Origin of the sequence: Bifidobacterium asteroides (genome assembly GCF_009683175.1) — a bacterium.
In the GTDB taxonomy this organism is placed as follows: domain Bacteria; phylum Actinomycetota; class Actinomycetes; order Actinomycetales; family Bifidobacteriaceae; genus Bombiscardovia; species Bombiscardovia asteroides_H.
Genome location: NZ_WKKW01000003.1, coordinates 115,344 through 173,014 on the forward strand (window position 1 = coordinate 115,344; position 57,671 = coordinate 173,014).

Genomic DNA, 57,671 nt, shown 5'->3' on the forward strand with positions numbered 1-57,671 from the left:
CCCGGTACCGTCTTTGCCTAGATGGCGTTCCGCCAATTCGCCCACCAGGTCAGGCAGCTGATCCAGCAGGCTGGCCTGATCCTCTGCTCGCAGATGACTGACTGATCCTTCCACCTCGCGCACGGCCTTGAGTGTGGAAACCTCAAGACCCTCGGAGGCTGCGAAGGAGGAGGCCAGGTTGGATACCTGGCGAGGGTTGCGATAGTCGATGGTCAGCTGCCGCAGGTCCCACCCGTCCGGGCCGAAAAGCTTGTCCATGGTGGAGGCCCAGGACCGTGTGCCACCAAGGGCCGCTGTCTGGGCCACATCCCCGACGATGGTAAAGGACCGGGATGGGCAGCGCCGGACCAGCATCCTCCAGTCCATGGCCGTCAGCTCCTGGGCCTCGTCGACCACGATGTGCCCGTAGACCCATTCTCGGTCGCCGGCCGCCTGGGTGGCTGCCTGGTTATCGTCCTGGCCGTTGATGGAATCCAGCAGCATCTGCGAGGTCACGATGCCTGTGCCGATGCCGTTTTGAGCCAGAGTGTCGCTGGCAAACCGACGTTCCTCCTCGCGGCGGGCCTTTTCAGCCTGATCTCGATCCGCCTGGTGGGGGTCGGGGCCCAGCAGCTCCATGGCCTCGTCCAGGATGGGGATGTCGGATACGGTCAGTTCGGCGCCGTCCTGGCGGGTCAACAGGTCAATCTGTTCAGGAGTCAGCCAGGGGGCGAACCGGCGCAGACGGTCCGGCCTGGACCAGAGGTCGTTGACCAGCCAGCGGGGGTTCATGGGGAGCCAGGCCAGATTGAGGGTCCGTCGCACCTGGTCGTTCAGACGCAGCAGGGAGGTGACCCGGGCAAGTTCCTCGGCTCCGGGCTGATAGTCCACTCCCTCGGCATAGCGGGTGGTCATGGCGTTCAGGGCCGAGCGCACGAAGGTGTTTCTGGCCTTGTTGTGGGGTTGATGGCTGCGGCGTGCATCGACCAGGGCCTGTTCCAGGTCGACCGCCAGCATGGGTACGGCAACCCCGTCCACCTTGACCGTGGGCAGGGAGCCAGGTACCCGCTCCCGAGATGCGACGGCGTTGGCTACGGCCTCGGCCATGCGGATGTCCCCCTTGAGTCGGGCCACGTGCGGGTCCTCCTGGCGTTCGGTGCTGATGCCGGGGATGAGGTCGCCTATGGTGCGGCTGAGCACTCCGGTCTCACCCAGGGAGGGCAGGACCTGGTCGATGTAGTGCAGGAAGGCGTTGCTGGGCCCGACGATGAGCACGCCCGAACTCTCCAGTCTGCGCCGGTGGGTGTAGAGCAGATAGGCCGCCCGATGCAGGGCCACGGCCGTCTTGCCGGTTCCCGGCCCGCCCTGGACCACCAGCGGACGGGTCATGGGGGAGCGGATGATCCGGTCCTGTTCGGCCTGGATGGTGGCTACGATGTCGGTCATCTGCCCGGTACGGCGGCTGGACAGGGAGGCCATGAGCGCGCCCTCGCCGGCAAGCGTGCCGCCCTGGGCCGCCTTATCTACCTCGGGGGCGGATAAGTCCAGGACCTCATCCTCGATGCCGGTGACCTGGCGGAAGTTGAGGGTGATGTGCCGACGCATGACGATGTCGCCGTGGTCCGCCGGGGTGGCCTCGTAGAAGGGGCGCGCGGCCTCGGCACGCCAGTCGGTCAGAATGGGCTCGTGGTTGCTGTCCAGCAGACCCAGCCGTCCGATATATCGCCGGCCGCCCTGGGCCGTATCCAGTCGGCCGAAGACCAGACGGTCCTCCACGGCCCGCAGCTGGGTCAGCCGGTCCTCATACATGTTGGCGAAGGAATCCCGCTCGGTGCGCTGGGTGGGGGATCCGTGTGAGCCGGCGGCCCTGACTGCATCCAGTCTGGTCCTGGCCTGTGTCCGCAGCTCGTCCAGACGGCCGTAGGCCCTGTCCACCGCCGTCTGCTCTTCATGCAGCTGTGAGGAATAGCTCGACATGTGCGTCCGTTCTGTCCAATGTTCAAAAATCGGATGATCCAATATACCGCTCGACCTCTACTTTTTCGGCTCTGAAGACCCTCGGCCGCGCTCTCTTTGACGGGTGGCGAAACGCCGGGCCGGTCCCTTTGGTGAGTCGAATGGTTGGGTTTGGGCCTGAAATGGTGTCATGGTGGTGAGCAATGGGGATAAGTGGGGTAAAGTGGGGAGCATTGCGTAGGGGACGCTACCCGATGGGGTCGTCCCATGGTTACCAAACTGGCATTGGAGGTGGGGCATGGCCGATACATACGAGGCAGATGCCTCCTCGCCTTCCCTGCCGCCCATGCTTCTGGGTACCTACACACCCAAGATGGATTCCAAGGGACGCCTGGCTCTGCCGGCCAAGTTCCGCGCTCAGCTGGGTCAGGGTCTGGTCATGGCCCGCGGTCAGGAGCGTTGCGTCAGCCTGCTGCCCACCGAGGAATTTCGGCGGATGGCCGTGCGCATCCAACACACTTCCATGGGCGACAGGTCAGCCAGGGACTACCTGCGCGTATTTTTGTCAGGCGCCGTCGACCAGATCCCCGACAAGCAGGGGCGCATCCTGGTTCCGCCCATGCTTCGCTCCTACGCACGGCTGACCGGCCCCGTCGTGGTCATCGGTGTGGGAACCCGTGCCGAGATTTGGGATCAGGATTCCTGGTCCTCCTACCTGGAAAGCAAGGAGCAGGGCTACGCCGATATTGCCGACGATGTTCTTCCGGCGGTGGATTGCTGATGGAGGCCCTCATGGAAAATCGCAATCCGCCCGACCAGGAGGCTGTGGACAGCGGCATGGTCCATCGTCCCGTCCTGCTGGAGCGCTGTCTTGCGCTGGCCCGGCCCGCCTTGGAGCACCGGGGGGCCGTGGCTTTGGATTGCACGCTGGGCCTGGCCGGTCACGCCACCGCCTTCCTCAAGTCCTGTCCTCAGGCCCGTCTTATTGGCATCGACAGGGATCTTGAGGCTCTGGACCTGGCCACGGGCCGGATGCGTGACGAGGGCCTGGCCGACCGCTTCACCCCGGTGCATGCCCCCTTTGACCAGCTGGATCAGCAGCTGGATGCCCTGGGCCTGGGCCAGGTAGACCTGGTCTTCATGGATCTGGGGCTGTCCTCCCTGCAGATCGACCAGCGCGACAGGGGGTTCACCTACCGGCAGGACGCTCCGTTGGACATGCGTATGGACACCAGCCAGGAGCTGACGGCTGCACAGGTTCTGGCCGAGTACGACCAGGACCAGTTGGCCGGCATCTTCTCCCGGTATGGGGAGGAGCGCTATGCAGGACGCATCGCCCGGGCCATCGTGGAGGTCAGGCAGGAGCAGCCGCTTACCACCTCGGCCCAGCTGGATCGTCTGGTTGACAGGGTTGTGCCACGTGGCCACCGTCCTCCGGGCAATCCGGCCAAGAGGGTCTTCCAAGCCCTGCGCATCGAGGTCAACGGAGAGCTAGACCGCCTGCGGCGAACCCTGCCTCAGGCCATTCTTCGCTTGACCCAGGGTGGTCGTCTGATTGTGGAGTCCTACCACTCCCTTGAAGACCGTATGGTCAAGCGCTTCATGGCATCAGGGCTGCATGTGGACCTGCCGGCGGGCATGCCGGTGGTGCCCGATCAGGCCCGTCCCTACTTATCGGATCTGACTCATGGGGCCATCAAGGCCGATGTGGCCGAGCGGGAAAGCAACCCCCGGTCCGCCTCGGTGCGCCTGCGGGCCGTGGAGATGATTGGGACAATCCCTGAGGAGCGTCGTCATCGGCTTGAGTCCGAAGCCCGTGGTGAGTTCTCAGATGGTCATCATCGCCATCCCGGCCACGGCTCGGAATCGAGGCGCCGGTCATGACCATGCCAGCACGTTCGGTCCGTTCCAAGGCCTCCCCGGACAAGGGGCATCCCCGCATCCAGGAGATGCCCACCAGGCCTGAGCTCAGTCTGATCAAGGGCACAGGCAAGGCAGGCAAGGCGCGCCAGCAGGAACGAGGTCCAGTGGCTGAGGGGGTCCGGCGTCTGATCGGCTGGACGCGGACCCGGGGCAATCCTCTGCTGCGGATTATGACATCGGTGGTTTTTCTGGCGGCCTGCATGTTCGGCTCCCTGATGCTGCGCACCCAGATGGTCCAGGATTCTTTCGAGGCCACCCGGATCCAGCATGAGATCAGCAATCTCAACCAGGACGTCCAGGATGACCAGAACAAGCTCGACCAGCTCCAGGCCTCTCTGCCGGACAAGGCCCAGCAGTTGGGCATGCAGCCACAGCAGGGTCTGAACTCCATCGATCTGCAGGGCTACAAGCCTCCTCAGGATGCCCATGGCAAGGCGGGGCATCCATGAGCGGCAAGGGAACCAAGCGCTCCTGGCATCTTTCCTTCTGCAAGCGTTCGCTGTCTGTGGGCCTGATTCTGATCCTGGTGGCCGCTCTGGCCCTGGGCAAGCTGGCCTACATCCAACTCTTTGACGGAAGGTCCATGGCCCAGGCTGCTGCGGCAGGTCGCACCGTGCCGCACACCATCAAGGCCCAGCGTGGCCGCATCCTGGATGTCAATGGCCGGGTGCTGGCCCAGAGCCTGGAGCGATACAACATCATCGGCGACCCCGAGGCGGCCGCCTCTTTCATACCAATCAACTGCACCAAGCGCACCGGAAACGACTGCCACAGCATCAAGGGCCATCCGGTGGGTGCCGACGGTGCTGCCGGCGTGGCACGTCTTCTGGCACCGGCCCTGGGGATGAACGCCATGGAGCTGGGCGGCAAGCTCAGCGTTCCCGGACGGTACGTGGTCCTGGCCAAACGGGTGACTCCCGAGGTCAAGCGCTCCATCGACAAGCTGGGGCTGCAGGGGATCATCACGGCCGAACTGAGCAGCGAACGCACCTATCCTCACGCGGATCTGATGGGAGCCCTGATCGGGGGCATCGACGACAGCGGCAAGGGAGTGGCCGGGATCGAGCAGATGGAGAATCGGCGGCTGACCGGCACTGACGGCTATACGGTCTATCAGCAGGGGATGCTGGGCCAGGAGATTCCCGGAACCATGACCCGTCAGCGCAATCCGGTCAACGGCAAGGATGTGAGATTGACCATTGATCAGGACGTGCTCTGGTATGTCCGCCAGGCCCTCAAGTCAGGCTGCCAGAACTATCATGCGGACTGGGCACTGGCGGTGGTTCAGGACACCCGCACCAACGAGATCCTGGCCCTGGCCGACTCCGACGATTACCAGGCGGGCAGCGACCAGGCCAAGGTCAACTCCTCCAGGGCGGTGGCGGAGACTTTCGAGCCCGGATCGGTCGGGAAGACCATCTCGGCCGCTGGCATGCTCCAGGAGCAGGCGCACTCCATGACCGACCGCTTTACAGTGCCCGACCACATCACCCTCGACAACCAGCAGTACAAGGATTCCTTCAACCATGGGGACGAGCATTGGACGCTGGCCGGAATTTTGCAGAATTCCTCCAACGTGGGCATGGTCATGGCCGGCCAGAACTATCCGGACCAGAAGCGTTACGACTATCTGACCCGCTTCGGCATCGGCCAGGTCTCGGCCCTGGGTCTGCCGGGGGAGTCCAAGGGGCTGCTGACCACACCTCAGACCTGGGACCGGCGCACCCGGAACACGGTGCTGTTCGGCCAAGGCTATGCCACCAACGCCGTTCAGCTGACCAATGCCATCGCCACCCTTGCCAATAAGGGGGTCCGTTCCGACCAGACCATCATCCGCGGTCAGGGCGCCCCCAAAGCTCATCAGGTCAGGGTCGTGGACGAGAAGGTGGCCGCCGAGGTCATGAACGCAATGGAATCGGTGTCAGAGAAATACGATAAGACGGTCAAGGTGGAAGGCTACAGGATAGCCGCCAAGACCGGCACCGCCGAGGTAGCCGACAGCTCCGGCAGGCTGGGCGGCATCGTCAGCGACTGGGTGGGCATACTGCCCGCTGACGATCCCCGCTTTGTGATCACCGTGGTGCTGAAGAACCCCCACAGCAGCGCCGGGATTTTCGGCGGCGTCACCGCAGGTCCCATCTTCGCCCAGATCGGTGAATTCCTTATGCAGAAATACCAGGTCCCCACGTCCCAGCCCAGAACCGATGCTATCCCGGTAACATGGTGATACCGGCAGGCATCATGGCGTTCCCGGACGAAGGAGAGATTGCAGCATGAGTGCGCTGAGTGAATCAATCTCCCGACGGTTGACCCTGGGTCAGCTCAAGGGGCGCTACGGGCTTACCCTGGTCCCCGACTTCGCTGAACCAGTCACGGTGACCTCACTGGTGGACGACCTGCCCTCAGTACGGCCCGGCAGCCTTTATGTGCCTGCAGACCAGCAGGTGGACCAGGGCATGATCGAGGAGGCCGAGCGTCGAGGGGCCTACGCAGCCCTGCTGCCGACTTCGGCCCGCCAAGAGGTGGGACGAGCCAACATACCCCTGCTCTTCGGCACCATGCACCCCTGGCAGATGGGCCAGTTGCTGGCCAATGCCGCTGGAGACCCTTCTGGAGCCCTGGCTGTCTTTGCCCTGGTCGGTTCCCAGGTGCAGGACCAGGTGGATCTCCTGGCCGACTTCCTGCACGTGTTGGGCAATCCCGTCGGTATTCTCAGTGCCAAGGGCTCATACTCGCTGGACCGGCGACTGGACCTGGAATACCCCCTGAGCATGTTCGATGTGCAGCGCAGTCTGTCCATTGCCCTGGAGGACGGAGCGGCCGCCGTGGTCATCTCCGTGGATGAACAGACCCTGGCCAGGGATGCCCTGCAGGCGGTGAATCTGGATGTGGTGGCCTTAGGCGCCCAGGAGGGCTCAACCCGCGATATGCGGCATGTACGCCTGATCTCCAGGGCCCGCCGATACGGATTCAGCCTGGGCGGGCACACCATTGTGGCCCGACGTAACGAGGAATCGGACGACCTGGCCCGCCAGTCCCTGCCCGCCGATGCAGAAAGCGACGACCTGTCCCTGTGCATCGCCATGACCATGGCCGCCGGAGTCAAACGCAACAACATCAGGAGCGCCCTGCGCGTCTCCCGTGAAATGTCCTGAGAGGTGAGGATGAGTCAGTCTGTAGGGGCCGGGTCCATGCCCATGACCCTGGAAGAGGTCGTCGAATATGTGCACGGTCGGCTGGTCGAGGCCGGTCCCGGTCGCGAACCCGATCGGCGGTCGGTGCGCATGCGGGTGGTGACCGATTCCCGGCAGGCGGGGGCCGATGGACTCTTCGTAGCCATCAAGGGCGAGCATGTGGATGGCCATGACTATGTTCCCGGTCTGGGTATCAAGGGCTGCCGCGCGGCCCTGGTCGACCACCTGGTTCCAGGTGCTGACCTGCCTCAGATTCTTGTGGACGATACAGTTGTGGCTCTGGGTCTGTTGGCCCGGGCCAACATAGACCGTCGGCGCGAGGCACAAGGTCCCTTCACTGTCATCGGCATCACCGGCTCTGTCGGCAAGACCACGACCAAGGATCTGCTGGCCTCCCTGCTGGCCCTGCTGGGTCCTGTGGTGGCTCCGGTCGGGTCCTTCAACAATGAGATCGGTCTGCCTCTGACCGCCTTGGAGGTCGGGCCGGACACCCGTTACCTGGTGGCGGAGATGGGAGCCAGCCACGTGGGCGAGATTGCAGGTCTGACCCGGATGGTTCCCCCGGACATCGCCCTGGTCCTCAAAGTGGGAGTGGCCCACCTGGGTGAATTCGGCTCCGTGGAGCGCATCGCCCAGGCCAAGAGCGAGATCGTGCAGGGCCTGGTGCCGGGTGGGACCGCCGTGCTCAATGCCGACGATCCCCGGGTGGCCGCCATGGCCGATCTGGCCTCTGGGCCTGTTCTGCGGTTTGGGATGACCACTGAGGATGGTGGGCAGGACCGCGACCTGGACGGCTCGGCTCGTTTTCTGGACAGTGACAGCTTGGACAGGCCGGCCTTCGAGCTGTGCCTGCGTGGCCAGCAGCCGGTTCGGCTGCGTCTGGGCATCCCCGGACGGCACAACGTCATGAACGCCCTGGCCGCCGCCACGGTGGCCCACACCCTTGGTCTGAACGCAGAGCGCATCGCCGATGAGCTGGGCCGACAGCGGCAAATCAGTCCGCATCGGATGGCCCTATCGTCGGTCCGGTTGCCTGATGCCTCCTTCACCCTGATCGATGATTCCTTCAATGCCAATCCCGACTCCGTGCGGGCCGGTCTGGACGCCCTGTCCGCCTGGAAGGGATCCGATGGCCCGGTCTATCGGATAGCGGTCCTGGGGGTCATGCTTGAGCTGGGCGATCGAGGGGAGCATCTGCACCAGGAGATTGGCGCCTACTGCCGTCGTCAGGGCATTGATGCATTGGTCGCGGTGGGTTGCCGGGACCAACAGATGGATGCTCTGGTCCAGGCCCTGGTCCGTGGTGCCGGCGGCCCATCCGATCCGAGCGAGGATCAGCCTGGGTCCATGCGTGTCCTCTTTGCCCAGGACGCTGACCAGGCCGACCAGATGGTCCGCCGCCTGTGCGCCAGGCATTCGGACCGGCAGAATCTGGTTCTGCTCAAGGGCTCGCACATGTCCGGCCTGTCCGATCTGGCCGACCGGTGGCAGGGCTGAGCCATGGGTCCATCGGCATCCCCGCAGCGGGGTCTAATATTCAAGGACAGAATCCAAGAGTTGGAGTACACACTGTGATTGCCCTCATCATCGGAATCCTGGTCGCCCTGGTGGTGACGCTGGCGGGGACCCCCCTGCTGATACGGCTGGTCCACCGCCTGCACTACGGCCAGTACATCCGCCAGGACGGGCCCAAGTCCCACCTGGTCAAGCGCGGCACCCCGACCATGGGCGGGCTGGTCATCAACCTGGCCATCCTGCTGGGCTGGGCGGCCTCGGCGCTCTACCGCTACCTGTCGCGGGGGGAGTCCGTGTCCCTGTCGGCCATGCTGGTCCTGTTCGCCATGCTCTCCATGGGCTTCCTGGGCTTCATCGACGATTTCGCCAAGGTGCGCAAAAAGCAGAACCTGGGCCTGTCGGTCAGGGCCAAGTTCATCGGTCAGTTCATTCTGGCCACCATATACGCGGTGCTGGCCCTGAAGCTGCCCACCAAGAACGGCTACCCCAGCGCCCAGGCGGGCATATCCTTCGTGGAGCAGCCCATCATCGACTTCCGAATGGCGGGCAGCGTCCTGTCCGTGGTGCTCTTCATCATCTGGGTCAATCTGCTGATGACGGCCTGGAGCAATGCCGTCAACCTGACTGACGGCCTGGACGGGCTGGCTTCGGGCTCCTCCATGATCGCCTTCGTGGGTTACACGGTCATCGCCTTCTGGGAGAGTTACCACCTGAAGGGCGGCAGCCATCCCGGACATGCCTATGCGGTCTCCGACCCCCTGGACCTGGCCATCATCGCCTGCTGCGCGGCCGTGGCCTGCTTCGGCTTCCTCTGGTACAACACCAATCCGGCCTCCATCTTCATGGGAGACACCGGATCCCTGGCTCTGGGCGGGCTCTTCGCAGCCCTGTCCATCGCCACCCATACCGAGCTGCTGGCGGTCATCCTGGGCGGGCTCTTCGTGGGAGAGGCCGCCTCCGACGTCATCCAGGTGGGCTACTTCAAGCTCACCCACAAGCGGGTCTTCAAGATGGCGCCCATCCACCACCACTTCGAGCTGATGGGCTGGCAGGAGTCCAAGGTGGTTGTCCGGTTCTGGATGGTGGACCTGATCTTCGTCCTGCTGGCCCTGGTCTGCTTCTATGCGGACTGGGTGGTCCGCTCCGGGCTGCCCATCTGAGTGCGTCCATTCACGGTACCGGACTTCGGCAGCCGGTATCATGCCAAGCAGGTGCCGGAGCTAGCGGAATGAGGTATTCATGAACATGGACTTGAGCCAGAAGCGTGTACTGGTCGCCGGGCTGGGCATTTCCGGACGGAGCGTGGCCGCAGCCCTGCAAGGCCGTGCAGCCGGGGTGACCACTGTGGACCAGCGCGCTCCACAGGCCGATCTGCATGACTTCGACCAGGTGGATTGGAGCCGGGTGGACCTGGTCATGGCTTCTCCTGTCTTCAATCCGCGCACCCCATTTATCCTTGAGGCACAGCGTCGGGGCATCCCCGTGGTCAGCGAGGTGGAGATGGCTTGGCTGCTGCGGGTGCCCTCAGCCCGGACCGGCCGTCCAGCCCCCTGGATCGGGATCACCGGCACCAACGGCAAGACCTCGACCACCAGGATGGTAGCCTCCATGATGCAGGCCAGTGGGTTTACGGCCCCTGCGGTGGGCAACATCGGCAAGGCCGTCTCCACAGCCGTCCTGGATCCCGACAATGACATGCTCTGCGTGGAGCTGAGCTCCTTCCAGCTGCACTTCACCTTCTCGCCGGCCCTGGAGTGCGCGGCCATCACCAATCTGGCCGACGACCACCTGGACTGGCATGGGGGCTTCGAGGCCTATGCGGCCGACAAGGCGCGCATCTACCGGGGCGTACGCAAGGCCCTGGTCTACAACGCCGACGACTCCCGGGTCTCCGACCTGGCCGGACAGGCTCAGCCGGCCTCCGGTTGCCGACGGGTGGGCTTCACCCTGGAGCGACCCGAGTCCGGGCAGCTGGGCGTGGAGGACGGCTGGGTCGTGGACCGCAGCGGATTGACCGGTCAGGACCTTGAGGAGGGCGTCAGGCTGGTCCGGGTGGCCGATCTGACGGACCTGTGCGAGCCCGATGGTACGGTCTACCCCCATCTGCTTGCTGATGCCCTCTGCGCTCTGGCTCTGGCCCTGGGCGCTGGGGCCCGGGTCGATGCGGCCATCGAGGCCATGCGCGCTTTCACGCCCGGTGACCACAGGATCAGCACCGTGGCCACCCTGGGCCAGGGTTCGCAGGCCATCCGCTTTGTAGACGATTCCAAGGCCACCAACGCCCACGCCGCCGAGGCCTCCCTGGCCAGTTACCATGACGGCCAGGTGGTCTGGTTGGCCGGCGGGCTGGCCAAGGGCGCCCGATTCGACGATCTGGTTCGGTCCCGCAGATCCAAGCTGGCAGCAGCCGTGGTCATCGGCCAGGACCAGCAGCCGATGGTCCAGGCTATCAAGGATCAGGCGCCCGATCTTCCGGTTACCCTGATCGACCCTGGTGCAGGCGACCAGGTCATGGCCCGGGCCGTTTGCGCGGCCGGCTCCTATGCACAGCCCGGTCAGGTGGTTCTGCTGGCCCCCGCCTGCGCCTCCATGGATCAGTTCGCCTCCTATGCCGACCGGGGCGACCAGTTTGCCAAGCAGGCAACACAATGGGTCCACGAGCATGAAGCGCGGCACTGATTCCAACAAGGCCCCCTCCCAGGGGTCTGGAGGCAAGGGGGGCTACCGGGGCTGGCGGGCCATTCTCAACCCGCTCTGGTGCTACTACGGCTTTCTGGCCACGGTCGTCGCCACCACGGTCTTCGGCCTGATGATGGTTTTCTCCTCCTCGGCTGTGGATCTGGTGGCCCAGGGCAGCTCACCCTGGAGCCAGGTCATTCGTCAGAGCATATATGCAGTGTTTGGGCTCTTGTTGGCCCTTCTGGCCGTGAGGATCAGTGTCGACCACTATCGGAACTGGAGCACCTGGTTTCTGATCGTCAGCCAGGGCGTCCAGCTGTTGACCCGGACACCGCTTGGACGCTCTGCCAACGGCAACGAGGGATGGATCTCGATTGGGGGCGTCTCCATGCAGCCGGCCGAGCTGCTCAAGCTGGCCCTGTGTCTGTGGCTGCCCCAGGCCCTGATCGAAGCCCAGCGGCAGGTCGGCAAGGATTCCGACCTGAAGAGCCTGGCCAAGGCCTATGCCAAGCCGGCCGCCGGTTTTATCGTCAGTTTCCTGCTGATCATGCTGGGCAAGGACCTGGGGACGGCCATGATCATCGTCATCATCGGCTTCGTAGCCTTCCTGGTCTCGGGCTTCCCCCTGCGCTGGCTGCTCAGCCTGGCAGTCCTGGGGATGGCCGCGGTCATCGGTTTTTCGGTCTACGGCAACAGCAACCGGACCCAGCGGATCATGGCCGCCTATGGCAAGTGCTCGGAGGATGACATTCAGGGGGTCTGCTACCAGTCCATACACGGGCTCTACGCCATGGCCTCGGGGGGTCTGACCGGGGTCGGGCTGGGCAACTCCAGGGAGAAGTGGAACTACCTGCCCGAGGCACACAATGACTTCATCTTCGCTGTCATCGGCGAGGAGCTGGGCTTTGTAGGGGCGGCCATGCTTATTCTGGTCTTCGTGGTCATGGGCTGGTGCATGCTGAGGATAGCCCTGACCACCAAGGACCGGTATGCGGGCATGGTGCTGATCTGCCTGGATGTGTGGCTGGTGGGCCAGGCCTTGGTCAACATCTGCGTGGTTCTAGGGCTGCTGCCGGTCATCGGGCTGCCCCTGCCCTTCGTATCGGCTGGAGGGACGGCCCTGATCTCCTGCCTGGCTTCGGCCGGGGTGGCTCTGAAGATGATTCGGACCCAGCCGGACGTGATGGCAGCCACGGACGGGTCCTGAGATGCGGAATGGACAAGGCGGAAAGGAAGCGGATTCGCGGATGACGACAGCGACGAGGACCGAGAAAGGGATGCCTGGGGATGCCCAGGAGCATGCCGGGAAAGGCGCTGGTCCCCATCTGGTGCTGGCCGGCGGGGGGACGGCAGGGCATGTCAACCCCCTGCTCAGTGTGGCTGCGGCCATTCGGGAGCGCTGCCCCCAGGCTTCTGTCAGCGTGATCGGCACTGCCGTCGGGCTGGAGCACGACCTGGTGCCGGCTGCCGGACTTCCCCTGGATCCGATCGAGAAGGTTCCCTTTCCTCGTCGTCCCGGCAAGGCCGCCCTGGACTTCCCCCGGCGTTGGCGGCGTGAGGTGCAGCGGGTACGAGGGTATTTGCGGGATCGGTCGGCCGACCTGGTGGTCGGCTTTGGCGGCTATGCCTCGGCGCCTGCCTACAGGGCCGCACGAAACCTGGGTCTGCCCATCGTTGTCCATGAGCAGAACGCCCGGGCGGGCATGGCCAACAAGCTGGGTGCCCGCTGGGCCGATTTCGTGGGTACGGCCTATGAGGATACCGGCATCCGGGCCCGGGCCGGAGTACCGGTGCGTCGCGTGGGTCTGCCCCTGCGGCCGGCCATCGCTCGACTGGCCAAGCGGATGGAGGCTGACCCTGCAGGAGCCCGCCGGGAGTCTGCGCAGTCTCTGGGGTTGGATCCCGATAGGCCCATCCTGCTGGTCACCGGGGGATCCTTGGGTGCTCTCAGCCTGAACAAGGCGGTCGCTGGCGCGGCCAGGCAGTTGTTGGATCGAACCCAGGTCATCCACCTGACGGGCCGCGGCAAGGCCGACCAGGTCAGGCAGCAGGTTGCGGCTGACCTGGGTGATGGGGCCATCAACGATCTGGACCCGGCTCATCAGGGCCAGGGGGACTACCACATGGCCGAATATCTGGAACGGATCGATCTGGCCTTTGCCTGCGCTGATCTGGTGGTCTGCAGGGCTGGTGCCGGCTCTGTCAGCGAGCTGGCCGCCCTGGGTGTGCCCGCCGTCTACGTGCCCCTGCCCATCGGCAACGGGGAGCAGCGGTTCAATGCGCAGCCGGTCGTCCGTGCCGGGGGAGGGCTCATGGTGGATGATGCGGCCCTGGATGCCGAATGGGTGGCTGACCATGTCCCTGCTCTTATGGCCGACGGGGATAGGCTGGCTGACATGCGCCGACGGGCCTGGGGGTATGGGATTCGCGATGCCGCCCAGGTGATGGCCGAGCAGATCCTGACCATGGCCGACCAACACGTCGCCCGCAAGGACTCAGGGAGGGCCTAATCGGGCATAATGGAGGCAGGCGACGGACGACCGTCCTGAATGGTCCTGAACTGTTGGAGGAGATGCAACTACTGTGCCCAAGCATAAATTGAATACAGTGCCCGATCGACAGGACGGTGGTGACCGGTCCCTGCCGGCCCTGGACCCCTGCCTGCCTGCCCTGGCCCGGGCCGGAGTGCGCGACCCCAAGGATCTGGGGCCCACACACTTCATCGGCATCGGTGGGGCCGGGATGAGCGTGCTGGCCGAGATGCTTCACCAGGAGGGGGTTCAGGTCTCCGGATCCGACCGCGCCGAGGGGGACAAGACCCGACGCCTGCGTCAGCTGGGAATCCGGGTCGCCATCGGCCAGGATGCCCGCAACGTGGCCGGGGCGCGAACGGTGGTCTGGTCCAGTGCCATCAAGCCCGACAATCCCGAGATTTTGGCAGCTCGTGATGCCGGTGCCCGGCTGGTCCATCGCAGTGACGTTCTGGCTCTGCTCATGGCCTCCAGGATCTCGGTCACCGTGGCCGGAGCCCATGGCAAGACCACGACCAGCGCCCTTTTGGCCCACTTGCTGACCAAGGGTGGCCAAGGGGATCTGGCCGATCCCAGCTACGCCATCGGGGGCAGCCTCCAGAGCGGCCAGGGGCCCATGGACGGCGGGCATGTTGGAGCCGGACGGGTCCTGGTGGCCGAGGCGGACGAGTCCGACGGCAGCTTTGGCAAGTACACTCCCGACATCGCCATCATCACCAATGCGGAGCCCGACCATCTGGACCACTACGGCACGGCTGACGCCTTCCACCAGGCCTTTGTGGAACATGCCCGGCATGCCCGACGTTTCCTGGTGGTCTGCGGGGATGACCAGGGCGCCCTGGAGGTGCTGCAGCGGCTGCACGGGGACTGCCAGGCCAAGATCATCGTCTATGCTTCGAATCCCCGACTGAGTGCTGAATCCCTGCCTGGGATTCTGGGCCTGGTGCGCATCGGGTCCGAGTCCGAGAGCAGCGGCAGCGGTCGTGAGCATTGCCGTCTGGCTCTCCCCGCGCAGGTGCTCCAGGCGGCAGGGTTGGAGGCCGGCAAGCCGCTCGATCTGCAGGTGGACCTGGCGATTCCCGGCATCCACAACGCCCGCAATGCCGCCGCAGCCATCATCGCCGCCATCCTGCTGGGGATGGATCCTGATGCGGCCGCCGCCTCCGCCGCCGACTTCCGTGGGGCTTCCCGACGCTTCGAGGTCCGCGGATGCCGGCATGGGGTCACCGTAGTGGACGATTACGCCCATCATCCCACGGAGATCGCCGCCCTGCTGACCGCCGCCAGACGACGCTACCCGGGCCGGACCATCAGGGTGCTTTTCCAACCCCACCTGTATTCGCGCACCGCCATCTTTGCCGACCGTTTTGCGCAGGCTTTGTCCCTGGCGGACGATGTGACCGTCACCGACATCTTCCCCGCGCGTGAGCTGGCCAGCGATTTTCCGGGTGTGGATGCCGGAACCATCCCCACAGCGGCCCTCAAGGCATCGGATCAAAAGCCCCAGAAGTCAGGGCATCAGTCGACTGAGGCCGTCTTCCGGACCTGCCCGGACATGCATCAGGCCGCTGTGGATCTGGCCGAGCGGGCGGAGCCGGGGGATGTGATCCTGACCGTGGGCGCCGGCGATGTCACCGCCATGGGGCCGGTCATTCTCGACAGGCTGGCTGAACGGGATGAGCAGTGAAGCCCGGCAAGGGTCGCCGTGCCTCCAGCGGGGCTCCGTCCAGGACCAGGGCCGTACGGGCTGCCAAGGCCGCACGGACGGCCCGGTCCGGGCGCACCACCAAGCCTTTGGGAGAGGAACCGCAGACCGGCAGAACCGCCAGATCGGGCAGGTCGGCCGCTTCCGATGCTGCGGGACTGGCAGGTCGCCGGTCCAAGGCTGAAAAGACAGGCGGCGGGGGCAGGCGTCTCAAGCGGTCCAAGCGCCTCAAGGGTCGTCCCAATCGTGCCAAGAATGAAGGCGGATCCCGGACACGTAGCCCAAGGTCGGCCTCTTCGTCCTCTCGCTCTCTGGTAAAGAGCAGCAGCACGTCAGCCTCCAAGTCCGCGGCCGCACGCTCGACAGGTTCGGCCGGCGGATTCGTCGATGCCCGGACCATACCGCCGGACCGGCCCGTCTCAGGCAGGATCGGCACCGACCAGGAGGAGCAGGGGCTGGGGATCTTCGTCAGGCCTAAGGTGCTGGACTTTCAGGCCCGTGTGCGCGAGAAGAAGAAGGTCAGCCGTAGGCTGGTCCTGATCCGGACGGGTGTCGTCATCCTGGTCATGGCTCTGATTACAGGACTGGCATGGCTGCTCTTCCTCTCGCCGGTCTTCCGCCTGCAGACCGACCAGATCAATGTCAGCGGCGGCAATGCCTGGGTGTCCGACGATCGGGTGGCCTCAATCGTGGCCCATCAGGGGGATCGCTCGCTGTTGCTGATTTCGGCCAATGGCGTCGAGCAGGAGATCAGCGGCATGGCCGGGGTGACCGATGCCAGGGTCCGCAAGACTTTTCCGCATGGTCTGGAGGTGACCTTCGATGCCCAGGAGCCCACTGCGGTCTTCAAGGATGCACAGGGCAAGCTGACGGCCGTCGACCGGCAGGGGAGGGCGCTCAACACCGTGGCCAAGCCGGTGGACGGGGTGCCGGTCATCCAGGTGGCCACCGTCAAGCGGGCCCAGCAGGATCAGGCGGTCAGGCAGACCCTGCGGATTCTGTCGACCATGCCCGAGGCCATGCGTCATTCGGTGACCAAGGTTACTGCGGAAACCCAGGACTCGATCACCACCGAGCTGGACCAGGGCAAGCATGTCATCATCTGGGGCGACGGTTCCGACCTGAAGCTCAAGCAGGCCGTGGTCGACAAGATCATCAACGACCCGTCCAAGATCGGCGACAAGCATCAGCTGGATGTGTCGGCACCACTGCGGCCCATAGTCAAATAGCCGTTGAAGAGGCTGCCGGCTTCATCAGCCTGTCGGTGTCCAGCAGGATGGTCACAGGGCCGTCGTTGACCAGATCCACTCGCATGTGGGCACCGAAGCGACCTTCGGCGACAGGGACACCGGTCGCGGCCAGGGCCCGGTTCAGGTCCTGCCAGATGCTCTGGGCATGTTGGGGCTCTCCGGCCGCCATGAAGCTGGGACGGTTGCCGCGACGCAGATCAGCATATAGTGTGAACTGGGAGATGGAGAGGATGGAGCCGCCGCAGTCCAGGACCGACCGGTTCATCCGGCCCTCCTCGTCGGCGAAGATACGCATCCGGGTCAGCTTACGTACAACATATTCCACCTGGGAATCACCGTCGCCGTCCTGGACGGCCACCAGGAGCAAGAGTCCTGTGCCGATGCTTTGGGGTTTAAAATCAGGATCCGGCTGCCCCTGTTCGTCGACCACATCGACCCGGGCACGGCTGACCCGCTGAATGACGATTCTCATGCTTTCAGTCTAAGGACTTCAGGCGTTGTTGTAGTGCCGCAGGGAAAAGCTGGACCGGTACCTGGTTGGTGTCAGGCCGGAGAACCGTTTGAAGACCCGCATGAAGTACTTGGGGTCGTCATACCCGCAGGCCTCGGCGATTTGGCTGACGCCCATGGAGGTCGACAGGAGCAGCTCCTGCGCCCTTTCGATGCGCACCCGCCTGATCTGCCCGGTGATGCCTATGCCGAACCGCCGCTTGTAGATGGTCGACAGGTAGGAGGGCGAGTAATTGAAGTTCTCCGCCACGCTGGCCACACTGATCCGGTCGCAGGCGTTGATGCGGATCCAATCCTGGACCTTCTGGAGGGTGCTGTCCTCGTCGTCCGCTTCCTGAGGGTTCTTGGGCGCGGGCCTTCCCATGGAGATCTCCATGAGCAGACAGGTCATGAAATAGCTGCAGTAGGGGCTGGGATTCGGGTAGGTGCGCTGATAGATGTCCAGCAGCTGGTTGAACATGACGGTCACCCGGTTGTTGTCTGCCAGACGAAAATCCAGGGGCAGCACCACTCGTGCCACGCTCTGGTTCTTTTTATTCCTCTGTTCGTCAGGCAGATTCTGAACCCTTTGCCAGTCGGGCAAGGTGAAGTGGGCCCAGTAGAAGGTCAGCGGCTCTTGTCCCAGCCGTCGACTGCCCTCATGAGGGGTGCCGGGCGGGATCAACAGCAGACCGCCTGCCTTCAGATCACGTTGTCGTCCGGCTACGGTCAGCGGGAGGACACCCTCTTCAACCAGAATCAGCTCAAAGCTGTCAACGGTGCGGCGCTCGTGAATCCATCCTGGGGTGCCGATGAAGCGCCCTGCGGATTTGAATACCGCCACATCGTTGGGGAAACTGGTGATGATTGCCTGATCCGTGCTGACCGTCCTTACTGTCTGTGAAATCTTGGCCTGAGGACGCGGTCAGTGGCTGGCCACCTCGACGTAGGCATGGTAGGGCTGGTCATGGTCAATGGTCCAGAGGGGGACGAATTCCAAGCCGCTGTCCCGGTGACGGAAGACCAGCTTTTCGCCCTGGCGTTCAAAGGCTGACCCGGGATCTTTTCTGTCGATGTTGAGGCTCTGCATATCGGTGCTGGGGCTCAAGGCGGCAAGCACGTAGGGGCCCCAGGCCACGGCGGCCAGGGAGGGCCTGTCAGGGGTGCCGATCAGCCGGATGGTCGGGTCGAATGTCAGCATGACGGTGGTTCCTGACCAGGAATCCAGACCGCAGGCGCTCGCATCCAGGACCGCCACAGCCGGGTCGGTACCCATGAGATCCTGGGCGACTGAGGTGCCATCGATGTCGATGTGGAACCTGCCGCGGGTCCAGGCGGGGATGCGCAGGGCCAGGCACGGCCTATCCAGGGCCTCTATGGTGATGGTCACCTTCTCGGGGTGCCGGTCGTCCACGTCCACGTTCAGGGCAATCTTCCGGTCGATGTCGTTCAGGCTGCAGGGCAGATACTGCTCGATCCACAGGGTCGTTTCGTCCGTGTAGAAGGCTCCATCGGCGTAGTAGAAGTGCGATTCCAGGCCGGTGCCGTGGCAGCAGCTGTTCTCCTCATCGAACTCCTTGCGGCCGCCCGGTTGGGTGGGGAAGAAGTAGAGGCTGCCGCCCTGGGGCACATGGTCGGTGCTGGCGGCGATGTGGTTGAGCGTGGTCAGCTCGGTGTAGTCTGCATACTCCTGGTCTGGGTCGAAGGAGAACAGGAGCGCCGACAGCTTGAGCAGATTGTAGGAGGCGCAGGACTCGGCGGTGTTGTCCTTGAGCAGGGCGCCGATCACGTCGGGCTGCTGGAACATCTCCCCTTGCCCGGTGCCGCCCATGGCATAGATGTGGTGGCCCATGACCGACTTGAGGAAGAACTCGGCCTGCTGCAGGTAGTAGGGCAGCCCGGTATGGCGGAAGAGCTCCACCGAACCGATGACCTGGGGGATGTGCTGGTTGCCATGCAGCCCGCCCAGGGCATCCACCTTCTGACGCATGGGGACCATGAGACGGTCGTTGTCGAAGAGGCGGGCGGCCTCCAGGTGCTCCTTACGGCCGGTGATGGCGTACAGATGGGCCAGGGATTCGTTCATGCCGCCGAACTCGCCAGCGATATACATGCTCCACATGTTCTGCAGCTGCTCGTGGGGGAGTCGGTGGACGCGGTCATAGACCCAGTCGCCCAGATCCGAGGCCACGCGCAGAGCCGTTTCATTGCCAGCGAAGTGGTAGGCGTCGATCAGCCCCGCCAGGATCTTGTGCAGGGTGTAGTAGGGCGCCCAGATGGTGGGGTAGGGCGCGTACTGTTCCAGCTTGTCGAACTGGCTCTCGTCGTAGGCCGACAGGAAGCCCGGCTTGGTGGTACCGCTCTTTGCAAAGGCGGTCTGGACCTCGGCGAGCCCGTCGACCAGATAGGTCAGCTTGGTCCGAATGTCCTCGTCGCCCGTAGCCGCATACCCCAAGGCGTATGCGGACAGGACGTGGCCGGTGGTGTGGCCGCGCAGGTTGGAGTCCGGAGCGTCCCAGCCGATCATGGGCTTGGCTCCCTTGGTGTCCAGGTGGGAGGCTCGGCGGAACTCAACCAGGAGCTGATCGTCGTCCAGGGTCTTCAGAAAGGCTATCCGTCGGCGCTGGTTGTCTGCCAGCATTCCATCGCCGGTCAGCCGAACCCGGCTGATAGGCACGCGGCGGACCTTAGGGCTGGAATCCACTGGCTGTTCGGGGTCTTCGTCAATCACCTGAACCTTGCATTGCACACGGATGCCGCTGCCGTCGATGGATCCTTGGAAGTCGTGTTCACCGGTCTGCCCGTCCCGCTGCTCAACGCCTTCGTCCCAGTTGACCCGCTGGGAGACCTTTTGTCCGTCCTTGGTCAGCACGGCCGTGAACATGGGCAGATAGTAGGTGACGCCCTTGCGCGCCTTGATCTCGATGGGGTAGACCTTGCGCACTTCAATCTTGTTGGGCATCTGCAACACGGTCACGTCGAAGCTGCGCTGCGCCTTGGCACCACCCTTGGTGACGGTCGCGGTCAGGGTCACGTTCCTGTCGCCTAGGCCGTATTCGGGCTGATTGACCTTGCCTTGAGGGTTCACCCATCGATCGTCGCTGCTGGTCCATTCGATGGTGGTTCCATCCACCCCCTCGGTCGGCAGTTTCAGGTCGAAGTCCACGGTGCCCGTGTTGCCGATGTAGATCTGACGGGCCGCCTCGTCGACGCAGTCCTGATCAGTGTGCATGGATGATGTCATGATGAATTACCTACTTCCTCCGCTGACAGGCGGATTCTGGCCGGTCATGCTTTCCGTCGGGTCGTCTCCGATCCGTCGGCGCCGCTCTGCCCCGACGCCTTCGTGCGCCTTACCTCATCAGTCTATGGACGTAAGCCCGATCATGAAGGTGGGGGAAATCGTCGAATGGGTGGACAATCTTGTGTCTTTGGTTTGGAGTTGTTCTGGCTAGCTTCTATATCTTCCTAATCCTTGCAATGGCACGCTTTCTGAGCAAGGAACGACCTGCCAGGGGAGTTTTGTCAAGTAGCCGCCAGACGGTATTACCGAGAAATATCCACCTTTTTCCGTTCTCTTTGCACCTAAGGCCGAGGGACAGAAGATTTACCGTTCACAGTGGAACAGCCTGTGGTTCCACGCAGAGCAAAAGGGTGCCGAACAACGAGGGTCGGTGCCATTGAGAAGCGAGGAGAAGCGTATGGCAACATCATCGGAACATGTCGACGAGCAGTCGGACAAGGACCAGCAGGATTCAAACCTGGTGGTCGATGAATCCGGTCTCAAGGTCGACCATCGTCAAGAGGAGGAATTGGAACATCTAAGATCAGATCGTTCCTTCTTCGGTTACCCCAAGGGCATTGGCATACTCGCCACGGGCAACCTTTTCAACTCCATCTGCTGGGCCTCTTACGGGGCTGTGATGATTTACTATCTCTACAAGCCCTGGACCAAAGGATTGGGATTCACCCAAGGTGAGGCAGCCCAGCTTATCGCCATCGTGGCGGCCATCAATTCCATGTTCGAAATACTGGGTAGCTGGTTGGCTGATCGAGTTTTTGGCGCTCGCAAGGCTTTGGTCATCGGCAATATCACCAAGGGGCTGTCCTGTGGCCTTCTTGCTATCCCTGCATTCTCAATCGGTCAGGGTCGGGCTTTTGCCATAGTGGGCATGGTCCTCATGAACATTCCTATCGTCGGTGCCTCCAACGCCTCGTTGACCGGCATGCTCTTCCATCGCGATGACAGCCGCCGTGACGGGGCCTTCGCTATTCACGCCATCGCCAATAACATAGCGGGCTTTATCACTCCTGTGATTTCTGCGCAACTGGGGCTGGTCAACTATCATTACGGCTTTGCTATCGGGGCTGTCGCGGCTCTGCTCTATGCCGCTATTATCGGCTTGCCCGGTAAACGTTTCTTTGGATCCTTGGGTTCAAAGCCGTCCAGACCCTTGAGCGTCCAAGAGAAGAAGCGCTATAGTCTAATTGCTCTGGTGGCCTTGGTTGTCATTGCTGCTTTTATAGCCGTGTTGCTCTTGTCCAAGAAGGTCAGTGTGAACAGCCTGGCCAATACCGTCAGTTCGTGCACATTTGTGGTGGCGATTCTCTTCTTTGCCATTATCTGGCGTTCCAAGCGCATCAGCAGCACTGAACGGCATCGGTTGCGTGCAGTGACTCCACTGTTTATCATGCAAATCGTGATTGGTGTGGATTACGCCATCCAAGGAACCACCTTGCTGATGTTCTTGGATCAGCGGATCAACCGCAAGTTCTGGGGCATCGAAATCGCGCCAGGATCTTTCACAACTATTGTGGGTATTATTTCTTTGCTCTCGGGGCTCTTCTTCAGCTGGTTCTGGGTCACTGATCTTGGCAAGCGTTGGAAGTCGACCAGTCGTCTCTGCTTCGGTTTCTTTTTCTCCGGCATCGCCAATTTCCTCCTGATTGTGCCGACTGTCGTGCTCAATCCTCACGCCGGAAAATACTCGGTGGTATGGCTGCTGGTTTATTACTTGGTCAGCAATTTCGGTGGATTCCCTTACGGTGTTGCAGCTAACTCAACTGTTGCTGCCATTGCTCCGAAATCTTACGAGACGCAGATGCAGACCTCACTAACCTTGTCTGCAGCCATCGGTACCGCCATCATGCTGGTCGTCTACGGAAGGTTGAAGTCGCTGGATCAGCAACTTCCTCTATTCCTCATCATTGGCACTTTGGAAGTTGTTGTTGCTGTTGTGGTAATGATGTTCAGCAAGCGTTTTGAATCCATGATTCTCGATGATTGATGAGTGGACTGGTCTTTGTCGAGCGAAGATCTTGACAGGGGCCGAGTAATAGTGAAGAGGTAAGCAGTTCCGCAACAGCCCTGTGCTGGTTGTCAATAGCGGCACCGGAGGCCATCAGCAATTTTGCGGCTTCCGGTGTCGCTTGTTTGTACCGATGCAACTATTAAATGACCACTGTGGTCATAATTCAGTCTGTCTGAATGTCTGTGCCCAAAATGAAGGTATGCTCGCCGGTCCGTTTGAAACCCATGGTTTGGTAGAAACGTTGGGCGGGATCATTGTGCTCCCATACGCCCAGCCAGATTTTGCTCAGGCTCTGGTTTCTAGCACGTTTGAAGGCTCGATTGATCAACAGGGTGCCCAATCCGCGGTGCTTGAAATCCGATAGGACGTATAGTCGCTCGATCTCCATGGATGTGTCGCCGAACTGCTCTGTTTGCGCCTTCCCGGTGTTGAGCTGCATGTATGCTGCGGGCGTGCCGTCCACGCTGGCCAGAAGAAAAACGGATTCAGGTTCGGACAGTTGTGACTTGACCAGTTCGGGGGAGAAGGAGTGCCGGAGGTAGTCTTCCATGTTCTCTTGGCTGTTGTCGGCGGCGAAGGTGTCGCGAAAAGTGGTAATGCCCAAGGAACGTATTAGTCCGGCATCCTCTGATGTGCATTGCCGTATTGTTGCAGTCATGATGGCGATTCCTTTCCTCATTGATTCTGCTGCTTGGATATATCTGCTTTGATAGGCACTGTTTTCAGTTGACGATCTTGAGTCCGACCACGCAGGCGACCAAACCGATGATGAGCAGAATGCGGGCGAGTGAAATAGGCTCTGAGCCCGTAGCCATGGCGTATAGGACAGTCAAGGCAGCTCCGATGCCGACCCAGACCGCGTAGGCCGTGCTGGCAGGGATGTTGCGCATGGCAAAGGCTAGACCCATCATGCTGAGAATCAATCCCACAATAAAAACGATGTCAGGGACGATTTTGGTAAGGCCTTGTGACTTGCCCAGGGCGGTGGCCCAGACCGATTCACAGATACCAGCGAATATGAGTACGATCCACGAGGACATGACTCCCTTTCGGCAAGTCTTGTCGCTGTCCGGGTACTTGACCATCGTCCGGGAACCTGAATCAGATTCTGGCCATCAGAATAGCACGGGGCAGCACCTTGATAGTTGAATAGCAAGGGAGTGGTCGACGGTCCATTGCGAGAGGGAATCAGGGTTGATTCAGGGTCGTTTCAGGGGTTTGCCGGATGTTGTCTTACGCGCCGATCGGCTATTCATGTAAATACAGGAATGTAGTCGAGTGTACGCACGAGGACGTGGCAGGTGAATGAAACATGACTTGGGCCTTGCGTGACCTGAAAGCCAATAGTGGCATCTGGGCTGGCGTCTTTATCGTTCTTGTGGTCACCCAAACCCTGCTCTGTGCCATGAGCGTGAGCATGGGCATTAACAGCTATTACCAAAGTTTGTCAGTCAAGACCAGGGATCCTGCCAAGAGTCTCGCATCGGCCCTGAGTCTGGTCTTTCTCACAGTCATTGTGCTCGGTTGCCTGGTGATCAAGCAGACCCTGCAGGCATCAATTCGCCAACGTCGGCAGGGGCTGGCCCTTCTCTCGCTGCTGGGAGCCACGCCTAAGCAGATCCTGGTGCTTACGCTTTTGCAGGTGATGATTTTGGTTCTGCCGGCTTCCCTTGTTGCCGTGGCTCTTTCACCTGCGCTGGCTGGAAGGATCCTCGATTGGTATTCCACAGGGATGCGAATACCGGTACATTTCGCTTTTACCTGGCACGGTTTTACCAGATCTGCCCTGACTGGTCTTGCAGTGGGATTGGCCACGGCCGTCTTGGCGACCAGCCGGACATTGCGGGATTTGGGGAAGATGACACCCGTCCGGGTAGTGCGCTGTGCTGAGGAGAGCGAATCGATTGACCGGCCCCGACATGGACGCGGTCTCGTGTCCCTTTTCCTTGGGCTGGTATTGCTGCTATTGCCGTTGCCTGTCTTTGCCTATCTTTCGGACCCTAAGCAGATTCAGGCAGTCATAAGTACCGTTGGAAGTGGACCGCTGTTTGCTATTCTCTTGCTGCTGATTGCCTTGGCACGTTCTGGGGGGCCAGTTATAAGCAGGGTCACTCAACTTTGGACTGCTCTGGTCCCCTCGTCATCTGCTGTCTGGCGGATAGCACGTTCACAGGCTGTGGCCAGGAGTCGAGATACGACATTCGGTTCAACAGTTATAGCTCTGACTGCCTGTATGTTTCTGGTCGGTGGTCTGTTGGCTGCCGGAGGCACCAGTACCATCGCCATGAACAAGGTACCGGGAATAGAGAATGTCACATCGGGAGGAACCTTGGAGTTGCTCTATGGTTTCTGGGCAGCGCTGCTGGTCGCCCTGGTCGGCGTGATTGCGGGATTCGCTATCGCCGCTCGGGATCGTGACCTCGATCTCGCGCTCCTGTCAATTGCTGGTGCGAACCCGCAGCAGTTGACTGCTATATCCATATTGGACGGCACCATCGTGATGACCACAGGCATTATCATCGCAGCAGGTGGCACCGGACTGGTCGGGCTGAGCACAGCTATGGTCTACTGGCCGCTTGTCCACAGTCTGTCCATGGTTTTTCCTTGGCAGTTCTTCCTTATATGCGGGTTCCCGGTCATCGTCGTCGGTTCGCTGGCGACCATGCTGACTGCGCGGCCTGCTTTGCGGCGCTCGCCCATAGCCATTCTGCAAGGGGCCGTAGGCGAATGATTGACAATGAACTTTTACTCCTGGACTCGCGGTGCGTAATTGAGTGGTCTTGCCGAGCATTGATTTCGGCCATGGCTGTGTGACATATTCATCAACCTGCAGTTCCTTGCCGTATTGACCGGCGCTGGTCAATACGGCAAATGGATGTTGGCTGCTTGAAGATGGGTATCGTCATTATGGCACGTTAATCTTGAGGAGATCCTGCTGACGATTAACTTTTAACTGAGAAGTAGATAAACAGTTGGTGGTCGAATTTGTGTATTGGGTACAGTGATTCGTGTCAGTCGGAACAAGGCTCGATTACTCAGACTTTCACTTATGTCACAGTGTTTGGTCATGGCTGCCGGTGGTCATCAAAGTGAGAATCATTCGATTCTTGTCGCGCTTGTACACCAGGAGCCAGTCTGCGTCGACATGTAGCTCCTCGTATTTGGACCAGCGTCCTTTCAGCTGGTGATTTCGGTATTTGCGTTTAAGCAGTGCTGAATTGTAGTCAGCCAAGTCGTCGAGCACTTGATCGAGCCTGCTTAAGTCGAAATGCTTCTTCTTGATTTTCTTGACATCACGCAGGAATTTCTGCGTATATGCAAACTCATACATGATGGATGATGTCTTTCATATTCTCTACGTCACCCGCGTGGGTGACCGGTGAAGCCTCGGATTCCTCCATTTCCCTGTCAAATTCGGAAAGTCGAGAGCGAAATGGAAGTCCTCCTTCGCGCAGAGACTGAGAGAGAAACATGTTAATCGCCGTGCCGAGATCTAAGCCTAAATCTTCGAAAAGCTGTGAGGCTCGACGCTTCATATCCTCGCTGGTGCGAATTTGAATTCTCGCTGTCTCTTTCATTACTTTCACCCGCTCCAATTGCTCTATTAGTCTTCTTTAGCTCCAAGATTATACCATTAGTGCTCCAAGTGGAGTTATTTTGGAGTTATTTTAACTCTATGAACAAAGAAACGAGGATGACCTTTGATTCATGGATAAGGCTGTTGACAATATGATGCACTAAGTAATCCGGAAAGATGGATTCTCGGACCGCAAAACGGTATGGAAAGGGGCAGCCAAGTTGCCTTGGCTGGCCCTTGTCTTGTGGAGCTGCGGGGAATTGAACCCCGGTCCGGTGACCGCACCCTCAGTCTTCTACGTGCGTAGTCTGCTGGCCGTTATGGCTATCTGTCTGCCCCCACCTGTGTCGCAGACAACTGGTGGCGGGCATAGCCGCAGTAAAAGTCCCCGAACCGCCCTGTGGCGCGGCAGTTCAGGCAAGTCTTCTTAATGACGCTCAGCATCCCCCCGAAGGCGAAGGGGAGTGAACGGAGCAGCTGCTCACTGGTTAATCCTGGCGCGAAGCTCAGGCAGCGAGAGCGAACTCAGTGCGGTTAGATTTAGCACTTGTTGTTTGCGGGAGGACATTAACGAGCGGACCCCCGCGTTCTCGGCACGCTTCCCTGCGACGAACAGGTCACCGTCGAAACCGATCAGCCCCAATCTTGAATTATCAAGCTCTGCCGATGCCATTACGGACCGGCCTCGTCAGTATACAACAGATGGACGCTGCGGATATTCCAGCTTCTCCCTGGGCATTGACTTGAATCCTGGTCAAGCCACAGAGCCCAGTAGACGGGTGCTCATCGGCATCTGGTAAATCCCGATTCCGTAGATATATGTTTGGTCCCGTCCAGTCGGCTATTGACAGCTCGACCGGGCGGGACCAAATCATGTTTAAAAGCGAGGGATCACTGACCCTGCTGGCCCAGATAGTCGGGGATGTGCTCGGGATATTCGGGCCAGGCGCCCTGCTGGGTGCAGACGAAGGCGGCGGTGTTGACGGCAGCCCGGTGGGCCTGGGTCAGGGAGGCCCCCAGCAGGCGGTTGATGGCGAAGGTTCCGGAGAAGGCATCGCCGGCCCCGACCGTGTCGGCTACGGTGATCTCAGGCGTAGGCAGGTGGGAGGACTGGCCGTCCGCCAGATAGATTGTGCTGTAGTCGCTGCCGGCGGTCAGCACGATGGTGTCCAGATGCCACTGATCCATGAACCAGCGGCAGAGCTCGTCGTCGGTGGCTCCGGGAACGTGGAACATGTCGCGCAGGGTGACCAGCTCCTCGTCGTTGAGCTTGAAGACCGTGGCCATGTCCAGCAGCTCCTGGATCAGATCCTTGCTGTAGAAGGTGCCTCGCAGGTTGATGTCGAAGAAGCGCATGGCATGGCTCTTGGTGTGGCGCAGGACTTGCAAGCAGGTTTCGCGGGACTGGCTGTTGCGCATGCTCAGCGTGCCATAGCAGACGGCATCAGCCTTGCTGGCCAGTCCGGCCAGGTTATCCGTGTACTCCAGATGATCCCAGGCCACATCCGGTTTGAAGACGTACTGGGGGATGCCCTCGGTCAGCTGGACCTCGACGGTGCTGGTGGGGTGGTCGTTGTGCTGCAGGACGGCATCGACGCCAGCTTTGTGAACAGCCTCTTCAAGCTCCCGTCCCAGGTCGTCCCGACCAACGGCGCTGATGGCATAGCCTTCCGCCCCGTTCTTTGCGGCATGATAGCTGAAGTTGACCGGTGCGCCACCGGCCCGCTTGCCTGTTGGCAGGACATCCCATAGGATCTCGCCGATGCTGAGGACCACGGGTTTACTGGTCATGATGTTCCTTTCCTGATGACGGTCGATGTGCCCGCCTTGTGCTTGTTGATTTCACAGCTGTGCGGCCCATGCTGGCCGGATGTTCCAAAAATTGGCTGGCAGCCACCGCGGCGGCCCCGGTCAACGTGGCATCGGCAGGTAGGTTGGAGAGCAGGATCTGCGTGTGCTCGCGCAGGCCAGGCAGGGCACGCTGGGACACCATGGCCCGAACACGTTCCAGCAGTTGGGTACCGGCGGCGGCTACCATGTCTCCGATGACGATCTGGGCGGGGTTGTAGGCGTTGACGATGGTCACACAGCCATAGCCCACGTAGTCGGCTATCTGATTCACCAGGGTCTGGGCGACCTGCTGACCCGAACGGGCCTGTTTGAACAGGCTAGTGCAGGCCTTGGCGTGGGTCATGGCCTCGATTCCAGGGAAGTGATTCCGTATATCCGGCTGGCACATGCGGCGGTGGATGGCTACCGCCGAGCAATAACATTCCAGACAGCCACGGTTGCCGCACTCGCAGGGCAGACCGTTCAGATCGATGCTGACGTGACCGATCTCGGTGGCCGCTCCCTGGCTGCCGTCCACCAGGGCGCCTCTGTCGATGACTCCCAGCCCAACGCCTTCGCCCACCAGGAAGTAGGCCATGCTGGATGCGCTCACGCGGGGGTCGAAGAGGCTCTGGGCCAGCGCGCCGGCTCGGGCGTCCTGCTCGATGAAGGTGGGTACACGGAAGGCCTGACCGAATTCGTGGATAAAGTCCACCCCACGCCAGCCGGGCATGCTGGTAACCAAGGCGATGAGGCCGGACTCGCGCAGGTAGGGGCCCGGTACGGCCATGCCCACGGCAACGATGGCAGGATTCGCCTCCAGTCGTCTTTCCACTCGAGTTCTGACCTCGGAAACGGCGTCGGGGATGTCATCGGGGTTGACGGGGGGCAGCTCCTCCGAGCTCAGCAGACGGCCGCTGATGTCGAACAGTCCGATGCTGACCAGGCTGCGGGCGAACTTGACTCCGATGACTTGGTAACGGTCGGCGTTCAGGGCCAGACCGATGGATCGACGGCCGCCCGCTGAGCCCAGGTTGCCGGTCTCGCTGATTAAGCCCAGGCCGATCAGACGGCCTACCAGCTTGCCTACGGCCGCCGGCGTCAGGCCGAGATCCCGGGCCATCTGGGCTCGCGAACTGGTGCCATGCTGATGCAGATACTGCACGATGCGTGACTGGTTGAGCTCGGAGAGGGCCTTTGGTGTGCTGGCGTATGGACTGCCGCGCATGTCAACCTCCTCCATGAGTGGTACAGTCATGCGATCTCCGCGTACTTTATGAACAACGTTTATACATTAACATCGTTTATTAATCTTGCGCAACCTGTATCAACTCGTTTCAACCTGTTAAAGGTTTCTCGACAGAGGCAATTCACCGTTGGCCGCGTCATCATCAGCTTAAAAAGTTCGTCAGCATGTACCCCTTACCATTGCGATGGATCGTAGTTCTTGCAGGCTCACCGCCCTGCGCAAGCTGCTTATGCGTTGGATATTAGACTCTGCCAGTGCCCGCTCGTACTGGGTGCTGGTATCTCTCCTCGTCCCCGGCGTATGGGTAGACTGATGCGGTGGCCATCGATGGTCGTGGCTGGAGCATGCCGTTGATGGTGTCGTCAATGGTATCAGTCTGTTTCGGGAAAGGTCTGCAGCATGAGTCTTGATAATGGTATCGACGCCGTCGCCGATCCGCCTAGGGAGCGGCCATTGGCCCTAATTCCCCGGCCGCTCCACTTGCAAAGGGATCAAGGCCAGTTGCTATTGCCGGTGGCGGGCAGAATTGTCTGCGGTACGGTGGTTGACCAGGAGCTGGGTTCCGTCCTGAGCGACCAGTTGACAGATACCATTAAGCAGGCCACGGGAATGGTCTGGGATCATTCGCGAGGGCAGGCGTGGAATGGCGCGATCAGTCTAGATCTGGACCAAAAACTTGATTCCCAAGAGTATCTTCTGCGTATCGCCGATCAGGGAGATCGCCACCCGATCGTGGATATCCGCGGCGGCGACGGTCAGGGACTGCGATGGGGGGTGCAGACCCTTCGCCAGATCATCATGCAATGCGGTCCTGTGCTCCCGGCCCTGCACATCCAGGACCGCCCCGCCTACCCAACACGCATCTATAGTCTGGATGTGACCCGTGGTCGGGTGCCCACCATGGACTGGCTGCGGCACTGGGCGGACATATTGACCCTGTATAAGTTCAATCAGCTGCAGCTCTACATCGAGCACACCATGGCTTTCCCGGGCATGAGCGAGGCTTGGAGGGGCACAAGCCCCCTGGAGCCCGGACAGATCACTGACTTTGATGACTATTGCGCCCGCCTGGGCATCGAGTTGGTGCCTTCGATTTCCACCTTCGGCCACCATTACACCAGCCTTCGTACTCACGGATTCAGGGATTTGGGAGAGTTCCCTGAGCAGGCGGACCGGACTTACTCTTTTATAGAGCGTCAGGAGCATCACACCATCAATGTCAACCACCCACAGGCTCTGGCATTCTCTACAGGGCTGATTGACGCCTATGCGCCGCTTATGCGTACGCGAAACTTCAATATCGGAGGAGACGAGACCTTTGATCTGGGCAAGGGGCGCTCGCGGCAGGACGGTTCCAGCAAGGATCCTGCTGACATGTATGCCGACTATCTTATCAGCCTGTGTGATCACCTGCATGCACAAGGCCGCCATCCCATGTTCTGGGGCGACGTCGCTGTGTCCATGCCCAAGGTCTTGGACCGGTTGCCTAAAGACTGCACGTTGCTCAACTGGCTCTACGACCCACAGGTGGAACCTGACAAGGTTGCCCTTGTGGCCTCGACAGGGGCCCGGCAGGTAGTCTGTTCAGCCGTTCACGCCTGGAATCTTCTCCTGCCCGCAATTGACGATGCATGGAACAACATCAGCCGTCTGAGTCGATACGGGATCCAGTACGGTGCAGTTGGGGCCATGGTCACCGATTGGGGCGATTACGGGCACATCAATGATCCGCGCATGAGCTTGCCCGGTATGGCCTACGCCGCCCAGTGCTTCTGGAACCCCGATGACGATGATCGAGCCCAGGTGGATAGGGATATGGGCCTGCTGATTTATGGGGATGCGACAGGGGACTATCTGCCGGCACTGATCCAGGCGGGCTCCAGTGCGGTCTTTGGTTGGGAGGATATGGTCCGCTACTGGGAACTGGATGACGGCCATGGGGGCCTCAACCAGGATGTGGCTGATTTCCTGGCCTCTGCATTGCCAGGCATGAATGGGCTAAATTTATCTGCCGATGTCAGGGAAGCACGCCGGAATATGCTCATGGCTTTGCGTAATCGTTTTGAGCAGGTGGATCAGCGCGACGCTCTGCTGGTCGACGCTGCTGCACGCATGGGAAGAGCCGCCGCAGAATGCCGGGCTGATGCGCGCAGAACTCTCCAGGCTCAGTTGATGGCTGTCCATGGTCAGCGCCTCTTCAACGCGCTGGGTCGCAGTCTGGGCGTTCGCCATGGCGTTCTGCCCGGAGCTAAGGATGCCATGGCCGACGGGGACTTGGCCGATGCTTTGGAGATCTGGTTCGAGTCTTACGCCACGGTCTGGCGCCAGGTCAGCCGCGAATCGGAGCTGGGGCGGATCGCCTCTGTGATCTGGGGCTTCGCCGACATTCTTCGGAAGGGATGAACTCCTGATTAGATCGGTCGCGATGGTCATATTGAAAGATGGGAAAAATGCGAGAATGACCATCAATGAGTAAAGGATTGCTCTGCGGCATTTTGAGCTTTCCATGCATGGTGTCTTAGGTTTGCATAGATGTCGAGTTGAACGAATCGCTCAAGCATCTGCCCGTCGGTCATTGCCTTGGCTGGTTTCTTATGTCAAGGCTTGAAACCGGCGGGACGGATTATCGGGCCAAAAGGAGTTCGGCTTTCGTTGTCGGGTACCTGTTGGGTACTGGGCCCTATGCGGTGAAGGAGCTTCTTGAAATCAACTGAGTGGAACCAAGGGCGGAGATACTGAACCTATATAATTTAACGAATTGACAAAATCAATCCGTCCCTCTACCCTAATGTTCAGGAGGCAGGAATTGGTTTCCTCCCCTGTGAACGCCGTAAAGGCAACTGCATTAGGCAAAGGAGCATTTCGGATGGGTCTGTGGGACATTGACAAGATCGAATACGTGGGTCGCCAGGGCGTCAAGGAAGGCCTGGGCTTCCGTTACTACGACAAGAATAAGGTGGTGGCCGGCAAGCCTATGAAGGACTGGCTGCGCTTCGCCGTGGCCTGGTGGCACACCTTCAACCAGGGTCTGGTGGATCCCTTTGGCGATCCCACTGCGCAGAGGCCCTACTACCGCTACACCGATCCCATGGATCAGGCGCTGGCCAAGGTGGACTACGCCTTTGAGCTCTTCACCAAGCTGGGGGTCGAGTTCTTCTGCTTCCACGACCGTGACCTGGCTCCCGAGGGCGACACCCTGCGCGAGACCGACGCCAATCTTGACAAGGTGATCGACCGCATCGAGGCCGCCATGAAGGACACCGGGGTCAAGCTGCTCTGGAACACCTCGTCGCTCTTCACCAACCCCCGTTTCGAGGCCGGCGCCGGCACCTCGCCCTTCGCTGACATCTACGCCTACTCGGCAGGCCAGCTCAAGCACAGCCTGGAGATCGGCAAGCGGCTGGGTGCCGAGAACTACGTGTTCTGGGGCGGCCGCGAGGGCTACGAATCCCTCTGGAACACCCGTATGAAGGAGGAGCAGGACCATATGGCCGCCCTCTTCCACATGTGCGTGGACTACGCCAAGGAGATCGGCTTCGACGCGCAGTTCCTGATCGAGCCCAAGCCCAAGGAGCCCACACTCCACCAGTACGATTACGACGCGGCCACCACCATCAACTTCCTGCGCACCTACGACCTGCAGGACAACTTCAAGCTCAACATCGAGGGCAACCACGCCAACCTGGCCATGCATACCTATCAGCATGAGGTCCGCGTGGCCCGTGAGGCCGGATTCCTGGGATCCCTGGATGCCAACCAGGGTGACAAGCTTATCGGCTGGGACATGGACGAGTTCCCCTCGGATCTCTACGATGCTACCGCAGTCATGTGGGAGGTGCTGGCCAACGGAAGCATCGGGCCCCGAGGAGGCCTGAACTTCGACGCCAAGCCTCGTCGCTCCTCCTTCCTGCCTGAGGACCTCTTCAGGACCCACATCGTGGGCATGGACACCTATGCCGCCGGTCTGCTGGTCGCGGCCAAGATGCACGAGGACGGCTACATCGAGCAGCTGCAGCAGGAGCGCTACTCCTCCTTCGAATCCGGTATCGGCTCGACGGTAAAAGACGGCACGGCCACACTGGCCTCCCTGGAGGAGTACAGCCTTGACAAGCCGCAGGCCGAGCTGATCGCCGCCGACAAGTCTGACCATCTTGAAGTGGTCAAGGCCACTATCAACAACTACATCGTCGAGGCTCTGGCTCAGGCCTGAGATTCTTTTCGCCACATTACAGATCCTGCGTGAGCTGTCAAACGTATCGCGCAGGATCTTTCTGGGTGTCCGCTCATCATGAGTTGTGTAGACTCATTGTGATTTATGAGTAGTTGTATTCCGCGTCGTGATTTTGATTCAATCAAAGAATGGCTGGCATGACGCATCAGGGCTGTCAAGAATGTTCGATTGTGCTAGAGCGCACGACCAGCCTGGTGGGGAAAACGACCTCATGACTGACTTTCTTCCCCATATGCATGTCAAAGAGCATTGAAGCTGCCTGGGAGGCCATCTCAGCCATAGGCTGTCTGATCGTCGTCAGCGCTGGTCCGAGAAACGCGGATGCCTGTATGTCGTCGAATCCTATTACTGATATATCATCCGGTATGCGTAGATGGAGCCGACGAGCAGTTTCGTACAGGCCCATGGCCTGAAGATCGCTTCCCGCGAAGACGGCAGAAGGTATGGAGCCGTTTGATAAAAGCGAAAATGCTTCGCGCCTGCCGCTATCAACGGTAAAGTCGCCGTACCGGACAAGATTTGGATCAACAGCGATGCCAGATTCTTCGAGGGCAGCACAGTATCCATCGTATCTGGCTTTGGAACACATCATCTTCCTGGGGCCGTTGATGATGCCGATTCTTTTATGCCCCTGCCGGATAAGAAACCGGGTGGCAGTCAAGCCGCCTGTCCAGTTATCGGCTCTTACAGAGGCAGTTGATACTGAAGGATTGCCATAAGGGTCCAAGATCACATAAGGTATTTGACGCGACGAGAGGAGTTTGCGCTCTTTCTTGGACAGATCTGAAAAGACAAGAATCACACCCAGAGGCCTGCGCTCGAGGACGCCGTTGACCCAGGCTGAAGAGGGGGAACGTCTATTGCCGCTTTCGGCTATGGTGACGCTGCAGTTGTGCTCTCTGGCCGCTCCACACGCGCCTTGAAGGAGTTCCATTCCCCAGATGCTGTCGAATTTCTGAAAAACGATTTCAATATTGTTATTGGTCTTTTGCGCTCTAAGCGGCCTGGAATAACCGACACTTTCCAGGAGAGATTCCACATGTTCTCTTGTGCCATCCGATACATCCGGCCGGCCGTTGATGACTTTTGAAACTGTAGCTATAGACACTCCTGCTTGTTTGGCGATGTCCGTCAAACGTGGCTTGACTCCGGAAGAGCTAGTGGGCTTACGCCCATTGTTCATATTCATAGTTATTATTATATCTCGAAATTTTCGCTTTCAGAAATTCCATATAGAGAATCAGTTTATTTGGATAAATGTCCCATGTTTTAATAAACACGAGCTTAAGTTTTGAATTTGTTAGCGAAATATAATATAATCTCATTCGATAATGATGAAACTGATCATGATGAGTGTTCATCTGGTGCGAGCCATTGGAGTCTTTATTTCAAAGCCAATTCCACGTGGTGCTGAAGCGATAGGGCTCTTACTTGTTGGCACAATCGATCAACTTGCAGTGAAAGGCAGAGATGGCTGGAATGAAAAGGTTGTCGCGTAAGGAAGCTGCTGTCCAAGCAAAGGCGTTAGTTGCGGGGATGTCAGCACATGAGTGCGTGGAACAGCTTAATTATGATGCACCTGGTATAGAACGGCTGGGCATTCCGCCTTACAACTACTGGAATGAAGGTTTGCACGGAGTAGCACGGGCCGGGACCGCGACGGTTTTTCCTCAAGCCATTGGGATGGCGGCAAGTTTTGATCCGGATCTTCTTCACTCTGTTGCGGAGGTGATTGCTACAGAGGGAAGGGCTAAGTACAACAGTTCCGTACAGCTCGGTGACAGGGATATCTATAAGGGGCTGACCTACTGGTCACCGAATTTGAATATTTATCGTGATCCAAGGTGGGGAAGAGGACAGGAAACCTACGGTGAGGATCCTTATCTGACTTCTCGTATGGGCGTGGCCTTCATACGTGGCCTTCAAGGAGAGGGCAAGTATCTCAAATTGGCTGCGGCCGCAAAACACTTTGCCGTTCATTCAGGTCCTGAAGCCATACGGCATGGTTTCGATGCTCGCATAAGCCTGCAGGAGTTGTACAGAACCTATCTTCCAGCTTTTAAGGCAGCAGTGAAGGAAGCTGATGTCGAGTCAGTTATGACCGCTTACAACTCGCTCAATGGTGTCCCCTGCAGTGTTAATGCTGAACTGATCAATCATATACTCCGTCAGGAATGGGGTTTCCAAGGTCATGTCGTTACCGACGCTTGGGCATTGGAAGACGTTTATGGAGATCATACCTATGCTTCAGACGCTCAGGAAACGATGGTTCTGGCTATCAGGGCAGGCGTGAATCTATGTACAGGAAGATGCTCTGGGGCCACTGCAGATGCGCTGGCTGCAGGTCAGCTTGGTGAAGAGGAGGTCCGGGAGGCTCTGGAACCAGTTTTTCGGACTCGGGTTCGTCTCGGTATGTTCGCGGACGACTGTCCGTACGACTCTATCGGAATAGATCAGTGTGACACGGAGGATCACCGGGATTTGAGCATGCACATGGCCCAAGAGACCTTCGTCCTGCTCCATAACTCAGGAATTCTGCCCCTCGATACGAATGCGTACGGTTCTGTCTGCGTGGTGGGCCCCCTGGCTGACTCAAGAAGTGCTCTTCTTGGCAATTACTTCGGCACTCCCACCCACTCCACGACGATCCTACAGGGTATGGAATCGGCTTTGAAAGGCATTATGCCTGTCCGCTATGCCCAGGGCTGCTCTCTAACGGGTAATCATGCCAGGTCGGAACTGGCCCATGAGGATGAAGGCGAATCGGAAGCTTTGGCCATGGCAGCAGCCTCCGATCTGGTAGTTGCGGTGATGGGGATGGATTCCAGCATTGAAGGCGAGCAGGGCGATGCAGGCAACTCTATGGGGGCAGGCGATAGAGGGCAACTAGGTCTTCCTGGACGTCAGGAACATCTGCTCCGCGCTCTCTTGGATGTCGGCAAACCTGTCGTCCTTCTTCTTGTTGGCGGTGGCGGCTTCGCCCTGCACGGGTTGGAGGATCACGCAAACATGGCGGCCATTATGCAGATTTGGTACCCGGGCGGTCAGGGCGGCAGAGCGGTGGCAGGCGTGCTTCTGGGGGAAACATCGCCTTCTGGCAAGCTACCGATTACTGTCTATAGGACTCATGCCGGTCTACCCTCCTTCCAGGAGTATGAGCTTGGGAATCGGACTTATCGTTTCCTCGACAGGCTTCCTCTGTATCCATTCGGTTATGGGTTGACATATTCACAAACCAAGGTAGACAGGCCTTCGGTCGTTCTTTCCGGTGGCTCCAGGCGTATTTCAGTCGGTGTCCCGATTCGGAATGAGGGTGATTGCCCCGTGAGCGAAGTGGTGCAAATATATCTGGCCCATCATGAGTCTGGATTGTCGGTGCCGAACTGGAATCTTGTGGCTTTTACCAGGGTTGATCTTTCGCCAGATGAACAAGTTGTAGCCGATCTGGAAATCGGACCAGAGGCCTTTATGGAGTTTGATAGCCAGGGAAAAATGGTTGTCGATGGGGATTTCTTCACTCTCTATGCAGGTATCAGTCAGCCGGATGCACGTTCAGTGGAATTGTTGGGTCAAGCTCCCTGGCCAGTCGAAGTCAACTTTGCTACGGGCGGTGTTCGAATACTGAAACCGGGTCCTGCGGCCGTAGCAGGGAAAACGGAGTGATATGAAAAAGAAACTCTCAGTGTCGCCGCTCTTTGGCAACGGCGCCATTCTCCAGCGTGACCGCATTCTTAAGATTCGCGGGCTTTCCCGGGCACATGCGCGGGTCCGCATCGCAGTAGACGGAGCGTCCGATACTGTCGAGAGCGATCCATCCGGGCGTTGGGAGGCTTGTCTGCCTCCCCATGAAGCAGGTGGCCCTTTTGCTATGACCGTGGAGAGCCAGGACGAGTCACTGACCGTCGAGGACTTATATTACGGCGATGTTTGGCTTCTTGGGGGCCAGTCAAACATGGAGCTTCCAGTCAGGAGGATTTTGACCAGGTTTCCTGATGCGCCAGCATGCGGGGATTCTTTGATCAGATACATCAAGACAGATGCAGGGGTCGACTTTCTTAAACGTCATCGTGACTTTGTCGGCGGTCCTTGGCGAGCTGCCTTAAAAGAAGATATTTATGATGTCTCGGCTGTCGGATTCTTCTTTGCCCTGGATATTCGCCGCGAGGAAGGCGTTCCTGTTGGCCTTATAATGACGGCTCTGGGCGGATCGAGCATAAATTCTTGGCTCAGTGAACAGACCTTGGCACGAGTGGCAGCTCTGCCTCCGGATTTGCATGAATTGGACCAGGAGCACATTCATCGGGAAGAAGAGGTGTTCGCTGCTGATGAGCATAAGTATTACTCGAGATTGGACAGTCGGGATCCGGGCCTGAGCAACGGATGGGAACAGCCTGGCCTTGATGATGCGTCTTGGGAGCGGATCGAGCCTGCAGATATAAGCAGGTTCAGCTTTACGGGTTCAGGATCCGTCTGGCTGAGGCGATACGTACGCGTGCCCAGACAATTTTGGGGGAAGAAGGCTCAGCTACGGCTAGGCACTATGGTCGATGCGGACCAGACTTTCGTGAATGGCCGTCAGGTTGGCGCAGTCGGCTATCAGTATCCTCCACGGAATTATTCGTTGGAAAAGCTGGAGGGCGACTTCCAACTGACCATAAGGCTGAAGATGGTTCACGGGCAGGGGGGATTGACCGAGGGCAAACGTCATGTGCTGGCTTTGAGCAGCGGTAAACTTATCGATTTGGATCGTCAGGGGCCTTGGGCGGTCAGGAGAGGGGCCGATATGCCCGATCTGCGGGCACAGACTTTCTTTACCCATCTGCCTGTCGGGGACTTCAATACGGTCATCAATCCCTTATCGGGCTATCACGTTCGTGGTGTGCTTTTTTACCAGGGTGAAGCCGATACCGGTAATCCTGAGGCCTACGCGCGAAGAATGGTTGCTTTGATCGATGAATGGCGTCGGATACTGGATGATTCCTCTGTTCCATTTATTTTTGCCCAGTTGCCTAATTATGGTTTAGAGCACCAACGTTACTGGCCCAGGCTGCGCGATGAGCAGAGGAAGGCATCCGAAGTCCTTCCTAACACTATGATGATTGTGACTTTGGGGATGGGCGAGGACAATGACCTGCACCCATTGGATAAAAAGTCCATAGCCCATTCCTTCGCCAAGGCCGCAGGCGTTATGTCTTATGGAAAGTCGGGTGAGCCGTGCGGCCCTATGCCGCTTCTTGCTAGCTGTTGCGCGGAAAAGCATACGGTTAGGGTCTCTTTCGCTCATGTCGGAGAAGGATTGGTGCAAACCGGGCCGTTGCTTATGGAAGTCCCCGGCGTTGGCTTGATCAAAGCCGATATCCGCGACGGAAGTATGGTGGAGTGTCTGGTGCAGGACGGGTTCGATCCTCGTGGGAAAACGATACGATACGCATGGTCTGATACGGCCAAGCCGGTGCTCTACAATTCAGAGAATCTTCCAGCCAGCCCCTTTGAGCTTGAGATCCATTGATCAGGTAATAGGCGGGTCTATGGCATGTCCATTCAGGTATGGACATCGGCGTGATCATGCATTTTTGCATCGATGGACATATTAGAAAGCCGCCTCAGAATTGTGGTCAGCGCAAGGGTGGTCATTGCGTAATATAGGATATCGAAAGTTTCGCCTGCATAAATGCTTGCAATAGCTGGTTTTCCTGCATATAAAACGATAGAATGCTAATACAACTTGACTTTTTTCGGAAAACGAATCAAAATTAAACCGGTTCTCGAAACTGTCTTTCGAGAATCGCCGAGATGTCTATGATGGCAAATCTGGGTTCGAAGATGAACGGAGTTTGTAATGAAAAAGGGTTCAATTTTCAGGGTCGTTACGGCGGGGTTAGCCGCCGTTGCGACCCTCCTGCCACTATCGGCCTGTGGTTCCGCACAAAAGAGTGCTGAGAAGAAGGATGTCATCATCAGCGCACCCACGAACGCGACTACGGCTCTTACAATCAATTACAATCCTTTCTCCTCCCTTGCTCTTACGGGGACAAACGGAGGCTTGTACGAGGGGCTGTTTTTCTGCAATAGCTACGGGGCCAAAGGTCTGGAGCCCCTGCTGGGCACTTCATATAAGATGAGTCAGGATGCCAAATCCATCCAGATCAATTTGCGCAAGAACGTGGTCTGGTCGGATGGACAGCCTTTTACAGCGGATGATGTGGTATACACCTTTGACTTGTTGAGCAAGAACAGTGCTCTGAACACAGTTGGTTTCCATGGGAGGGCATCCAAAATCAATGAGAACGAAGTCAGGCTGGACTTCGACCAACCTCAATCCGCCAACGGGTTCACTTTCCTCACAACGGTGTATATAGTTCCTAAACACGATTGGGAGAAGAAGAAGGACCCGGTTAGCGATACCAACGAAAAAGCCGTTGGAAGCGGTCCTCTGACTGTTGAAGGCGGCAACTTCTCTTCCATGTCATACACGCTGAAGAGAAACAAGCACTATTGGGATAAGGGGAAGCCGAAGATTGCTGGTATCAGGTACATTGTTTATTCCAATACCCAGTCGCAGCAAGATGCTCTTCTTGCCGGTCAGTTGGACTGGGCAAACCTGAATATAGTCAATGCCGATCAGGTCCTCTCGGGCAAGCCTGCCATCAAGCAGGTGAATTTACCTTCCAGCCAAGTCTCACTGATTACTTGCTCAAATGCAGAGTTGGGTTGCAAGGGGCCAATCACAGACCCTGCTGTTCGCAAGGCAATCTACTACGGGATCGACCGTGGACAGCTCAATAAGCTCTCATTCAATAATTCATACCTGAAAATCAATGGTTCGCTTTACCCGACTGAACAGTATGAGAAGTATTTCGACAAGTCAGTTGAAGATTCCCCGGTACCTATGAAAGCAAGGGCCGATAAAGCTGAGCAGATCCTGAAAGATGCCGGATACTCCAAGGGAAGCGATGGGCTCTATCAAAAGGATGGACAACCGCTGAGCTTCGAGGTCGCTGTCACCAATGGAACTTCTGACTGGATTAGCGCTATTGATGTGGCGAATCAGCAGCTTAAAAAGATTGGCATTGAGCTGAAAACCAAGCAGGTTTCTTCCAATGAGTGGGGCCAGGGACTACGCAAGGGAGACTACGATCTGACTATTTACGGCCTGTGGTTGCCAAATGCGACTGAAGCTTGGAATTTCTACAACCAGTGGTTCAACGGGGCGAAGACCGCGCCAAAGGGCCAGACAGCCTACCCAGGTTATGCCAGGTACAATAATGAGACTGTCAACAAAGCATTGGAGACCATCAACAGTACAACCGACTCAGCGGTCAAAAAGAAGGCATACTCGCAGATTCAAAAGCAGGTCTTTGAGGACATGCCCTATATTCCGCTGCTGAGGCAAGGTGGTCAGGTTCAGACCTGGACCGATAAGGTCAATGGATATCCGACCAAGGATAATCTCTATGCAAATCCGCAGACCTGGGCCAATCCCGATCTGGGAATCGTCATCAAGAATCTCAATCTGAAGTAACTTCGCTTTCCCCTGGTGGGGGAGGTCGGATGGCATCCCCCACCAGGAAAGCATCCTGGGGTGGAAACAAAATGAAATTCTATCTTCGAAAAATTGGGTTTTACCTGGTGGCCTTCGTGGCGGCGATTACTATCAATTTCGCCATTCCGAGAATGATGCCGGGTAATCCTGTTGACTCCCTCATAGATAGGCTAGCTGCCAAGGGCGGAGCAATTGCTCCAGAGACCAGGGCGGCTGTTCAGTCTATGCTGGGCGATACCCAGACGGGAATTGTGTCGCAGTATTTCGAATATGTAAAGAACATCTTCACAGGGCATTGGGGTGTTTCAGTCACATTCTTCCCGACGCAGGTTACCGAGTGCATCGCTTCGGCGCTGCCGTGGACTGTAGCGCTGGTCGGATGCACGACTGTCATTTCCTTCTTTATCCAGCAGCTTTTGGGTATTGCAGCAGGCTGGCGACATGGCAGGCTCTTCGATAATATCGTCTCTCCGGTGGCAACGGTTTTCCAATCCGTTCCATACTTCTGGCTGGCTTTGATTTTCATCTGGCTTTTTGCCAAGACCCTGAATATCTTTCCTTTGTCAGGCGGGTATGACTATAGAAGCGTCACTCCTGGTTTTTCCTGGGATTTCATATCCAGCGCCCTGTATTATGCGTGTCTGCCGGCCTTGGCCATTCTTGTATCTTCTTTGGGAGCTGGGGTAATCGGCATGCGCAACATGATGGTTTCAACCCTGTCTGAAGATTACATCACAACGGCAGAGGCAAAGGGGCTTTCTCCACGCCGTATAAAGTACGGCTACGCGGCGCGAAACGCAATCCTGCCTTCTTTTTCGGGGTTTGGAACTTCGCTTGGGCACGTAGTGGGGGGATCGTTGCTCACAGAGCAGGTATTCTCCTACCCGGGGATCGGCCAGATGATGTTGCAGGCTGTACAAAGCAATGACTACGCACTCCTCCAGGGGCTCTTCCTGATCATTACCGTTACAGTGCTGGTGGTCAATTTCATAGTTGACCTGCTCTACGGTCTTGTGGACCCCCGTACAAGAATTCAGGATTGAGGTATCACCATGCCAGAGGAGAATACTAACCAGTTGAATTCTGTCGACAATACAAAGCTTGTTGGCAACATGAATAGGGCGTCTAGGAACAGCCGCTTGGCCATAATCAAGGGCATGCTGCCCAAACGCTCCGCTCGTCTGATCGCCGGCCTTTCCATTCTTGGGTTGGTCCTATTGGTGGCCATTTTCCTGCCCCTGTTCGCGAAGGAGCCCAATCAGATCAGCGATATCGGTCTTACTGGTCCATCGGCTTCGCATCTACTGGGAACGACCAAGTCGGGACAGGATGTCCTGGCACAGCTAGGCTATTCCACCCGAGGCTCATTGATCATAGGGTTCTCGGTCGGAGTCATCGCCCTCATACTTTCCACAATCTTTGGCGTGCTGGGGACCTATATCGGTGGATGGGTGGATGAGACATTTGCGCTCATAACCAATGTCATGCTGGTTATTCCAGGGCTGCCGCTGACCATCGTCATAGCTGCGATGATTCCGAATAAAGGCACAGGCATGCTCGTGGCTGTAATATCAGTGACGGCTTGGGCCGGCGCTTCCAGAGTTCTCAGGGCACAGACGCTTTCAATCAGAGGCCGTGACTACGTTCTTGCTGCTCGAATTGCCGGTGAGCACCCCCTGCGTGTCATCTGCGTAGAGATTCTTCCTAACCTTCTGCCCGTTATGGCTTCCCAGTTCACCTTCAGTGTCCTCGGAGCCATACTGAGCGAGTCGTCCCTTTCTTTCATCGGATTGGGATCCTCCAGTCAATTTTCTTTGGGAACCATGCTGTTCTATGCCCAAAATGGATCAGCCCTGAACGCTGGTGCATGGTGGTGGTTCCTGCCGCCGGGATTGATGATTGCCCTGGTCGGCGCTGGTTTGTCCTTCGTCAATTTCTCCATTGATGAGGTTATTAATCCGCACCTGCGCAATGCAAGTGTAAAGACCCCTAAGGGGCACAAGCATGGACGAAAAAGGACATCCGCCCCGGACAAGACCCTGGAAGGAAAAGGTGGCCAGGAATGATTGAGAATAACAAGGGAACGAATATCATGAACGGGTCTTCTTCTTCAATTGAGCGAGACCAGGTACTCCTGAGCGTTAACAATGTTGATGTCGTATACGAAACCGACTCGCCAGTCCATGCCGTGCAGAATGCCTCTTTCGAACTTCATCGAGGCGAGATGATGGGCCTTGCCGGTGAATCAGGCTGCGGGAAATCAACGCTGGCCTACAGCATCAATCAACTGCTGAAACCCCCTGGGACCATTAAATCCGGGACGGTCATCTTCCACGATAAGAGCGGTGAAGATATCGATGTCCGTGCTTTGCAGGGTCAGTCACTGAGGAACTACCGGTGGGAAAAATGCTCCATGGTTTTCCAAGGCGCTATGAATTCTTTGAGCCCTGTGACGAGAATCGGCAAACAGCTTGGAGATGTATACAAGACGCACCGACCGTCCATGAAGGCCAAGGAGCGCCAAGATAGATGCGCCCATCTTCTTGAGATGGTGCACGTGGACCCGAATCGATTGGCCGCCTATCCCTTCGAGCTGTCGGGGGGAATGAGACAGCGCGTAATGATAGCCATGGCTCTGGCGCTTGAGCCGCAATTGATTATCATGGATGAACCGACAACAGCACTGGATGTGGTTGTTCAGCGAGAAATCATAGAGGAGATTTCCAGGTTAAGGCGCGAGCAGGGATTTGCCGTTATTTTCATTACCCATGACCTGCCCATGCTTTTGGAGATTACAGACACGATCACCGTCATGAAAGACGGCAAGATAGTGGAGCATAATGATTCGCACGAGATATATCGACATGCCAAGCACCCATATACCAGGAAACTCCTGACCTCTTTCCCGTCCTTGACAGGCGACAGAGGTTCTTTGCTTCGCTCCTATCAAGAGAAGGACAGGTGATTTTGATGGCCAAGCTGAGTATCGAACATGTCAGCAAGGATTTCGAGCTGCGCAAAGGCCTGAAGCACACAACCATCCATGCTGTGCAAGATGCCAATTTCATCTTGGAATCAGGCAAAACCGTTGCTTTGGTCGGTGAATCAGGTTCGGGCAAATCCACTATTGCAAGGATGATCACCTGTCTGGAATCCCCGACATCCGGCCAGATAAAACTGGATGGCAGGCTGGTTCCGCATAAGGGGCGCGAACTCTATCGGTACCGGCACAATGTTCAGATGGTGTTCCAGGACCCCTTCGCTTCTCTCAATCCGTACCACAACATTTATCACCATCTTGTTCGACCTATGAAGGTTAATGGAATGGCATCCAGTGAGGAGGAGTATGTGCAGAAAGTTGCAGATCTACTAAAACGAGTGGATCTATATCCTGCCGAAGAATATATGTGGCGTCGTCCACACGAGTTGTCAGGCGGTCAAAGGCAGAGGGTGGCCATTGCCCGCGCTCTTGCGCCCGGTCCTAAGATTCTTATAGCGGACGAGCCGGTTTCCATGCTTGATGTGTCCTTGCGTGTCGGGGTTCTGTCTATGCTGGCGAAAATTCAGCATGAAGATCATTTAGCAATGCTTTATATCACTCACGATCTGGCTACGGCCAGGCATTTCTCCGATAAGATTATGGTCATGCAGAAAGGCCGGATTGTAGAGGCAGGGCCTTCCGACCAGGTCATCCTGCACCCGCAGAACAGCTACACGAAAATTTTGCTCAACGCTGCCCCGGATCCAGAACGCTACTTTGAGCGCCAGGAAGAAGCGAAGAGGCAGGAGACTGAGCGTCAAGGGGGTATTTCCTGATGAGGCGCACTGTCACAAGCCTGATGGACGGATGGGAATTCTGCGATGATCGGGCACCTGGGCAATGGAGGGAAGTCGAGCTGCCCCATGATTGGGCTATCGAACGACCGGTCAAGGAGGACATGCCCGGGGGTGGTGAACAAGCATTTCGTGATCGTTGGGGGATTGGCTGGTACCGCAGGACCTTTCATATGGATGAAAGACCTGCGAGCAAAGCCTGTTGGATTCATTCAGACGGGATATATGAATGCAGCTCAATACACGTGAACGGGGTCTATATAGGAGGCCATGACTACGGGTATTCGCCTTTTTCCTGTGATTTGTCGGACGCTGTGCACCCAGGGGAGAATGAGATTCTTATTCGTGTAGACAACACTCGGACCCCTCCCGACCGATGGTACAGCGGCGCAGGAATATATAGGCAACTAAGTATAGTAGAGGCCTCGAACCCTCATTTGGACCAGGATAGGGTCAGTATAAAGCAGCATATCGATGTGGAAAGTTCTCGGGCAGACCTGTCATGCAGAATTCCTCTGGTCCATTCCACCCGAGAACATGAACCGCGCGATCTGCACATCAGGGCATCACTGGTTGATAAAAACGGCATCGTTGCAGCCTCGGGCAAATTGGAGAACCTGGATGGAACGCTGAAGTTGAGTGTGTCGCATGCACATCTGTGGAGCGCCGAAGATCCATATCTCTATAAGTTGCATATAGGACTGTACTCTGACGATCAATTGATAGATGATCTTAAGCTGCATATCGGATTGCGCCGAGTGAGTTTTGATGCTGAACAGGGGATGTTGGTCAACGGAAGCAAGGTCATCTTCAAGGGGGTGTGCCTGCATCAGGATTTAGGATGCATGGGGTCCAGGACTTCCAGTGATCTATTACGCCAGCGGTTGCTTTTGTTGAAAAAAATGGGTTGCAATGGCATTCGGGCGGCGCATCATGCCCATCCTACTGAATTGTTGGATCTGTGCGACGAACTGGGTTTCTACGTTTATGACGAGGCCTTCGACAAGTGGTTCAGCGGGCATGATGAGCATTTCTTCGCTGAGCACTGGAAGGAAGACCTTGCAGCTCTCATGTACAGGGACAGAAATCGCCCCTCGGTGGTCATATGGGGTCTGGGCAACGAAGTAGAGCACCAGGCCCAGCCGGCTATGCTTAGGACCCTGTCAACGATGGTCGATTATGCCCACGGACTTGACCCAACCAGGCCTGCCTGTTGTGCCCTGAGCCCCCATTTTCAGCGACCCGATCAGAGCAATAATGGGGATGGCATAGTCCAGGCCACGGATGATGTTTCGGCCAATGAGGAAATCTCCGACCTGGATGGAATTGTCGGATGCATCAAGGCTGTTGCAGATGTCAGCGACATGGTGGTAGTCAATTATGCAGAACAATGGTATGAGCGGATCCACAAGGCAATCAGCGATAAACCGATTTTTGGTTCCGAGGTCTACCAGTATTTCTCGGGTCACCCCGATCAGATGCAGAACTTCACTGACGCCAACCCCAATCTTGTACCTTTTGAACATTCCTATGTCGTAGGCGGGGCCATATGGGCAGGATTCGACTATCTAGGTGAATCCATGGGTTATCCTTCCAAGGGTTGGAGTGGAGCCTTGATTAGGACTGACAACATTCCCAAAACAGGTTATTTCCTGATGCAGAGTTACTGGTCTCGGGAACCGATGGTCCATTTCTGTGTTCTCGACTACAGCCAGCCTGACGAGATGGTCAAAGAACATTGGGATATGCCCCCATACCTGCATCATTGGGACTTTCCTGGAACCAGAAGAAGAGTCCTGCCTTTCATGATTGCCACCAACTGCGATACGGTTCGTCTCTTCCTGAATGGGAAGGAATTCCACCTAGAACACCCGAATGAGGAGAGGAACCGTTGCATTAAAGGCTATCTGCCCTACATACCCGGCTGCGTACATGTGGAAGGCTACAGAAATGGGAAGAAGGTCTGTCAACAAACAGTGCAAACCCCAAGCAAACCCGCGAGGCTTCTTTTTGGTCCAGATACCAAATCGGCCAGTATTGGGCTTTTTGACTCGGACAAGACGGATTCTGGCATTATGCAACGTTTTCCCGCTGATAAAGGTTTCAGGTGTCTGATCGGACTCAGGTGTGTTGACAAGGACCGGGTCCTGTGTTTTAGAAGCAATCCTTTAATTCATTTCGAAGTTCAGGGGCCGATTCGAATGGTTGGGCTGGACGATGGGTGTCTGCTAAGCAATGGTGATTATGGGGCAAAGCAGATGCGTGCCTATCAGGGGCAGTGCGGCGTGGTGATAGGAGGGACGGGTGAAGCTGGGCCTGCAAAAATCATGGCCCAGGCTGAAGGCATGGAGCCTGCTGTCCTTGAATGTCTGATGTCCTGAACGGGTTTTGCAAGTCGCTTCCATACTCACCTGCATACCGAAGACGGTTGGGCGGCTTTCGGTGCTTTCTGGTGTCCGATCGCCTGAAGTTGAAGGAATTGTCCCTGATGCAATACAGCAGAACTGAAATGAGGAATATGCAGATCTCTAGGTAAACCGAGCATTCGGTGAAGGTGTGAAAGGTTCTCTGATGATATTTCCTGGGTCATCGCGAATTTGTCTTTGATAGATTCGGGATGTTTCGAGGTTACTTTTGGAAACGCAAGGCCGAGATATCTTTTGACGGATAAACTTGGTCAGGTGCCTAGGGCTTGAATACATGCTGGCGTAGCGTCGGCCTGGTTCGAACCCAAGCACCTGGCAACCGACAGGACCTGAACCTGTGGATCACCGATGAGGATGAGGCTTTATGTTTATTCCACGCTACTATGAGGACCCTTCCAGACTACATGTGGGGACTGAACCCAATCGTTCCTACTTCATCCCAGCCTCAGGGCCGATGGATTCCAGGGGTGACAGGAGGAGAGAGTCGGATCGTTTCCTGGATCTGGACGGTGACTGGGATTTTCGTTATTATCGCAGTCTTTATGATCTTGATGCTGAGGTAACCTCTGCCCAGGAGGCTGGTGAACCTGTTTTTTACCAGGAGGACTTCAACCCCGAGGATGATGCCGGTCATGGGGTGTTCAAGCCTATTACTGTGCCTGGAGTCTGGCAGACACAAGGGTATGACAATCCCCAGTACACGAACACCAGGTATCCTTTCCCCTTTGAACCCCCGTATGTCCCTCAGGACAATCCATGCGGGATCTACCTGCGGACTTTCGAATATCAGCCTGTTGCCAGGGCCCCGCGTGCTCTGCTTAACTTCGATGGGGTGGATTCCTGCTTTTATCTTTGGATGAATGGTGAGCTTGTGGGATACAGCCAGGTATCCCATTGCACCAGTGAATTCGATATAACCAAAAAACTGAAACCGGGGCGCAACCGTCTCGCAGTTCTGGTGCTCAAGTGGTGTGATGGCAGTTATCTGGAAGACCAGGATAAGTTCAGGATGAGCGGCATCTTCAGGGATGTCTATATCCTGCGTCGACCTGAAAGCCGCATCCGGGATTACTTCGTTCACACTAATCTGAAGCAGGACAACTCCCGAGCCTGTGTCACTGTGGATCTTGATATAGCGGCTACTGGACAGTCGGCAAAACCGTCTGTCATGGGCAGGATCGTGGACTCAGCAGGTTCGAAGATCGCTGAAAGCAGGGCCAGTGGGGGCGAAAATCAATCATGTCTGCGAATGGAAATCGACCATCCCCGTTTGTGGAATGCCGAAGACCCGCAGCTTTACAGGTTGGAGCTCTACTACAAGGGCGATGCCGTGGGGACGTCCATGGAGGATCCCGACGAGGTCATTACCGACTACATTGGACTGCGATCTGTTAGCGTCGAAGGCCAGGTGGTCAAGGTCAACGGCTCGCCCATCAAGATTCATGGTGTGAACCGGCACGATGGAGATCCCCGGACGGGATTTGCCATTGATCAAGATCAAATCATGCGCGACTTGGTTCTGATGAAAGAGCATAATGTCAACGCCATCCGCACTTCTCACTATCCTAATGCGCCGCAGTACTACTCACTCTTTGACCAGATGGGCTTCTACCTGGTGGCTGAAGCAGACCTGGAGACACATGGAATCGAATACCTCTATCATGGTCCCGGCTGGAAGGAACCCGACTATTGGAACGGCAAGATAGCCGACGATCCCAATTTTACCCAGTCTATCCTTGATAGGGCCCAGCGCAGTCTGGAGCGTGATAAGAATCACCCCTCGATCATCATCTGGTCCATGGGCAACGAGAGTGGGTACGGATGTGGAATTGAAGCGGCTTTGGCCTGGACTAAACAGCGCGACCCCTCGCGACTCACCCACTACGAATCGGCAATCCACGGCTCACCCAGGACAGACCTTGACTATTCCAATCTGGATATCACTTCCAGAATGTACCCCTCAATCCGTCAGATCAAGGAGTATTTCACTTCTGAGGGTCCCCATGGCGTCAGCTCTCACGGGGATGACGGGGACGGAGGCAGGCGACCGTACTTCCTGTGCGAATTCTGTCATGCCATGGGATTGGGGCCTGGCGATCTTGAGGACTACTTCCGTGTTTTCCAGGAGCAGCCGGGAATTCTTGGTGGATGCGTTTGGGAGTGGGCTGACCATGCCATTGATCAGGGACGGTCAAGAGATGGTCGACAGGTCTACACCTATGGCGGTGATCACGACGAGTACCCGAACGATGGCAACTTCTGCATGGATGGTTTGGTGTACCCTGATCGGCATCCCCATACTGGTTTGGAAGAGTTCAAGAATGTCTTTCGTCCAGCTCGGGTAGTTGATTTTAATCCGGCAGATGAAACAATTCGTCTGCATAATTACCTGGACTTTATTTATTTGGATGAGTACCTGACCCTGTATTGGACCGTGCTCAGGGATGGCGAACCGGTTCTTACTGGTGGATTGTCGGAGAATGCCGAAGATGATCTGCACATCGCTCCTCATCAGGAGGGCAAGGTCAAGCTTCCTCCAATAAAATGGCCCGACCGTGGAAGAGTGACGCTCTTGGTTTCCTATGCCTTGAAGAAAGAGGACCGGAACCTTCGTCGGGGACATTTACTGGGGTTCGATGAGTTGAATGCGGCAGCGCTGGGTCTGGATGAACGGCGCAACAGTGTGGCTGGATTCATTTTAGAAGAGCACCGAAACAACCGACAAGATGTCGTCCGGCCTATGACCAAGGAAAACGCAGGCACGATTGAAGTGGAGGGGGATGACTGGCGATATGTCTTCAACAAGCGTACCGGCATGCTTGATACTGCAATTGTAGCCAATCGACAGCTTCTGACAGCTCCCACCCAAGTCAATGTCTGGAGGGCTCCAACAGACAACGACGCCATCATTAAGCAGGAGTGGATCAGGGCTCAGTACGACAGGACTGTGACCAGGGCGTATGAATCTGTTCTGAATATTGATGAGGACAGAGACATTACCACGATTCGCACTGACTTGTCCCTGGTGTCGCCGAGCATCCAACCCTTGGGAAGTATCCAGGCTACATGGTCCTTTGATTGTCTAGGAGGTTTGGATCTTGGGTTGAGCTTCCACAAGGATTCCGAATTCCCTGTACTGCCAAGGTTTGGCATACGCCTCTTCCTCCCCAGGACCATGGACAAAGTCACATATTGTGGATATGGGCCCTACGAGAGCTATAGGGACATGCATCAGGCCAGCCACTATGGCGTTTTCTCAAATACTGTGGAAGGCATGGTTGAACACTATCTGCGCCCACAAGAGAACGGTTCGCATTTCGGTTGTGATTATCTAATGGTCGAGGATGGCTGGTCGGCTTTGGAGGTCGTTGGAGACACTCCCATCTCCTTTAGCTGCTCCCCATATACCCAAGAGGAGCTGACTGAAAAAGGTCACGACTATGAGCTGCAGGAATGCGGTTCCACTGTGCTTTGCCTGGATTATGCAACTGCAGGTGTCGGCTCCAATAGTTGCGGACCTGATTTGGCTCCTGCCTATCAAATGAATGAGTCCGAGATCACCTTCGGACTGCATCTAAGGGTCCAATCACACTAGATCCGTGAACCAGGATGGAGAGGAATTGCTCTCCATCCTGGTTCATTTTCGCCAGTTCCTGTATTGCTGATATACCTGGTCCTGAGGCTGTCCCGATAGTATTTCTTCAATATTCACTGGCCAGACGGGGGGCTGATCCTGACCGAACAAGGTCCAGGCTGCCTGACGTGCTGCTCCGATGGCGACGTACTCATCGATTTGTGGCAACTCCACATCCATGCCCAGAATCTGAGGTGCATATGCCCTGACTGCCTTGGACTTTGCCCCTCCGCCGACCAGGAGGATTCGCCTGACTTCGGTGCCGAGATGTTTCAGCAATTCCAGGCAGTCGCGTTGTGAACAGAGAAGACCTTCAATAAAGGCGCGAGCCAGGTTCTGCCTGTTTGTATTTTCCAAGCTCAGTCCATTGATGCTGGCCCTGGCATCCGGACGGTTGGGGGTGCGCTCGCCATCAAAATAGGGGATTAAGGTGATGCCGCCGGCTCCTGGTTCTGACTGGTCTGCAAGATCTGCCAGGCCATCGTAATCAACGCCCATGGCTGCACGGCCGGCGTCAAGAATTCTAGAGGCGTTGATTGTGCATGCCAGGGGGAGCCAGTGCCCAGTGGCATCAGCGAAACCTGTGACTGATGCGCTCATATCATATGCGGGAACAGGGCTGATGGCGGCGGCAACTCCGGAAGTGCCCAGAGAGATCGAGACGTCCCCTACTCGCATTGACAGCCCGAGAGCGGTCATGGCATTATCGCCCCCGCCAGGTGCGATGATGCATCCGCCGGGTACCTTCTTGCCTGCGATTCGAGGATCGGCCTTGGCGCCGACCTGATATGGCCCCAGGACCTTGGGAAGGATGACCTTCTCAGCCATTCCGTCAGGAAGGGCCATGCTGAGGAGATCGCGCCGATAAGTGTCGGTTGCTGAGTTGAAGTAACCGGTGCCGGATGCGTCCGACCGGTCCGTGAAGAGGTCAGCCAGGTGTGCGTCATCACCCTTCGCGGCGGCAGGCCCATGTCCGGCAATGGCCCAACTCAACCAGTCATGGGGAAGGCAGATGGCAGCGATTTTATTGGCGTTTTCGGGTTCGTTACGACTAACCCAGTTCACTTTGGTGATGGTTAAAGAGGCGACTGGAGAAGAACCGACCGCTCTGACCCAGCGCTGTCTACCGCGCATATTCGGATCAGCATCCAGGTCCGATTCGGTTCCGCTTTCTTTAGGAGGTCGGCCCAGGCGGATGATCAGCTCCTCGGCGTCAGCTGCAGAACGGGTGTCATTCCAAAGCAGGGCATCGCGAATGACCCGGCCGGTATCGTCCAGTAGGACCATGCCGTGTTGCTGACCGCCCACTGAGATGGCGGAGATATCGTCAAGACCGCCAGCCTCTTGGGCCGCCTTTCTAAAGGCAGTCCACCATGCTTGCGGGTCGATGCTGGTCCCATCGGGATGTGATGCCTTGCCGAAACGAACCATTTGTCCCGTCCTGGCATCCGTGACCCTTACTTTGCAGGATTGCGTCGATGTATCAACTCCTGCCACCAGCACTCTATCCATGGCCGCCTCCTTGCTCGAGCAGATGTATTGCGATTCTTATGCCATCCTACCCTAATCATTAGATGAATGAACTAAGTATTGCTGGATGACATTGACAATGGCAGGTGGAATACTAAAAAACGGTCTGTTTGTTCCTGCCGTCCACGATAGACGTCAATTTTAAGAAGGTCGATTTATGGTTACCTTGCGTTCAATCAATCAGGACGATCTGAGAAATCACAACCTTTCGGTCATCATCAATACCATTCTACGTTCTCCGTCAGCGCTGAGCAGAGCTGATTTGGCCAAAACGACCGGGTTGACCAAAGCTACAATGTCCCTGCTGAGCGCACTTCTCTTGAAGAACAAGGTTATAGGGGAGGGGGAGCCGGGGACGACACAGACCAGTTACGGTCGTCCAAGCACACCTCTATCCATCGCCCATGGGCGATGGGCCGGCATGGGCCTGCAGATCAATACCGATGGTTATGGGTGTCTGGCTCTGGATCTAGATGGAACGCTGATTGATTCAGCTTGGATCGATGACGATATGCGTGAAGCTGATCCTGAAAAGGTCTTTGCCAGCCTGGATGCCTTGGCAAAGCCCATTGAAGGCAGACTCCGCGAGGATAACTATAAATTGGTGGGCTCTGGTCTTGCCCTTCCTGGCTTGGTCACTGGCGATATGCAGTTGCTCATGGCTCGAAACCTAGGATGGGAGCGAATCGACCTTTCCCGATTCGCCTTAGTTCGTCGACTAAACCCCGTGGCGGGCAATGAGGCCCGGTTGGCGGCCTTGGCCCAGATTCCGGGATTTGCGACTCAACGAACAGCAGGTGGGGGGAATGACCTTCTTTCGCCGACTGATTCTTTTCTATACATTTCCACGGATATCGGTATTGGAGGTGCTGTGGTTCGAGGGGGTACCGTCGAAGTGGGCGATCATGGTTTTGCAGGTGAGCTAGGGCACGCTTCTGTGGATCTGAACGGTCCCACTTGCCGGTGCGGGCGGCGTGGATGTTTGGAGACCTATGCCGGTCGCAGGGCCCTGGTCGAAGCTGCGGGCATCGCATCTGGGGCCGAGGCTGTTTCCACTTGGGCGATAAACGAGCTCTACAGACGCTGGCAGCAAGGAGACGACAAAGCCGTCGAAGCTATCGACAGAGGCTTGGACGCCATGATCTCGGTCATCGTCACAGCTATAAATATTGTAGATGTGGATGCCGTTATCTTGGGCGGTTTCTGGCCTAATCTCGGAAGAGATCTTACACAACGCCTGCAGGAACGGATCAATCGGTTGACCCTGGGCAGGAACGCCGCACCGGTAAGGGTGCTCATGCCCAGCCTGTCTGCCTATCCGGCCCTGCGGGGTGCAGCCTCTGTCGGGCTGCGTAAATTCATCGACAACCCTTTGGGATTCTTTGACAACTAAGTATGGTCAAGACAGGTGTTTATGGCCGATGTACCTGTTTGATCATGATGGGTTATTCGCTCAAGGTGACGGATGGGGTGTCGGTGATCGGATAATAATTGAGTTTGTTCTTGATTTGTTTCTTCCAACGTGACGGTGTATCGATAAATTTTGTTATACCTTTCCATGCTGCCCCGAACGCGACGGAATTGCTCGTTGAAATTGACTTCAAAACGTTGATTTTGGCCCATTTTGACGAAAGCACGCGTTTGGAGAGCTTCAGAAGAAGTGGTTCTTTCAAGTACTCAAACAGTTTCGAATACAACCCGTCCAAGACGATCGTCGGTACATCGCATATATTGACGAAATCAGCCAAAGCTAAACCCAAGTAGTCGGCGGCGCTCGCCACGGCTTTGCTGGCCCGGGTTTCGTTTCGCATCAGGGCGGCAAACAAATTGCCTATGGGGCTGTCCTGGGAAAAACCTGACGCCGCCATTATGGCATTCTGCCCGGCAAATGATTCAAGGCAACCGGTGTTTCCACATGAACATACATTAGTGCCTTCAGCAACATACACGTGGCCGAGTTCTCCTGCCCAACCGTGATAACCTGCATCAAATGAACCGTTCTTCATCAACGCGGCATCGATGCCTGAGCCTCCTGAGACATAGAGAAAGTCGGATAGCGGTTCACCATGTTTATTCCTGAGGTAGTTTTCAGCATATGCCCCGGCGTCCGCCGAATTTAAAAATGAAATTGCCGGCATGTACTTTTTTCGCGACCTATATGAAGGGAACGAGCGAGGTCAACGTCGGTCCATCCAAGAGTCGGACTGCTGAGAAGATGTGTACCGTTCCTATCGAAGTAACCGTGCAGAGCTGCGGTGACATCGACCACAATCAGATCTGCATTTCTTGCCCTTTCATGCAGATCACTGATTATGCGTCCAACCAAAACAAGTGTTTTAGCTGCCTCTTCTGTTTCGGTCTGCAGATATTGTTGTGCGAGTATTTGACCTGACAGGTCGACGACAGAGGCCTCTATGGAGTCTCTCATAATATCCACGCCTATCGATGCATAAGTGTGCAGAGCCGGAGCCAAGGGGACGGCTGGCCGCCCAGAACCTATGTTTTTCGAGTCCAGTTCCCGGATAATCCCGTACGCGATGAGCTGCTCGACAAGACGCGAGAGTGTCGACCGATTTAAGCCTGTAATTTTTGCCAGATACGCGCGAGAAGGATCAGGAAGCGAACCGGTTATTACAGCTTTGGCGATTATTGCAAGATTGTGGTTGTGCAGGCTGGTCCTGCCTGCTGTATTCAAGACGTTCTTCTTGCTTGCTGCTACGTTGCGCATAATAACTGGGCATTCCCGTAGTTTTCCTGATTGGCTTGGTGAGCTATGGCATCATTGGCTGGATCACGAGTCGCATGCGTTACGGCCGTGAATTATACTCATATGGTTCAAACCCTGTTGCATCGCTTTTTTCTGGTCACAGAGTGAACCGTACCTTGATACTTACCTATGCTCTTTCAGGTATATTCGTAGGATTGGCTGCTTTTGTCATGGTAGCCAGGGTTAATTCGGCTCGTGTTGGCTTCGGAGGCACGTACCTGTTGCAGGCTCTGCTTGTTGTTGTGCTGGCAGGATTTGATCCATTCGGTGGAAGGGGCAAATTCAGCAATCTGCTTTTAGCGGTCATTATGCTTCAGGTCTTGCAAACAGGGTTTACCATTTTGAACTTCTCGCCTTTTGTTAAAAATTTGGCCTGGGGTTCTGCTCTGATCATAGTCATGGTCATTAGCAGAGCTCTGGAGCTCAGAGCAAAGCACACTCAAAAGGTCAAGTAGAAGGGTTCGCTTCGGTGACATCGAACATCGAAGAATCATCGGAAAATGATTGGATAATGAAATGACAATGGACAGCGAGCAGACAGAGTCAATACTTGATGAACTAAAACAGACTTTTGATAGTATGGATTACGCGAATGTCGACTCTTTCATTCAAATGCTTAAGAAAGCACGGCATATTGTTTGTGCTGGAGTAGGTCGTGAGGGATTGACCTGTAGGGCTTTCTGTATGCGCTTGATGCATCTGGGCTTTGACAGCCATTGGGTATGGGATGACACGGCACCGGCTCTTGGACCTGGTGATTTATTTGTCTTTACCTGTGGATCTGGAGAGATTGCGCATCTCCTCACAATTGCCCGCCTAGCCAAGGACGCGGGCGCTTCAGTCGTTTGTTGCACCGGCGTTCCTGGGAGTACGGCCGCATCTGTAGCAGATTTGACTATCTTCATCCCGGCAACCGTATTCAAAGGTCAGGGTGACTTGGTTCCCTCCCTACAACCGATGGGAACTTTGTGGGAAACAGCGTCATGGGTATTCTTTGATTCTCTTGTCTACGAAATACACAAGGAAGAAGGCATAAGTTACTCATCAATGACGAAGCGACATAGGAACTACGAGTAATTTCTCCAATCTCTAATGATTTACCCGGTCTTTATCTGAATTTCAGGTTGCTCCGGCAATCTGAGAATATTCATCTAGGGCATTCCTTTGATGAATAATCGGTCCTGGAGGCCGGGTTTTTCATGGGGAAAGATTGTTGTCCTAATGTTCTCCTGCAGTTGTCAATAGTATTCCGATTTTCCACCGGCTGCGTGAAGACCTGAAGTTGCCCCTCATCCCCCGAGACGAGACTGGTTTGCAGTGTTCAAAAGTTTGTTGCTGAGGAACGAGTTCAGGACGAAACAGTGGGTTAGCTGCTATTCGCACCTAGAGCCCCTGTATGCGGTAGAACCGCCTTTGTCTAGGTGGTTAAGGCAGAGACAGTTAATACCAGATTGTTGCAGTACTAGTCGGCGGTTGGTCTCTCCAGCCCTTTGAAGACGAAGAGGGCGTGGGCATCTCCGCCCTGCAGGCGCTTCAGATAGGTTCGAGCCCGGGCCATGCGTTCCACAGTGGTCTGGGCCAGTGGGGCCGGAAGTTGATCGGGGTCGAACCAGCCGACTGACAGGCTCTCCTCGTCACCCACAAAGGGATCGGCATTGCCGCCAGGGTCGGGCCGGCAGATGAACAGATGGTCCATGTACATGGTCCGGTCACCGTTGGCGTAGGTGACCACCTCCCGGGAGGATGTGACCGCCGCCAGGTCGGTGACGATCACATCCACCCCGGTCTCCTCCTTGACCTCACGGGCCACGGTGTCTGCCGGGTCCTCGCCCGGTTCGTTGATCCCGTAGACCAGGGCCCACTGGCCGGTGTCCGAGCGCCGACCCAGCAGGACGCGGCCCCGGTCGTCACTGACGAAGGCCGTCACGCCGTTCAGCCAGAGCAAGTCATGGCCTATGGACCGGCGCAGTTCGAGCACGAAGTCAGGGGTGGGCATACATCAGTCCCGGTCCGGGTCGGCCAGAGCAGCCCGCTGGGCCATCCAGGCCTCCACCTCTTCCACGGTCTTGGGGATGCCTGCAGACAGCCACTGGGGTCCCTGCTCGGTCATGAGCACGTCGTCCTCCACGCGCACGCCGATGCCGCGGAACTCCGGGGGCACCAGCAGGTCGTTCTCCTTGAAGTAGAGTCCGGGCTCGATGGTGAAGATCATCCCAGGGGCGATGGGTGCGCCCTGGTAGGACTCGTACCGGGCCTCCGCGCAGTCGTGCACATCCAGACCCAGGTGGTGGGCGCAGCCGCAGGCGTGCCAGCGGCGGTGTTGCTGGCCCTGGGGGGAGAGGGATTCCTCTACGCTGACCTTGAGGATGCCCCACTCGTGCAGGGTTTCAGCCAGCACACGCATGACGGCATGGTGGATGTCCGAGTAGGTGGCCCCGGGCTTGGCGGCCTCGAAGCCGGCCTGCTGGGCCTTGAGCACGGTCTGGTAGATCCGCTTCTGCAGGGGGCTGAAGGTAC

General features: G+C 57.4%; 44 protein-coding genes, 1 other RNA gene, 1 pseudogene and 1 riboswitch (2 of these 47 cut by a window edge). Of the genes and pseudogenes, 29 read left to right on the top strand and 17 right to left on the bottom strand.

The features are described 5' to 3' along the window. Window positions 1-1,956 carry the 5' portion of a HelD family protein gene (locus GKC41_RS05765; protein ID WP_154313355.1) on the bottom strand. The gene continues 279 nt to the left of window position 1, outside the view, so the window shows 1,956 of its 2,235 coding nt (coding positions 1-1,956); its start codon is at window positions 1,954-1,956; the stop codon falls past the left edge of the window. A gap of 277 nt (window positions 1,957-2,233) precedes the next feature. Between GKC41_RS05765 and mraZ the strand changes: the two genes are divergently transcribed. From mraZ to GKC41_RS09015, 12 genes are all read left to right on the top strand, one after another. Then, complete coding sequence (gene mraZ / locus GKC41_RS05770; protein ID WP_154313356.1) at window positions 2,234-2,716, top strand: division/cell wall cluster transcriptional repressor MraZ; 483 nt, start codon at window positions 2,234-2,236, stop codon at window positions 2,714-2,716. 11 nt (window positions 2,717-2,727) lie between these two features. Next, window positions 2,728-3,819 carry a 16S rRNA (cytosine(1402)-N(4))-methyltransferase RsmH gene (gene rsmH, locus GKC41_RS05775; protein ID WP_154313357.1) on the top strand — a complete coding sequence of 364 codons (1,092 nt, stop codon included), beginning with the start codon at window positions 2,728-2,730 and terminating at the stop codon, window positions 3,817-3,819. Next, window positions 3,816-4,307, top strand: a complete 492-nt coding sequence (locus GKC41_RS05780) for a hypothetical protein (protein ID WP_154313358.1) — start codon at window positions 3,816-3,818, stop codon at window positions 4,305-4,307. Before rsmH ends, GKC41_RS05780 begins: the two co-directional genes overlap by 4 nt. Continuing rightward, entirely contained in the window at window positions 4,304-6,085 is a 1,782-nt protein-coding gene (locus GKC41_RS05785) for a peptidoglycan D,D-transpeptidase FtsI family protein (RefSeq protein ID WP_154313359.1), read from the top strand. Before GKC41_RS05780 ends, GKC41_RS05785 begins: the two co-directional genes overlap by 4 nt. A gap of 46 nt (window positions 6,086-6,131) precedes the next feature. After that, window positions 6,132-7,013, top strand: a complete 882-nt coding sequence (locus tag GKC41_RS05790) for a hypothetical protein (RefSeq protein WP_029677927.1) — start codon at window positions 6,132-6,134, stop codon at window positions 7,011-7,013. A gap of 9 nt (window positions 7,014-7,022) precedes the next feature. After that, window positions 7,023-8,549, top strand: coding sequence for a UDP-N-acetylmuramoyl-tripeptide--D-alanyl-D-alanine ligase (locus GKC41_RS05795; protein ID WP_154313360.1), 1,527 nt, complete (start codon window positions 7,023-7,025; stop codon window positions 8,547-8,549). 74 nt (window positions 8,550-8,623) lie between these two features. Beyond that, window positions 8,624-9,727, top strand: a complete 1,104-nt coding sequence (gene mraY, locus GKC41_RS05800) for a phospho-N-acetylmuramoyl-pentapeptide-transferase (protein WP_045935187.1) — start codon at window positions 8,624-8,626, stop codon at window positions 9,725-9,727. Between the two features lie 79 nt (window positions 9,728-9,806). Continuing rightward, entirely contained in the window at window positions 9,807-11,246 is a 1,440-nt protein-coding gene (gene murD / locus GKC41_RS05805; protein ID WP_154313361.1) for a UDP-N-acetylmuramoyl-L-alanine--D-glutamate ligase, read from the top strand. Next, window positions 11,230-12,453, top strand: coding sequence for a peptidoglycan glycosyltransferase FtsW (locus tag GKC41_RS05810; protein ID WP_154313362.1), 1,224 nt, complete (start codon window positions 11,230-11,232; stop codon window positions 12,451-12,453). Before murD ends, GKC41_RS05810 begins: the two co-directional genes overlap by 17 nt. Before the next feature lie 70 nt (window positions 12,454-12,523). Beyond that, window positions 12,524-13,756, top strand: coding sequence for a UDP-N-acetylglucosamine--N-acetylmuramyl-(pentapeptide) pyrophosphoryl-undecaprenol N-acetylglucosamine transferase (locus tag GKC41_RS05815; RefSeq protein ID WP_195760191.1), 1,233 nt, complete (start codon window positions 12,524-12,526; stop codon window positions 13,754-13,756). Between the two features lie 139 nt (window positions 13,757-13,895). Further along, the gene (murC, locus tag GKC41_RS05820; protein ID WP_267872856.1) at window positions 13,896-15,464 is read left to right on the top strand and encodes a UDP-N-acetylmuramate--L-alanine ligase; all 1,569 of its coding nucleotides are present in this window, start codon (window positions 13,896-13,898) and stop codon (window positions 15,462-15,464) included. After that, on the top strand, window positions 15,461-16,711 hold the full coding sequence (locus GKC41_RS09015) for a cell division protein FtsQ/DivIB (RefSeq protein ID WP_324612063.1): 1,251 nt from the start codon (window positions 15,461-15,463) through the stop codon (window positions 16,709-16,711). The genes murC and GKC41_RS09015 overlap by 4 nt, the downstream gene beginning before the upstream one ends. Here GKC41_RS09015 and dtd read toward each other — a convergent pair. From dtd to GKC41_RS05840, 3 genes are all read right to left on the bottom strand, one after another. Further along, window positions 16,704-17,204, bottom strand: coding sequence for a D-aminoacyl-tRNA deacylase (dtd, locus tag GKC41_RS05830; protein ID WP_154313364.1), 501 nt, complete (start codon window positions 17,202-17,204; stop codon window positions 16,704-16,706). The genes GKC41_RS09015 and dtd overlap by 8 nt on opposite strands. 18 nt (window positions 17,205-17,222) lie before the next feature. Beyond that, on the bottom strand, window positions 17,223-18,065 hold the full coding sequence (locus GKC41_RS09020) for an AraC family transcriptional regulator (protein ID WP_154313365.1): 843 nt from the start codon (window positions 18,063-18,065) through the stop codon (window positions 17,223-17,225). 81 nt (window positions 18,066-18,146) lie between these two features. Beyond that, a complete protein-coding gene (locus GKC41_RS05840) occupies window positions 18,147-20,453 on the bottom strand; it encodes a beta-L-arabinofuranosidase domain-containing protein (RefSeq protein WP_154313436.1) in 2,307 nt (768 codons plus the stop codon). A 469-nt stretch (window positions 20,454-20,922) separates the two neighbouring features. On the opposite strand from GKC41_RS05840, the gene GKC41_RS05845 reads away from it, so the two are divergent. Beyond that, window positions 20,923-22,509, top strand: a complete 1,587-nt coding sequence (locus GKC41_RS05845) for an oligopeptide:H+ symporter (protein WP_154313366.1) — start codon at window positions 20,923-20,925, stop codon at window positions 22,507-22,509. Window positions 22,510-22,696: 187 nt separating this feature from the next. Here GKC41_RS05845 and GKC41_RS05850 read toward each other — a convergent pair whose 3' ends face one another. Further along, window positions 22,697-23,191, bottom strand: a complete 495-nt coding sequence (locus GKC41_RS05850; protein WP_154313367.1) for a GNAT family N-acetyltransferase — start codon at window positions 23,189-23,191, stop codon at window positions 22,697-22,699. Window positions 23,192-23,255: 64 nt separating this feature from the next. Next, window positions 23,256-23,573, bottom strand: a complete 318-nt coding sequence (locus GKC41_RS05855) for a DMT family transporter (RefSeq protein ID WP_229281664.1) — start codon at window positions 23,571-23,573, stop codon at window positions 23,256-23,258. 8 nt (window positions 23,574-23,581) lie between these two features. Continuing rightward, a riboswitch (guanidine-III (ykkC-III) riboswitch) is annotated at window positions 23,582-23,645 on the bottom strand. A gap of 305 nt (window positions 23,646-23,950) precedes the next feature. Here GKC41_RS05855 and GKC41_RS05860 point away from each other — a divergent pair. Continuing rightward, window positions 23,951-25,264 (top strand): FtsX-like permease family protein, encoded by a 1,314-nt coding sequence (locus tag GKC41_RS05860; protein ID WP_229281680.1) that lies wholly within the window; start codon window positions 23,951-23,953, stop codon window positions 25,262-25,264. A 321-nt stretch (window positions 25,265-25,585) separates the two neighbouring features. Here GKC41_RS05860 and GKC41_RS05865 read toward each other — a convergent pair whose 3' ends face one another. The 5 genes from GKC41_RS05865 to GKC41_RS05885 all read right to left on the bottom strand — a co-directional run bounded on the left by GKC41_RS05865 (window position 25,586) and on the right by GKC41_RS05885 (window position 29,168). Then, window positions 25,586-25,864 (bottom strand): type II toxin-antitoxin system YafQ family toxin, encoded by a 279-nt coding sequence (locus GKC41_RS05865; RefSeq protein ID WP_045924101.1) that lies wholly within the window; start codon window positions 25,862-25,864, stop codon window positions 25,586-25,588. Beyond that, window positions 25,857-26,111, bottom strand: coding sequence for a type II toxin-antitoxin system RelB/DinJ family antitoxin (locus GKC41_RS05870; RefSeq protein ID WP_154313370.1), 255 nt, complete (start codon window positions 26,109-26,111; stop codon window positions 25,857-25,859). The genes GKC41_RS05865 and GKC41_RS05870 overlap by 8 nt, the downstream gene beginning before the upstream one ends. Window positions 26,112-26,352: 241 nt before the next feature. Continuing rightward, window positions 26,353-26,751, bottom strand: a transfer-messenger RNA (tmRNA) gene (gene ssrA, locus GKC41_RS05875). A 250-nt stretch (window positions 26,752-27,001) separates the two neighbouring features. Beyond that, entirely contained in the window at window positions 27,002-27,901 is a 900-nt protein-coding gene (locus GKC41_RS05880) for a carbohydrate kinase family protein (RefSeq protein ID WP_154313371.1), read from the bottom strand. After that, window positions 27,891-29,168 (bottom strand): ROK family transcriptional regulator, encoded by a 1,278-nt coding sequence (locus tag GKC41_RS05885; protein WP_154313437.1) that lies wholly within the window; start codon window positions 29,166-29,168, stop codon window positions 27,891-27,893. Before GKC41_RS05885 ends, GKC41_RS05880 begins: the two co-directional genes overlap by 11 nt. Before the next feature lie 420 nt (window positions 29,169-29,588). Between GKC41_RS05885 and GKC41_RS05890 the strand changes: the two genes are divergently transcribed. Further along, window positions 29,589-31,592, top strand: coding sequence for a glycoside hydrolase family 20 zincin-like fold domain-containing protein (locus GKC41_RS05890; protein WP_154313372.1), 2,004 nt, complete (start codon window positions 29,589-29,591; stop codon window positions 31,590-31,592). A gap of 463 nt (window positions 31,593-32,055) precedes the next feature. Continuing rightward, complete coding sequence (gene xylA, locus GKC41_RS05895; protein ID WP_154313373.1) at window positions 32,056-33,399, top strand: xylose isomerase; 1,344 nt, start codon at window positions 32,056-32,058, stop codon at window positions 33,397-33,399. Between the two features lie 175 nt (window positions 33,400-33,574). Here xylA and GKC41_RS05900 read toward each other — a convergent pair whose 3' ends face one another. After that, window positions 33,575-34,603 carry a LacI family DNA-binding transcriptional regulator gene (locus GKC41_RS05900; protein WP_154313438.1) on the bottom strand — a complete coding sequence of 343 codons (1,029 nt, stop codon included), beginning with the start codon at window positions 34,601-34,603 and terminating at the stop codon, window positions 33,575-33,577. 148 nt (window positions 34,604-34,751) lie between these two features. Here GKC41_RS05900 and GKC41_RS08830 point away from each other — a divergent pair, with 148 nt between their 5' ends. From GKC41_RS08830 to GKC41_RS05945, 10 genes are all read left to right on the top strand, one after another. Further along, a complete protein-coding gene (locus GKC41_RS08830) occupies window positions 34,752-34,919 on the top strand; it encodes a hypothetical protein (protein ID WP_229281666.1) in 168 nt (55 codons plus the stop codon). Window positions 34,920-34,956: 37 nt separating this feature from the next. Then, window positions 34,957-37,083, top strand: a complete 2,127-nt coding sequence (locus tag GKC41_RS05905) for a glycoside hydrolase family 3 N-terminal domain-containing protein (protein ID WP_229281667.1) — start codon at window positions 34,957-34,959, stop codon at window positions 37,081-37,083. 1 nt (window position 37,084) lies between these two features. Next, on the top strand, window positions 37,085-38,929 hold the full coding sequence (locus tag GKC41_RS05910) for a sialate O-acetylesterase (protein WP_154313375.1): 1,845 nt from the start codon (window positions 37,085-37,087) through the stop codon (window positions 38,927-38,929). A gap of 330 nt (window positions 38,930-39,259) precedes the next feature. Then, complete coding sequence (locus GKC41_RS05915) at window positions 39,260-40,942, top strand: ABC transporter substrate-binding protein (protein ID WP_154313376.1); 1,683 nt, start codon at window positions 39,260-39,262, stop codon at window positions 40,940-40,942. A gap of 29 nt (window positions 40,943-40,971) precedes the next feature. Beyond that, the gene (locus GKC41_RS05920; protein ID WP_229281668.1) at window positions 40,972-42,006 is read left to right on the top strand and encodes an ABC transporter permease; all 1,035 of its coding nucleotides are present in this window, start codon (window positions 40,972-40,974) and stop codon (window positions 42,004-42,006) included. Window positions 42,007-42,015: 9 nt separating this feature from the next. Beyond that, window positions 42,016-43,029 (top strand): ABC transporter permease, encoded by a 1,014-nt coding sequence (locus GKC41_RS05925; protein ID WP_229281669.1) that lies wholly within the window; start codon window positions 42,016-42,018, stop codon window positions 43,027-43,029. Then, window positions 43,026-43,928, top strand: coding sequence for an ABC transporter ATP-binding protein (locus tag GKC41_RS05930; protein ID WP_229281670.1), 903 nt, complete (start codon window positions 43,026-43,028; stop codon window positions 43,926-43,928). The genes GKC41_RS05925 and GKC41_RS05930 overlap by 4 nt, the downstream gene beginning before the upstream one ends. A 5-nt stretch (window positions 43,929-43,933) precedes the next feature. Then, window positions 43,934-44,779, top strand: coding sequence for an ABC transporter ATP-binding protein (locus tag GKC41_RS05935; protein ID WP_154313378.1), 846 nt, complete (start codon window positions 43,934-43,936; stop codon window positions 44,777-44,779). Between the two features lie 23 nt (window positions 44,780-44,802). Beyond that, window positions 44,803-47,178 carry a glycoside hydrolase family 2 TIM barrel-domain containing protein gene (locus GKC41_RS05940; RefSeq protein ID WP_418904394.1) on the top strand — a complete coding sequence of 792 codons (2,376 nt, stop codon included), beginning with the start codon at window positions 44,803-44,805 and terminating at the stop codon, window positions 47,176-47,178. A gap of 499 nt (window positions 47,179-47,677) precedes the next feature. Next, window positions 47,678-50,818, top strand: a complete 3,141-nt coding sequence (locus GKC41_RS05945; protein ID WP_324612064.1) for a glycoside hydrolase family 2 TIM barrel-domain containing protein — start codon at window positions 47,678-47,680, stop codon at window positions 50,816-50,818. A 42-nt stretch (window positions 50,819-50,860) separates the two neighbouring features. On the opposite strand, the gene GKC41_RS05950 is transcribed toward GKC41_RS05945, so the two are convergent. Next, a complete protein-coding gene (locus tag GKC41_RS05950; RefSeq protein WP_154313381.1) occupies window positions 50,861-52,369 on the bottom strand; it encodes a xylulokinase in 1,509 nt (502 codons plus the stop codon). A 175-nt stretch (window positions 52,370-52,544) separates the two neighbouring features. Here GKC41_RS05950 and GKC41_RS05955 point away from each other — a divergent pair, with 175 nt between their 5' ends. Then, entirely contained in the window at window positions 52,545-53,780 is a 1,236-nt protein-coding gene (locus tag GKC41_RS05955) for an ROK family protein (protein WP_154313382.1), read from the top strand. A 52-nt stretch (window positions 53,781-53,832) separates the two neighbouring features. Here the strand turns inward: GKC41_RS05955 and GKC41_RS05960 are convergent, their stop codons facing one another. Beyond that, the gene (locus GKC41_RS05960) at window positions 53,833-54,525 is read right to left on the bottom strand and encodes an ROK family protein (RefSeq protein WP_267872852.1); all 693 of its coding nucleotides are present in this window, start codon (window positions 54,523-54,525) and stop codon (window positions 53,833-53,835) included. Further along, window positions 54,504-55,115 carry an ROK family protein gene (locus GKC41_RS08975; RefSeq protein WP_267872853.1) on the bottom strand — a complete coding sequence of 204 codons (612 nt, stop codon included), beginning with the start codon at window positions 55,113-55,115 and terminating at the stop codon, window positions 54,504-54,506. Before GKC41_RS08975 ends, GKC41_RS05960 begins: the two co-directional genes overlap by 22 nt. Before the next feature lie 8 nt (window positions 55,116-55,123). On the opposite strand from GKC41_RS08975, the pseudogene GKC41_RS05965 reads away from it, so the two are divergent. Then, a pseudogene (locus GKC41_RS05965) lies at window positions 55,124-55,609 on the top strand (ABC transporter permease subunit); the annotation flags it as partial. Window positions 55,610-55,676: 67 nt separating this feature from the next. After that, a complete protein-coding gene (locus GKC41_RS05970; protein ID WP_154313383.1) occupies window positions 55,677-56,231 on the top strand; it encodes an SIS domain-containing protein in 555 nt (184 codons plus the stop codon). A 385-nt stretch (window positions 56,232-56,616) separates the two neighbouring features. Here the strand turns inward: GKC41_RS05970 and GKC41_RS05975 are convergent, their stop codons facing one another. Both GKC41_RS05975 and GKC41_RS05980 read right to left on the bottom strand, forming a co-directional pair. Continuing rightward, window positions 56,617-57,150 (bottom strand): NUDIX hydrolase, encoded by a 534-nt coding sequence (locus GKC41_RS05975; RefSeq protein WP_154313384.1) that lies wholly within the window; start codon window positions 57,148-57,150, stop codon window positions 56,617-56,619. Window positions 57,151-57,153: 3 nt separating this feature from the next. Beyond that, a protein-coding gene (locus tag GKC41_RS05980) for an aminopeptidase P family protein (RefSeq protein ID WP_418904392.1) crosses the window boundary here: on the bottom strand, window positions 57,154-57,671 show its 3' portion. It continues 1,084 nt past the right edge of the window; the window shows 518 of its 1,602 coding nt (coding positions 1,085-1,602); its start codon lies off the right edge, out of view; its stop codon occupies window positions 57,154-57,156.

What these genes read in the sequence shown, in the direction of transcription:
- mraZ (WP_154313356.1), top strand. Translation starts at nt 2,234, where the DNA reads ATGGCCGATACATACGAGGCAGATGCCTCCTCGCCTTCCCTGCCGCCC.
- GKC41_RS05920 (WP_229281668.1), top strand. Translation starts at nt 40,972, where the DNA reads ATGGCATCCCCCACCAGGAAAGCATCCTGGGGTGGAAACAAAATGAAA.
- GKC41_RS05880 (WP_154313371.1), bottom strand. Translation starts at nt 27,901, where the DNA reads ATGACCAGTAAACCCGTGGTCCTCAGCATCGGCGAGATCCTATGGGAT.
- GKC41_RS05840 (WP_154313436.1), bottom strand. Translation starts at nt 20,453, where the DNA reads ATGCACACTGATCAGGACTGCGTCGACGAGGCGGCCCGTCAGATCTAC.
- GKC41_RS05865 (WP_045924101.1), bottom strand. Translation starts at nt 25,864, where the DNA reads ATGTATGAGTTTGCATATACGCAGAAATTCCTGCGTGATGTCAAGAAA.
- GKC41_RS05790 (WP_029677927.1), top strand. Translation starts at nt 6,132, where the DNA reads ATGAGTGCGCTGAGTGAATCAATCTCCCGACGGTTGACCCTGGGTCAG.
- GKC41_RS05930 (WP_229281670.1), top strand. Translation starts at nt 43,026, where the DNA reads ATGATTGAGAATAACAAGGGAACGAATATCATGAACGGGTCTTCTTCT.
- dtd (WP_154313364.1), bottom strand. Translation starts at nt 17,204, where the DNA reads ATGAGAATCGTCATTCAGCGGGTCAGCCGTGCCCGGGTCGATGTGGTC.
- GKC41_RS05850 (WP_154313367.1), bottom strand. Translation starts at nt 23,191, where the DNA reads ATGACTGCAACAATACGGCAATGCACATCAGAGGATGCCGGACTAATA.
- GKC41_RS05815 (WP_195760191.1), top strand. Translation starts at nt 12,524, where the DNA reads ATGCCTGGGGATGCCCAGGAGCATGCCGGGAAAGGCGCTGGTCCCCAT.
- GKC41_RS05890 (WP_154313372.1), top strand. Translation starts at nt 29,589, where the DNA reads ATGAGTCTTGATAATGGTATCGACGCCGTCGCCGATCCGCCTAGGGAG.
- GKC41_RS05845 (WP_154313366.1), top strand. Translation starts at nt 20,923, where the DNA reads ATGGCAACATCATCGGAACATGTCGACGAGCAGTCGGACAAGGACCAG.
- GKC41_RS05810 (WP_154313362.1), top strand. Translation starts at nt 11,230, where the DNA reads ATGAAGCGCGGCACTGATTCCAACAAGGCCCCCTCCCAGGGGTCTGGA.
- GKC41_RS05955 (WP_154313382.1), top strand. Translation starts at nt 52,545, where the DNA reads ATGGTTACCTTGCGTTCAATCAATCAGGACGATCTGAGAAATCACAAC.
- rsmH (WP_154313357.1), top strand. Translation starts at nt 2,728, where the DNA reads ATGGAAAATCGCAATCCGCCCGACCAGGAGGCTGTGGACAGCGGCATG.
- GKC41_RS05925 (WP_229281669.1), top strand. Translation starts at nt 42,016, where the DNA reads ATGCCAGAGGAGAATACTAACCAGTTGAATTCTGTCGACAATACAAAG.
- GKC41_RS05885 (WP_154313437.1), bottom strand. Translation starts at nt 29,168, where the DNA reads ATGCGCGGCAGTCCATACGCCAGCACACCAAAGGCCCTCTCCGAGCTC.
- GKC41_RS05975 (WP_154313384.1), bottom strand. Translation starts at nt 57,150, where the DNA reads ATGCCCACCCCTGACTTCGTGCTCGAACTGCGCCGGTCCATAGGCCAT.
- GKC41_RS08975 (WP_267872853.1), bottom strand. Translation starts at nt 55,115, where the DNA reads ATGCGCAACGTAGCAGCAAGCAAGAAGAACGTCTTGAATACAGCAGGC.
- GKC41_RS05905 (WP_229281667.1), top strand. Translation starts at nt 34,957, where the DNA reads ATGTCAGCACATGAGTGCGTGGAACAGCTTAATTATGATGCACCTGGT.
- GKC41_RS05855 (WP_229281664.1), bottom strand. Translation starts at nt 23,573, where the DNA reads ATGTCCTCGTGGATCGTACTCATATTCGCTGGTATCTGTGAATCGGTC.
- GKC41_RS05915 (WP_154313376.1), top strand. Translation starts at nt 39,260, where the DNA reads ATGAAAAAGGGTTCAATTTTCAGGGTCGTTACGGCGGGGTTAGCCGCC.
- GKC41_RS05960 (WP_267872852.1), bottom strand. Translation starts at nt 54,525, where the DNA reads ATGCCGGCAATTTCATTTTTAAATTCGGCGGACGCCGGGGCATATGCT.
- GKC41_RS05785 (WP_154313359.1), top strand. Translation starts at nt 4,304, where the DNA reads ATGAGCGGCAAGGGAACCAAGCGCTCCTGGCATCTTTCCTTCTGCAAG.
- GKC41_RS05860 (WP_229281680.1), top strand. Translation starts at nt 23,951, where the DNA reads ATGGGCATTAACAGCTATTACCAAAGTTTGTCAGTCAAGACCAGGGAT.
- GKC41_RS08830 (WP_229281666.1), top strand. Translation starts at nt 34,752, where the DNA reads ATGATGAAACTGATCATGATGAGTGTTCATCTGGTGCGAGCCATTGGA.
- GKC41_RS05935 (WP_154313378.1), top strand. Translation starts at nt 43,934, where the DNA reads ATGGCCAAGCTGAGTATCGAACATGTCAGCAAGGATTTCGAGCTGCGC.
- GKC41_RS05870 (WP_154313370.1), bottom strand. Translation starts at nt 26,111, where the DNA reads ATGAAAGAGACAGCGAGAATTCAAATTCGCACCAGCGAGGATATGAAG.
- murD (WP_154313361.1), top strand. Translation starts at nt 9,807, where the DNA reads ATGAACATGGACTTGAGCCAGAAGCGTGTACTGGTCGCCGGGCTGGGC.
- GKC41_RS05900 (WP_154313438.1), bottom strand. Translation starts at nt 34,603, where the DNA reads ATGAACAATGGGCGTAAGCCCACTAGCTCTTCCGGAGTCAAGCCACGT.
- GKC41_RS05910 (WP_154313375.1), top strand. Translation starts at nt 37,085, where the DNA reads ATGAAAAAGAAACTCTCAGTGTCGCCGCTCTTTGGCAACGGCGCCATT.
- xylA (WP_154313373.1), top strand. Translation starts at nt 32,056, where the DNA reads ATGGGTCTGTGGGACATTGACAAGATCGAATACGTGGGTCGCCAGGGC.
- GKC41_RS05780 (WP_154313358.1), top strand. Translation starts at nt 3,816, where the DNA reads ATGACCATGCCAGCACGTTCGGTCCGTTCCAAGGCCTCCCCGGACAAG.
- GKC41_RS05940 (WP_418904394.1), top strand. Translation starts at nt 44,803, where the DNA reads ATGGACGGATGGGAATTCTGCGATGATCGGGCACCTGGGCAATGGAGG.
- GKC41_RS05970 (WP_154313383.1), top strand. Translation starts at nt 55,677, where the DNA reads ATGGACAGCGAGCAGACAGAGTCAATACTTGATGAACTAAAACAGACT.
- GKC41_RS05945 (WP_324612064.1), top strand. Translation starts at nt 47,678, where the DNA reads ATGGATTCCAGGGGTGACAGGAGGAGAGAGTCGGATCGTTTCCTGGAT.
- GKC41_RS05950 (WP_154313381.1), bottom strand. Translation starts at nt 52,369, where the DNA reads ATGGATAGAGTGCTGGTGGCAGGAGTTGATACATCGACGCAATCCTGC.
- GKC41_RS05795 (WP_154313360.1), top strand. Translation starts at nt 7,023, where the DNA reads ATGAGTCAGTCTGTAGGGGCCGGGTCCATGCCCATGACCCTGGAAGAG.